Genomic DNA, 57,671 nt, shown 5'->3' on the forward strand with positions numbered 1-57,671 from the left:
ACACCTGTCCACGACACGAAATACCAGGTCAACGGCAAGATTCGGAAATCGAAGTCGAGATAACCGCAGCGACGACGTCGTCGCCGAAGACTTCACCCCAGCGGCCGAAGGGCTTGTTGCTGGTGACGATCAGCGAGGCTCGTTCGTAGCGGCTGGACACCAGCTGGAAGAACAGGTTCGCGGCTTCGGCTTCGAAGGGGATGTAGCCGACCTCGTCGACGATGAGCAGCGGGATGCGGCCGAGCTTGACGAGCTCCTCTTGCAGCTTGCCAGCGTGGTGGGCGTCGGCCAGCCGGGCGACCCATTCGGCGGCGGTGGCGAAGGCGACACGGTGCCCGGCCTGGCAGGCCCGGATGCCTAATCCGATGGACAGGTGGGTCTTGCCGGTGCCGGGTGGGCCGAGGAAGACCACGTTGTCCTTGCCGGTGATGAAGTCCAGGGTGCCGAGGTGGGTGATGGTGTCCCGCTTGAGCGAGCGCTGGTGATCGAAGTCGAACTCCTCCAGCGATGTGCGCGACGGGAATCGGGCCGAGCGGATGCGGCCTTCGCCGCCGTGGGCTTCGCGGGCGGCGACCTCGCGTTGCAGGCAGGCGGCCAGGAATTCCTCATAGGTCCAGGTCTCGGCGCGGGCCCGGTCGGCCAGCCGCTCCACCGACCCGGCCAGCGAGGGTGCCTTCAACGCCCGGGTCAGGTAGGCGATCTCGGATGCCACATTGCGGCCGTTGCCGTTGCTTGTCTTGCTGGCCATCACGCGACCCCCTCGGCACTGACCGGGGTGTCGGTGAGGCCGAACAGTCGGTCGTAGTCGGCCAGGCTGCGCTGCTCGACAGCGGTCTGCACCGGAGCGACAGCGACCAGTCGACGGGCCTGCCGTAGTTCGGCGGCCGCGGCGGCGTGCACCGGGTCGGTGATGCTTTGGTGATCGGCCCAGCAACGGGCATGCCGGGCGACCTCGACACCGGCGAGGGTGACCACGACCGCGTCGAGGTCGGCGCTGATCTCCACCCGGCGACCGACGGCGCTGGGGTGCACGGAGTAGTCGTTGGAGTCCAGCCGCACGTAGTGGTCGCGCGGGAGCCGGGTGGTGCTGCGCCACCCCACCACCGGGGCGACCGGCGGTAGCTCGAGCATCGCCGCCTTGTCGGCCTCCCAGCGGTCGATCGGGCGGCAGCCCAACCGACGGTGCTGCCGGGTGTTGGCCCGCACCAGCCAGTCCTCGAGCTGGGTGTTGAAATCGGCGGGGCTGGTGAAGGCGCGGCCGGGCAGGAACGAGGTCTCCAGATAGCCGTTGGCCCGCTCGACCAGTCCCTTGGCTTCCGGGTCTGCCGGGCGGCACTGGATCACCTTGATGCCGAGCGTTCCGCGGAAGGCGTTCATCGCTTCGGTCAGCTGCGGCTTGCCGCCGCGCCACTGCCCGACAGCGGCCTCGTTGTCCCACACCAGCGCCTTGGGCACCCGGCCCCAGTCGCTGATCAGCGCCCAATGCCCGGCCAGCAGGTCCGGACTCTGCCGCGAGGGCAGCATCCGGGCGGCCATGATCCGCGAGTAGCCGGAGACCATGACCAACACCGGTGGGCGGCCCACCTGCCCGAATCTGAGCGGGATGTCCACAGGCGGGAACCACAGATCGCACTGCGCCAGTTCGCCCGGCTGGTATTCCGTGCGCGAGGCCGGATCGGTCGGTTTGAACAGCGGCCGCAGCTGCTGCACCCGCTCGAAGAACACCGTCTTCCCGCGCTGCCAGCCCACCCGCTCAAGGATCACCGTTGAGGGCATGTCCGGGAACTCCGCCAGCAGCGCCCGGATCTGCGGCTCCACCGCATCCACAATCGAGCCCTTCGCCGGCCGCTCGTACTTCGGAGGTGCGTGCGACGCGAGCGCCTTCCGCACCGTGTTCCTCGAGATCCCGAGCCGGCGGGCGATAGCCCGAACCGCCATCCCCTCCGCCCGATGCAACCGGCGAATCTCCGCCCAGTCCTCCACGTTCAGCACCTCATGATCGTCATGGGGTGGGTCAAAGTTCGCGCGGAACCAGAGGGTCAGTATTCAGCCGGAAGCGACAGACCGCTGGGTTCCAGGGAGGACGGGCGCCCCTGCTCGTGCGACGCCCCCATCGCGCGGCCTACACGGTCGAACACGCCTGTCGTCTGGCGCGACTAAGCAATCGGTTCGGGACACGCCCCCGACTCGCGCGTCCCGAGCCCACCCAGGGGAGCCCGGGGCCGCGCGGCCGCGTGTCGTTCCATTGCCCAGCCGCGCAGCTCGGCCTTCGGTACACCCCACGCGACCCGAAGGATGGCACCCGCCCGCGATGGTCAAGACCCCGTCCTCCGCGAGCTGCCGCACCACGCTGAAGTCTGGGGCCCTGTGAAGGTCACCGCTAGAGCCGTTCGGCCCCACAACAGCATGCGTCCAGTCGTTCACTTTCAGGTGATGTCACCGGTCCCACCAAACCTCCGGTCCCCCATCCCCATGGCGCTCGACCGCACGAGTGCGCCCTGGATCCGGGAGAGCGCGGCCCGCCTGGCAGACCAGGCGGGCCGCGACTCCGGGCTGGACGCGCCAAGAATGCCGCTCCGACGTGCTCTCACGGGAGGTGCTACCGGCTGCGCAACACCGACATTGACACGCTCCCCTCCCGCAGGACCACAGCCAAGGTACAACAACCACGACTACGGTGGCCTACTTTTCAAAGAGCGCAACCGGCCGACTTCCGAAGATCGTCGACATTCGCGGCGCGAACAATTGCCACGAGGTTCCGTGAGGTAGTCGCGCTGATCCGAAGCTGCTTCCGCAACGTCTCGGCGGAGATAGGGCGGCGGTAGCGTCGCCAGTGTTCAGCGTCCGCCCGACGCGATCGCTCCACGAGTTTCTCGTCGAGATTAGTCGTCTTGCGGGTCGCTGCCCCCAACAGCTTGGCGCGCCGCTGGGCTGAAGGGTACGACGTCTCTTGTTCGACGCGGCCACCCGTCGAGTCCGCCGACGGGGACATCGACGAATGCGCTGGCCCTGGACCGATGTTAGCGGCGCTCAGAGCTCGCAGAAGGCCAGGTCCTGTCTCGGCCCACCCGATTAGCAGTAGTGGCCCGACTGCGTCGAAAGCCGCCTTTCCCCACTGACCAGCGCACACCGGGTCTGCGACGTTCAGCAACAGAGTCACCACGCTCGCGGCCAGCAGCAAACGTCGTGCTGGCCGCAGCACATCCTCGCTCGCGCCGGACACCGCCAGGTGCCGCGTACCGACGAGCAAGCCCAGCACCGTCAGGTCCACGGCCGGTGCCACCAGCGGTGCAACGAGCACAGGTACCTGCAGCTTCAAGGCCAGATTCAGGACGTTCGTGAGGTAGGCCTGCGGGCGCGGTGTCGGTGTTGCCACCGGTCGTTTCCCGCAGGCCCCTCCCGCACCCGGCGTGCGGCTTTCACCGCACCGGGCGCTCCATGCGTCTTACCCGCTGGTCAGCCGCTGTGGGCGGCTGCCGGTCGGGGTGTCCACGGGGTCGGGATGGTGCTGCCGCGGTAGCGGTAACGGGTCACCGCGACGCTGGATGCGCCGGTGAACACGACCCCGTTGTGGGCGAATCGCCACCCTTTGTCGCAGAAACGACGCCGGAGTTCGGGCATTCCGATCCGATGCTGGCCGCCGTACTTGGCGCGCACCCAGCGCATCAGCCGACCCCACGCATGGTTGTCGATCGCGCTGAATACCACCTTGGCGACCGCGTGGCGGAAATAGTTCGCCCACCCCACCAAGACCCGGTTGACGCTTCTCAGCACCACATCCAGGTCCTGGTATCGGGTTGATCTGTACGTCCTCATCTTGACCTTGTCCTTGACTGACTGAATCGCCTTCTTGGACGGCCTGGTATAGACGCAATACTTTCGAGTTCCTCGGTTCCACTGACGGCGAAGAGTGAACCCGAGGAAATCGAAGCCCTCGTCGATGTGGACCACCCGTGTCTTGTCCGGCGACAGCCGTAACCCCAACGGGGCCAGCACGGCCGCCACCTCCTCCCGCAACGCCTCGGCATGATGCCGCTCGCCCCAGACCATCAGGACGAAATCATCCGCATAGCGGATGAGTCTGCACACACCGTGCCCGGCTGCCTTGCGTTTGGCCCGCTGGTATCTACTGCCCATCGCCCGCCACTGCCGATCGAAATAATCGTCCAGCGCGGACAGGGCGATGTTGGCCAGCAGCGGGGACAAGATTCCACCCTGCGGTGTTCCTGTCAGTGTCTCTTCCCGGTTTCCGAGTTCGGTCAGAACACCGGCTTTCAGGAACGCCTTCACCAGCGCACACACCCGTTTGTCCGTGATTCTCACCCGCAGACGGTCCATCAACGCCCGATGCGATATCTCATCGAAACAGGCCTCGATGTCCGCCTCCAGCACCCAGTGATAGTTCCGGGGCTTCGAGGCATAGTAATGAATCTCGGCCACCGCGTCCTGCGCGCGCCGGTTCGGACGGAACCCATACGAGCAGGGTTTGAAGTCTGCCTCGAAAATGGGTTCGAGCACCAACTTCAGGCTCGCCTGGACCACCCGGTCGGTGATGGTGGGAATCCCGAGCTTCCGGAACTTCCCCGTGCTCCCCTTGGGGATCATCACCCGCCGCACCGCGACCGGACGGAACACGCCCGACTTCAGCGCATCCCGGATCTGGGCCAAGAAAGCCTCGGTCCCCACCCAGGTCTCGACCAAGCCAACACTGACCTTGTCGATACCCGGAGTCCGCGCGCCCTGGTTGGTTGTGACGCGCTCCCACGCGCACACCAGGAACGCCGGATCAGCAACGAGGTTGAACAGATCACCAAACCGGCGCCCCGGTTGCTCGGTCGCCCAGCGATGTAGTTTGGTCTGCATCCTCCGTACCGTGATCGCCGCCGACTCCACATCCGGCCACACCACGGCGCCGGTATTCACCGGCGCGTCTTCGGACATTGCTTTCCCTCTCTGTCTGACGCACTGTCGCCCTTCCCCATGTGCACGGGCTTTCCCCGGCTCGGAGTACTACGGCGACTCCGCCCCAACCCCGGCGCTTCGACAGGCGTCGCGTCTATCCTCACCCACTTCGCTGGCTGCGCAGCGCGGCGGGGAATGCGGCCGGGATGGTTCCCACGTTCACTGTTGTCCGGTTGACGGGTGAGGCGTCCAGCTATACCCCTGCGGCATCGCCACGGCTACGCCGTAGACCTTCACCGTGGCCTCCAGACCCAGACTTCGGAGACCCGACCTGAAGTTCCCCACCCCGTTCCCGAGGCAGGTGCGCACCGCCCACCAGCCCGAATCCACCGGGTTAGAGCTGGCTATTCGTGAAGAGGCGTAACGAAACCGGTTCCTCGCGTACACCTTCCCGTCTCGCTCACCACGCCCGACCCGTCCGGCAGTGCCAGGCCGACGCGACTTTGTCGAGGCTGCTCCCGCCCAACCCAGCGACCCCTGGGTCAGGCTGCCTCCAGCTTCACCCCGCCGCTACGACGACGGAGCGATGGACGGTCTTCCACCTCCATCCGCAACAACAGCGCCTCGTGGCGCACCCAAAGCCGAAGAGGAAGGTCAGCCCGATGACCAGACTCATCGTGACCGTGACGAATCGAGCAACTGTCTGTGCGTTGGAACTCATGACGGCCTCGCTCCCGAGCCCGGAAGTTCGAACCTCGCCTCGAGAGTCAACGTGCCGATGGAACGGCCTTGGTCAGCCCCGTTCCCATCCTTTGGTAGTCCTGCCGAGGGCGCCCAGATCGTTTTGCGGGTGCAGGGCCTCGACCAGCGGAAACGCCGGTCGAGGCCCTTTAACGTCTCACCCGGTCAGACCCGGCCTTCTGCGGTGCTGCGTGGACACGTCAGCTCGCGTGGCCGAGCGCTGTTTGCACCCGCTGTCTGGACACGACGTCCTGCCCATAGGGGCAGGCCGCGTAGATCTCCATGAGCACCGTCAGCGAGTGTCCAGCCAGCCACCTGCTCACCGCCGCGTGCCTCAGGCCGTACAGCCGCCGCGCGAGCGGGGTCGACCTGTGCTTCCTCGTCCTGTCACTCTTCACTCTCTCTATGTCACACCAGCCATAGAGAGAGGCTGGGACATCTGGAGGTCGCACAGGGGATCCTTGGACAATGCGTGGACACAACCCCGGTGTTCCAGCCGTTCGTTGCTATTTACGCTAGTGAGAGCGCCACGCTAGACCGTCCCAGCCCGGCCCCTCCGGAGGCAGGTGGCGCAGGTTCCAATCCTGCCGAGGGGTGCCCAGGTCAGAGCGTTATTGGACGCTATGACCATGCTTTGCGTAGTGCCGCACCTGGTGCGACCCGGCTACTCTCGCACCATGACCGACGCCCAAAAGCGGCCTCAGCGCCGCCAGTGGGGCGAGATCGAGACCCTGCCGAGCGGAGCACTCCGGGTCAAGGTCTACGTCGGCGTCGCCCCTCAGCGGCAAGCGGCGTTACCTCCGCGAGACCATTCCGGCGGGTGCAGACCTCGACAACACCGTCAGAACCGCGGGCCGCCGTTCCCATACACCTTGAGCGGTTGTCCGATCCCATGCGGTCACTCCTGACGAACGACGGCGTCGGGCTGGAGTGCACCGGCTTCGCCTCTAAACTGGTGAGCGGCAACTACGAGTCCGCCTGCCTGCTGAAGATCGGCCGCGAAGACTTCTGGCCGAAGTACGGCGCTCACATCGAGACGAACTGGGAAGCACAAGGCTTACAGCGCTACCCGAGCCCACACGCCGAATCTTGGCACTGATCAAGGTAACCCTGTACGTCGAACAATGAAGGATCATTTGCACTTTTGGCGTGGATTAAGCGCCTGAGCCGGAACCCGCAGAACCTGACATAGAGTTCACGCCGCGACTGAATTCTTGGTAACTACTACAGCATGTCGCTAAGATTCGCAATGTCCCGTGCACCGAGCTCATGAATCAACTGACGCGCGCGCCTCACAGCAACTTCGTCTCCCGCCGCAAGTACAGCCGCAACCGTAGAGCGAACACTATTCAGGTGCCCAATGAACGTCCAAGGCGTATCAACCACATCAACAAGGAAGCGAAGGACGCGAATAGTTGTCAGCGGATCGACAGCAGCAGCCTCCACAAGCGCGTCGACAACTCGGAACGCGGGGATCGGCGATCCACCACTCAGGAGAAGCCAATGTAGCTCCGGCAGCCACCAACCAATGTCAAGTGAGGAACACCCGCACCACCACGAAAAACCAGTTAGCTCATCCACCGAAACTGCCTCGGATTCCACCAAGCTCCGGACGCTACTCCACAACTCCTTAAGACGGGCAACCTGGTCAGCACTAAGTTGACTATCCGGATCGTCTTTTGCTTCACTCTGACGAAGAATCCGGCCCGAGAAAGTGACAATCTCAGAATGCACACCTGCGACTTTGGCACGCAACAGCTTCGCCAACAGGTCATCATTGCCCAAACCGACATGCCCCCACAAGTAGAGTAGAATGACATGCCGCACCAGGGCTTCGATACTTCTCTTTCGCCGCTGTCCGCCACCGTGTTCGAGATTTCCTATCGCTTGCGCATATTCCTTCCTTGTCATTTCCAACACTGCAGAACTGGGCCCGTTGTACTGAAGATAGGAATCCCAGGCAGCGTTCCGATACGAGAGCAAATCGGGGCGCTGCGGAAAGATTACTGGAATCAAAGTTTGCAGCCATTGAGGATCAAGACGGGCGAGAATCGGTAAGCAGAAGCCGAAAACTGAATGTACCGCCAGCGAATTATCATGATCGGGATCGGCGTGAGTCGCCAGCACCCCTCGAATCTCGCCAGGGATCGGCCCTGAACCATCCGTCTCCCACCAGGAATACATGGTTATCGCACGAATAGCCTCTCCGCGCACTGTGTTCATCGCCAAGGTGGTGGGGTCCATATTGTCACCACCGAACCTAGCTTCAGTTTCGAGACCAGGATCCGGATGTTGGGCCAATCTTCTTAAGATTAGCGAGATTTGCGGAGAGAATGACTTCGTTGGATTCGATTCCGTCGAAGACATTGCCGCAGCCAGGAGCCGCGCCACCTCCATCCACACCCATCGCCAGCTCTCAGTTGTCTCGCGTTCCCCATTCTCCAGTTCTGGCGAAATCTCGCCTTGCTCTGTAATCCAACTGCATAATTCTAGCGTTTGGCCCCAGTCAAACTGTGCCCCTTTTGAGACTGCTTCCTTCAAGCCGGAGATCAAAGAACCCATGTAAACTGCTTGCTGTCCAATGAAACTGTTGGCACTATCTGCGAAACGGCTTGCGTTGTTCGCTACGACAGCCGCAAGTATCCTGCCCATACCTTCGCGCGAAGGCGCTCCCCATTCATTCGTAGGCTCCCACGACGATAGAAACCTATTGAGATCCTCTATCGACAACGTTGAAAGCTCGTCTGCCGTAAGAGGAGAGGTGGGACCAACGAACGAGAAGCTAGCATTAACCGAGGGTCGCGCGAGAGCTGCAAGATCTCGATCCCGCGACACTGTATCAGCCCACTCGCCGAACTCCTCGGGAATATCATTGAAGATGGAAGCTATTCTCTTTAGCTGCCATACAGAAACGTATTCGCCCCAATCTTCCCCGATACGATCGCGAAAATCCTGAGCGACTGCCGGCCCGTTCTGAACCAGAGTTAGATAGTCATATTTGCGATCGAGGGAGATACGCGGCCACAACGCACTCACTGCCGCTTTCAGCTCGTCTTCATACGCTTCATCGTTAATCATGTCTGATCGTGTGACGAGGCTCGCCGCCAGTTCAAGGTTGAAACTTTGAGGCGCCTGAGCTATTGCGAATAGCGCTATTCGGCGTTCAATCTTCCATGCGCCTGCAGATAGCGTCTTCAACACACTGTTGGCCGTATCGCTATCCTTCCGGACGAGAGTTAGCGTTGCATGAACGACACCATTGACTAGCGATTCGGCGCAGTCGGTTGCTCTCTCCACCACCCCAAGGCTTGCTCGCCATATCTGAGAATAGTCATCGAATGGCGGTTTCCCAACTGGCGGAGATCGAAAGCGAAGTGTGTCATCTAGCACTTCTCGCAAAATTTCGAGCGCTGGAATTCCCAGCGCCTCAACGAAAGGACCGGACAACTCCTCAACAACATCATAGAAATGGTGCTCACCGATTCTCGGAATCGGGCGCGGCACCAAGCCTTCGAGCGTCTCGGGCGGGTCAATAGTCAGCAAAGCACTCGCCAGGCGAAGGGATTCTGTCACCACCCCTTCACTCGCAAGCCTCGTTGCGAGTTTTGCGCTATGAATTGGCAGAAGCAGGCTTCTTTGGCCAAGGAGCCACTGCACAAATTGAGGAACCAGCCGCGCGGAGACAACTGCCGGCATCTGCAGCGCCGCTTCCGCAAAGGCGTCATGAATGCGTGGATTCTCTGTGTCTGGAATCTCGAGTATGACCGAAGCAACTCGCTCAGGACTCAGAGTCGCCATCCTCGCGAGATACCGCGCTGGGGCCCATTCTGGGTACCGAGCCATGTCGTCGCTAATCTCCGGCGGCGGGGGCGAGTCGAAAAGCCCTTCTTCCCGCAGAGGATCGATCCAATCCGGAGAACTCAGTTCGTCAAAAAAGAATGAAAGGTCGGAACCGCGCTGTACGTAGCGCATCGCCAGTTGTACATCCTTACGAGTCGGCATCTCGTTCTGCCTCCTCGATGATTTTCCGAATCTTTTCACGATTAGCAAACGTGGACGGTTCGAGCTGATTCAACAAAAACTCTTCAAATTCTGACAGATGCTGCTCGAATACTTCTATCGTAGTGATAATTCGATGATGCGAAACGGCAACAAAATATTCGCGCAATCGTTGCCACTGTGCCAAGCGGGCGGCCTCGATGAAGCTTGGCATCGAGTGAGGACCAGGGTCCGTCTTACGTAAGAACATGCGCATTTCGTCAGTGCGCGACGCCAGACCGATTTTAGAAGGCTCCAGCAGTTTATCCAACTTCGAAAGGACCTTCCGGAGCGGGCCGTCGATTTTCCCATCCCATCGACCGCTCTCATGGCAGGCGCTGTTCTCTTTCGCTCGAATCCAAAATGGTCGAACGTTGTTGATCTCTTGCGTCAACGTGCCAGTTCCCCGTGCTGTGGGGACGTCGAAGTGGTACGGCAGCTTCTCGATGAGCTCCCGAACAGAGTGAGCGGCTTGCGCAAGGTGATCAGGATTGGCTACGTCCCGCAAAACATGTCGAGCGCCGAGGTAGAAGTCAACGAGGAGACGTCGATGCCCAAGCGCTTCGATGAGATCCCGCTGACGCGGGGTGAGATCAAACGAGGGCGGGCCTGAGCCTTCTCCCAGCCGGAAAGTCACGACCATTGCCGTTCGTCGTGGGCGACGCCAGCCAGGCAGCGCGGGCAGCTTGCATACATGTTCACAACTCGGCTCCCCGCTGCCCAACCTGTAGTCAGTGCTCAACCCCTGATTTTAGCGCCCGTGGTCGGATCCGCGGGGCCCCGATGCTTCCGGCGTGTCAGCTCGCAACCGGGGTTCAAGCCCGAGATGCCGAGGCGATCAACGACGCCTTCGCATGTCGTCAGACGGCTCATGGCGCGAACTGCGGACGCGTGTGGCACCAAAGGCACGTGGGTGCGAGGGATGAGCAAACAAAATCGCAGCTAGACGGCATATTACTAGGAGATCGACGCCCTCCGGAGGAAACGCCGGTCGAGGCCCTTTAACGTCTCACCCGGCGGTCTCGACCTGCCTGCGCACCATCTCGGTGATCCAGATCGGCGCGAACGGGGACGTGCAGTTCGGTGGGGTCGGGTAGTCCTTGAGCACTTCCAGGCGTTCGCCGACGTCGATGGCCCTGGCCCGGTGCTCGGCGTGGTCGATCCCGATCTGGGCCAGGCAGTGGTTCATCGCCCACTGCAGGCGGTCCGGGGCGGCCTTCATCTCCGCCTCGATGACGTCGAGCAGTCCCGCGAGGTCGAGACCCTCGGGCTTCTTCGCCACGCGTTCGGTGGTCAGCGCCCAGCCGGCGCTCGCGACCACCGGATCAGGGTCGGCCGACCAGTCCAGGCGCAGCCCTTCGGCGTGCGGGCTCTTCTTCACCACGTAGTTCACGAGCCAGTCGTGCACCTTGGGGCTGCGCGCCTCGCGCACCATGGCATCCAACTCGGCACGCTCGAACGCCTTCGGACGGCAGATCAGGATCGCCAGCAGCCTTGCCGCGGTGTCCTTGGTCTCCCACAGCTCGCGCGCGAGGTCCTGCTGGGTTCTCAGCCGCTTCGCGAGCGCGCGCAGCTTGCTGAGGTTCACGCCGTGATCGTCACCGTGCCTCTCGTTCACCGCGCGTGCCTTCGGATCCTCGAGCGCGGCCAGCTCGGCCATCACGTCGGCCACCGTCGTCTCAGCCACCTGAACCTCCACCCCTCACGGTCCGGGAGTACCGCCGTCAGTCGCGGGTGCACTTCGCCGTCGAGCCAGTGTCGCATCGTTTCGTTGAACAGCGCGACGTCCTCCACGTTCCAGATGTGGTGCATCCCAGGGGCAACGTGGATCTTCGCGTGCGGGGCGGCGGCCCGGATCGCGTGGAGTGAGCGGCGCGTCGACTCCGGTTCCCGTTCGCCGACAACGGCCAGCAGCGGAGCCGTAGAGTCGGCCAGGCCGGTGGGAACCCCGCCCGCGGTCACGTCGGCGAGCACCCGCCGGGCCGTCTCCCTCGACACGCTCAGGCCGTGTTCCACATACGTCTTCCTGCCATCCTCGGGCAGCCGGAACGCCGCCGCTTGCGCCTGCCAGAACCAGGGGGCCTTCCAGAGCAGGAGTTGCAGCTTCGCGGTCGCTCGCACCGTCGCCCCCAGCGGCGACACCATCGCGCCGGTGACGAACAGGCGACGCACCACGCGCGGATGCCGGGCCGCGAGGTGCAGCGCGACGATTCCGCCGAGCGAGAGCCCGACGACGTCGACAGGAGGCGTGATCCGCAGCGCGGCAAGGCGGTCCGCGAGACCGTCGGCGACTTCGGCCATGCCGGGCCACACCTCGCCGGCGTGCGCGCCGAATCCCGGGAGGTCCGGTGTGACGACGAGCCGGTCGCCGAGTGCCTCGACCTGAGGTGACCACATCCAGCTCGCCGCGGCGTTGCCGTGCAGCATGAGCACGGGAGGGGCAGCCGTGCTCATGGCCGGTCGGTGCAGCTCCGCGAAGTCCGTCACGTCAGCTCCTTCTACACATCGGCAAGCCAGTCCAGTTCGGTCCGCACCTGGGCGATCCCGTAGTCCAATGTGGCCAGACGCAGCCGGGCCCGCCGGTCGGGCGGGTCCGGCAACGAGCGCCGCATCTCCTCCAACTCCGCCAGCAAGGACTCGGCGTCCGCACGTCGCGCCGCCAGCAGTTCCTCCACTTGCGACTCCGGGAGGCCGCCGGAGAAGAAGAGCCGCGCCAGGAAGGCATCGCGCTCGGGTTGCCGTTCGAGCTTCGACGTGAGCCAGTCGTTCAGGACCTCGCGGCCCCGCTCGGTGATGTGGTGGACCTGGCGGGCAGGGCCGCCGACACCGGGTGCGGTCTCGACGGCGGCCAGGCCGTCCGCGGTCAACTGGGACAGCGTCCGGTAGATCTGCGCCTTGTCGGCCTGCCAGAAGTACTTGATCGTGGTGTCACAGTGCCGTTTGACCTCGTACCCGGTCATCGGTGACAGATCGAGCAGGCCGAGTATCACGCGCGCCAGAACCATGGCTCCAGCATTCCAGCTAACTAGTAGACTTGTCCACTACTCCAGCCGCGGCCAGGAGAGACCGAGCAACAGACTCCCGGCGGAGGGCACTAGCTATGGTGGGCGGATGGCGTCTGTCAAGCAGTTCCAAGTCACCTTCGACTGCGCAGAACCTGAGCGCGTCGCTCGTTTCTGGTGCGACGTGCTGGGTTACGTCGTGCCGCCGCCACCGGACGGGTTCGCCTCCTGGGAAGACTTCGATCGCTCGCTGCCGCCTGAGCAACAGGGTTCGGCGTTCGCCTGCGTCGACCCCGCAGGTGTCGGCCCGCGGCTGTTCTTCCAGCGCGTTCCCGAAGGCAAGGTCGTGAAGAACCGGCTGCATCTTGACGTGCGGGCCGGCACGGGGCTCGTGGGTGAAGAGCGCCTCGCCACACTCGAGGCCGAATGCGCACGGCTGGTCGCGCTCGGCGCGAAGCGCGTGCGACTACTGCGTGCCGATGGCATCAACGAGTCGTGCATCGTGATGCAGGACATCGAGGGCAACGAGTTCTGCCTCGACTGACGCACCCGCATCTGGGCGGCACGGCCGACGTTCGTCCGTAAATCGGTTCGACGGCTCCGCGGAGTCCTGCCAGAGTGGCACGCCATGAGGCACGCTATGAGCAACGCCGAGCTGCTGACCGCCGAGGACGTGCGGCTCATGCAGCGTCTGGCGCAGCGGGTCACCGCCGCACGCCCGGATCTGGTGAACAGTGACGCGTCGTTCGGCGAGCTGGCCTGGAACTGGGGCAGGGGGCATGCCGACCACGGCGCGACCTGGCCGCGTCAGCTGTGGTTCTCCGGCGGGGAGCTGGTGGCGTGGGCCTGGGCCTTCCTTCCGCACCAGGTGAGGCGCAGCGACGGGTCGGTCAAGGACATCACCGGCGCCTACCTGGCGTATCAGGTCCACCCCGACCACGCCGAACTGGTCGACGAGGTGATCGACTGGTACGACGCCACGGCGGACGACGTCGATCGCACGGTGCTGCCGAGCATCGCCGACGAGTTCGCACTGGCCCGATGGGCGGCACACGGCTACGAGACCGACCCGGCTTCGCTCGGCGACACCGGGAACTGGACCCAGCTCAACGTTCGGGACCTCACCGACGTGGAAGAGCCGAAGCTGCCGGCCGGTTTCCGGTTCCGCACCGCCGACGAGGCCGGACCGGAGGCCGCGGTCCAGGCCCATCAGGACGCCTGGGCTACCACCACGTACACGGCCGAGAGTTACGAGGGCGTCCGGCGGACGGCGGCGTATCGTGGCGACCTGCACGTGCTGGTGGAGGCTCCGGACGGAACGATGGCGTCCTCGACGATCATGTGGCTCGACGAAGCGAACAAGACCGCCGAGTTCGAACCCGTCGGAACGCATCCGGGCTACCGGCGGCTGGGACTGGGCAGGGCGATGCTCCTGCACGGCATGCAGCTGGCGCGAGCCGCCGGGGCCACTCAGGTGACGGTCGCCTGCCTGGGTGCGCCGGGGCATCCCCAGGCGCGCGGGCTGTACTACAGCGTCGGGTTCCGGCAGTTCACGCGGGATGCCCCGCTCATCAAGACCGCGGGCTGAGGACTGAGCAGCCACGGATTGGAATGTGCGCCCCGCATGCCGGGCGCACATCGTCCACTTCGGACCCGGCAGGCGCCGTCGCCGATGGCACACGTACGCGCGAGAAGGACACGCATGGCCGCGACCGCGGAGAAACATCTGGTGTACTGCTGGATCGAACGCGCGGGAACGGTGCTGTTCCTGCGGCGCGCGCCGGGGACCTTCCTCGGCGGCAACTGGGAACTGCCCGGCGGCACCGTCGAGCCCGGCGAGGACCCCGAGTCGGCCGCCGTCCGCGAGATCGCCGAGGACACCGGGCTCGCCGTGACGGTGACCCGCGAGCGCGGCAGCCACACCTGGATGGACGTCACCGGCCGGGATCCGCGCGTGCACGCCGTCGTCTACGAGGCGCGGGAGCCGGGCGATGCGGAGGTGGTGCTCAACCAGGCCGAGCACGACGACCATGCCTGGCTCTTCCCCGCGCAGGCGTGCGGTCTGCCCATGGCGGCGCACTTCGTGGAGGCGCTGCGCCTCGGCACGGCCCGGTAAGGTCGGCGGTGATGAGCTCCCTGATCCGCGAGGCGAACCCCGCCGACATCGATCCCGCCACCGAGACCCTGTGCGCCGCGTTCGCCGACTACCCGTTCACCCGCCACACCATCGCGGCTGACGACCATCTCGACCGGCTCGCGCGGATGCAACGCCTGTTCCTCAGCCGGATCGGCCTGCCCCACGGCCGCGTGTGGGTGAGCGACGACGCCGGGGCCGTCGCGGTCTGGACCACGCCTGCGTCGACGGGCATCGGGCGCGTCTTCACCGAGCTGGCTCCCGAGCTGGCCGCCATCGCGGGCGACCGGGCCGCGATCGCGGCGGCCACCGAGGCCGCGCTGGCACCGCACCGGCCCACCACACCCAGCTGGTTCCTCGGCACCGTGGGCGTGCGGCCCGATCGGCAAGGCCGAGGACTCGGCAGAGCGGTGATCGAGCCGGGGCTGCGCGCCGCCGAGGCCGAGGGGGTGCCCGCGTTCCTGGAGACATCGCTGGAGGGCAACGTCACCCTCTACCGCAAGCTCGGCTTCGAGGTGGTCGCTGAGATCGAGCTGCCACACCACGGGCCGAGGACGTGGGCCATGAGCAAGGAGCCCTAGAGTTCCCGGAGCGCGGCTCCCACGGCCGCGACGCCCGCCTCGATGTCGCCCACCGCGTTCGCCGCGTAGCCGAGCACCAGTCCCGGCGGCCCTCCGCGCTGGCTGTGCCACGACAGCGGCTGCACCTTGACGCCCCGCGCGAACGCGGCCGCGGCGAGGTCGGTGTCGGAGAAGGATCCGGCGAAGGTGATCATCAGGTGCAGCCCGGCCGCCGCGCCGTGCACGACGGCGCCCGGCAGGTGCCGCTCGATCGCCGCGATCATGGCGTCTCTGCGACGGACGTGGCGACGGCGCAGCAGGCGCAGATGCCGCTCCAGCTCGCCCGACTCCATCAGCTCGGCCAGCACCAGCTGCGGCAGCGCGGCGTTGCCGAGGTCGGCATCGCGTTTGGCCGCGGTCACCGCCTCCCGGTAGCGCGTGGGCGCCAGCAGCCAGCCGACGCGCAACGCGGGCGCGAGCAGCTTCGACACGCTCCCGGCGTAGCAGACATGCTCAGCCAGCGTCGCCCGCAGCGCGGGCACGGGCGGGCGGCCGTAGCGGTGCTCGGCGTCGTAGTCGTCCTCGATGATCAGCCCGCCCGCCTCGGCCCACTGCCGCAGGCCGCGCCGCCGGTCGCCGTCGAGCACGACCCCGGTCGGAAACTGGTGCGCCGGGGTCAGCATCACCGCGGGATGGCCCGCAGCGGTCAGCTCGTCGACGCAAAGGCCCGCGGCGTCGACCCGCACCGGCGGGGTCTCCAGCCGCCAGCTCCGCAGGTGCTGCCGGGCCCCGAGCGAGCCGGGGTCCTCCACCGCGACGGTGGTGATCCCGTTGTCCCGCAACACCTGCGCGAGCAGGCCGAGTGCCTGCGCCACGCCGGCGACGACCACGACCTCCGCGGGGTCGACCCGGATACCCCGATAGCGCGCGAGCCAGGTGGCGACGGCCGTGCGCAGCGCGGGCGTTCCCCTCGGGTCGCCGTAGCCGAAGTCGGCGGGCGCCAGGCGGCCGAGCACGGCCCGTTCCGCGCGCAGCCACGCCGAACGCGGGAACGCCGCGAGGTCCGGCACTCCCGAGGACAGGTCGATCCGGGCTCGCGCGGTGCGCAGCGTGTCGAAGACGTCGACGCCGGGCGTCACCGGGAACGGCGTCGGCGGCTCCGGCGGCGACGCCGACGGCACCGGCGCCAACGGAGCGGACACGACGACGGTGCCGGCCCGGCCGCGCCCCACGACATGCCCGTCCTCGGTCAGCCGCTGATAGGCCTCGGTGACCACGCCCCTCGACACGCGCAGGTCCGCCGCCAGCACGCGCGTGGCCGGAAGCCTGCCGCCGACGGGCAGGCGGCCGTCGGCGATCGCGAGCCGCAGACGCTCGGCGAGCCACGCCGCCCGGCCGCCCGCGGGAGCCTGTGCGATGTCCAGCTGCAGGAAATCGGAGCCCGGCGACGTTATGGACCCCTTCGATGGGCTGCCTTTGGCCCTACTCATCGGGCCATTGTGGCAGGACAGTGAAGGCATGAACGCGGCATTCCTGCTGAACTCGCTCGTCGTGGCCGCTATCCCCGGCACCGGCGCGATCTACACGCTCTCCGCGGGCGTCTCGCGGGGCAGGCGCGCCAGCCTTGTCGCGGCGTTCGGCTGCACCCTCGGCGTCATCCCGCACATCGTCGCCACCCTCACCGGCCTGGCCGCGCTGCTGCACACGAGTGCACTCGCCTTCGAGGTGCTGCGCTATCTGGGGGTGGCGTACCTGCTCTACCTGGCCGTGACGACGCTGCGCGACAAACGGACGCTCGTCGTGCGCGAACACGCGCCGCCGGAGCCCGCGGCGAAGGTGATCACCTCCGCGGTGCTCATCAACGTCCTCAACCCCAAGCTGACGATCTTCTTCGTCGCGTTCCTTCCCCAGTTCGTACGCCACGACGACCCGCGTTCGCTGGCGAAGCTGCTGGAGCTGAGCGGGGTCTTCATGCTGGTGACGTTCCTCGTGTTCGCCGCGTACGGGCTGTTCGCGGCGGCCGTGCGCGACCACGTGATCTCCCGGCCTCGCGTGCTGACGTGGAGCCGCCGGGTCTTCGCGGGCTCCTTCGCCGGCCTCGCCACCAGCCTCGCCCTCACCGACCGATAGCGAGAAGCGCGTGTACTTCCAGCACTCACCGGGGATCCGGGCCCGGCACCCCGAGCTCGCCGCCGGAGCGATCGTCGCTGACGGCATCACGAAGCACGCCGCCGTGGCCGAAAGCGTCGCCGCCCACACCGCCGTCGCGGCGGACAGGCTCTCCTCCGGCACGGAGGCCGACCTGCCCGAGATCCAGGCGTGGCGGCGGACGTTCTCGCGCATGGGCCTCAAACCGACGCGGTACCGCTGCGCCGCGGAGTCGCTGCTGCGCCGCTTCCGCAGGGAGGGCGAGCTGCCCGCGATCCATCCCCTGGTGGACCTCTGCAACGCGGTGTCGATAGCCTTCGCGATCCCCGTCGCCGTGCTCGACCGGGCCGCGATCCGAGGTGGGCTGGAGGTCCGGCACGCCACGGGCGGCGAGCGGTACCTGACGCTGTCCGGCCAGCCGGAGCACCCCGCCGAGGGCGAGGTGACGTTCGCCGACGCCGCGGGCAACGCACACGCGCGGCGCTGGACCAACCGGCAGAGCGGGCTGTCGGTGGTGCGCGACTCGACCACGTCGGTGCTGATCGTCGCCGAAGCCGTGCACGCCGGCGCGGCCGAGGACGTCGCGCGGCTCGTCCCCACGCTCGCCGGTGAGCTGACCGCGATCTGGGGCGTAGCAACGAAAACGGCACTGCTGACCGCCGATGAGCCCCGCTTCGAGTTCTAGAGCCGGTTCTGAAGCCCGCACGGCCACGCAAGCAACCGGAACCCTCTCTAGGGGATCACCTTGCCGGGGTTGAGGATGCCGTGCGGGTCGAGCGCGGCCTTGACGGCGCGGTGCATGTCCAGCACGGGCGGGTCGAGCTCGCCGGCGAGGCCGTCGCGCTTGAGCAGCCCCACCCCGTGCTCGCCGGTCACCGTGCCGCCGAGGTCGATCGCGTCGGCGATGATCTCGTGGAACGCCCGCTGTGCGCGCACCCGCGCGTCGTCGTCGCCCGGCGGCGTGATGAGCAGCGGGTGCAGGTTGCCGTCTCCGGCGTGCGCGATGTTGGCGATCAGCGTGTCGTGGCGCGCGGCCGCGGCCTCGATGCGCGCGAGCATCTCGGGCACGGCCGCCTTCGGCACGCACACGTCCTCGGTGAGCACCGGGCCGAGCCGCTCCAGCGCCGGGTAGGCCAGCCGCCTCGCGGCGAACAGCGCGTCGGCCTCCTCCTGGTCGGTCGAACGCGCAGCCCAGCTCGCCCCCGCCTGTTCGAAGCATTCCAGCATCGCGGCGGCCTCGCGCTCGCCCGCGGCGCCGGGCGCGTCGGTGCGGCCCAGCAGCACCACGTCGGCGTCCACGGCGAGGCCCATGTTCTTCCACTGGTCCACGGCGGCGAGGCAGTGCTTGTCGACCAGCTCCAGCGCCGACGGCGTGAGCCCGGCGGCCGCGACCGCCGACACCGCGCGGCCCGCGTCGACGACCGAGGAGAAGTACCCGGCGACCGTGTGCTCGGGATCGCGCAGCGGGCGCAGCCGCACGGTCACCTCCGTGATCACGCCGAGCGTGCCCTCCGAGCCGACCATGAGCCCGGCGAGGTCGTAGCCCGCGACACCCTTCGCGGTGCGCCTGCCCAGCCGAACCAGCTCACCCGTGCCCGTCACGACCTGGAGGCCGAGCACGTAGTCGCGGGTCACGCCGTACTTCACGCAACACAGCCCGCCCGCGTTGGTGGCGACGTTGCCGCCGATGGTCGACCACGGCGCGCTCGCCGGGTCCGGCGGGTACCACAGGCCGTGCTCGGCGCAGGCGGCTCGCAGGTCGTCGTTGACGACGCCAGGCTCCACCACGGCGAGGCGTTCCAGCGGGTTGATCTCGCGGATGGCCGACAGCCGCTCGGTCGAGAGCACCACGCCGCCTTCGACGGCGTTGGCCCCGCCCGACAGGCCCGTGCCCGCCCCGCGCGGCACCAGCGGGACGCCGTGCCGCAGGCAGGCCCTGACCACCGTCTGGACCTCCTCGGCCGTGCGCGGCCGGACCACCACCACCGGCTTGCCGTGCGGCGCCCATTCGGCCTCGTCGTGGCTGTAGCCGGAGGCGACGTCCTGGTCCTCCACGAGACGGTCGGGGGCCAGCTCGCGCCTGAGGTCGTCGATCAGCATGTGGGCAGGCTACGTGCGGGCCCCGGCCGCCGACCTCCCGCGCAGGCCGAACGGCAGCACCGCCACCACCACGAGCGCGAGCCCGAGCGCGGCGGGCAGCCCCGCCACCGCCCACGCCGCGTAGAGCAGCAGCCCGGCCAGGTCCGTCCCGAGTCCGGCCACGGAGGTGACCGTGGCACGAGCGGTGCCGTCGATGCGCTCCTGCAACCTGGCGTTCGCGACCACCAGCACGGCCCGGTACGCCGCGTAGAACAGGCCCACCAGCACCAGGCCCAGCGGCACCCCGAGCAGGCCCGCGAGCGCGAACACGAGCACGCCCGCGAGGAGCACGAGCGCGAGCGAGAGCGGGCGAAGGCGGTCGAGCCTGCCCGCGAGCGCCGAGCCGGCGGCACCGGCGAGCGGGATCGCCACCACCGCGAGCGGGATCGCGTCGACAGGCACGTGCCAGTCGCGGGCCAGCAGGGGAAAGTACTCCTCGATGCCGTCGAGCGAGGTCAGCAGGGCCACGGCCACGACGGCTCCGCGGACGGCGGGACTGCGCACCGCCTCGACGACACCCGTTCGCAGGGCCGCGAGGTAGCTCGCCTCGCCGTCTTCCTCGCCGGATTCGGTGCGCGGCGGCTCGGGGACGCGGGACGCGACGAACGCCGCGGTGAGGCACGTGGCGACGCTGGCCCAACCCACGAGCTCGTAGCCGCCGAGCGGGAACAGCACCGTCGCGGCGACGGCGGCCGGGATCTGCGCGATCAGCTCGAACGCGCCGACCTGGCCGTAGATCCTCGTGAAGTGCTCCTGCGCGCCGGTCGCGACCAGGCCGTCGTAGAGCAGGGCCTCCACCGAACCGGACACGAGCGAGCCCCCGAGTCCCCACAGCACGAAACCGGCGGCGAACGCGGTGAAGCCGGGAGTCGCCGTCCACAGCGCGTAACCCGCCGCCTGCAGCACCCCGCCCGCCACGAGGGCGCTCTTGCGGGAGAACCGGTCGGCGAGCGCGCCCGTGGGCACTTCGACGACGATGCCGACCACCGACCAGATCGCGAACAGCGCGGAGATCTCGGCGTCGGACAGCCCGGTGTCGGCGAACAGCAGCGCGTACAGCGGGTACAGGGGCACGACATCCGCCAGCAGCGCCCAGAGCCGGATCAGCCGGACGAACGGACGGGCGTCGGCGGGAAGCGGTGTCCTACGTCAAAGGAACGGCATGCGGCGAGGTTAGCCCGATTCGCCCGTCCTGTCGCGGGTTTTCCGCGCGAAGCGAACGGTCGCGACCACAGCCGTCAGCGCGAGCGCGATCACCACCAGCCCGTAGCCGGTGGCGGTGGGATGCAGGCCGAGGTTCGTCGCGGCGAGGCCGGCGGCGAGCGAGGGCAGGCTGAACGACAGGTACGACGCCGTGTAGAGGGTCGCGACGAGCGCGGCCCGGCTTCCCGGCTCGGCCAGGCCCGTCGCCGTGCGGAACGCGCCGAGGAACGACGTGCCGAAACCGAAGCCGCTCACCACCGTGCCCGCGAAGAACAGCGCGGGCGATGGCAGGGCGAGCGCCAGGAGCAACAGCCCGACCCCGCCCGCGAGGAACAGCCCGCCCGCGACGATCGCCGTGCGGGAGTCCCGTCCGCGCAGCAGCATCGACGCGGCCGACCCGGTGCCCATCAGCAGGAAGATCACGAGCCCGCCCGCGATCGGCGCGGTGACACCCAGTACCTCCACCACCAGCGAGCGACCGAGGGAGAGGTAGAGCCCGCCGAGCGACCACGTGGCCATGAGCGACGGCAGCACCACCACGAACGCGAGGCGCGCGCGTTTCGGCACGCCCAGCTCCGGCAGCAGCGAGCGCAGCACACCCGGCCTGCGGCGCACCGGCTCCGGCATGACAGCGAGCGCGAGCCCGGTGAGCACGAAGGCGACGAGCAGCAGCGCGTACACCAGCCGCGTCGGCGCCGGGGCGTACTGCACGAGCAGGCCCGTGCCGAGCGCGCCGGCCGCGAGCCCCGCGGTGGGCACGGCGCTGTTGACGAGCGCGCCGAAACCCGGCCTGCGTTCGAGGTCGATCAGCGACGCGCTGATCGTGCCCGTCGCGAGCCCCGTGCCGACGCCCTGCAGGATCCGGGCCGCGTAGAGCCAGCCGACGCCGTCGGCGAGCAGGAACAACAGCATGCTCGCCGCCTCGACGGCGATGGCCGCCGCCAGCACGGGCTTGCGGCCGACGAAGTCGGACAGCCCGCCAGCCGACACGAGCATGGCCAGCAGCGCGAGGACGTAGACCGCGAACACCGCGGTGAGCGTGGCCGGGCTGAACCCCCACAGCCCCTGGTACACGACGTAGAGCGGCGAGGGCGCGCTGGCGGCGAACATGAGCAGGAACAGCACGGTCGCCACCAGCCAGAACCCGAGGCTCCGGCGCCGGGCCGCGCGCCGCTCCAGCAGATGCACCCCCGCATCCTCACACGCGGTGGGCCCGCATACGGCAGACTGCGGGCCATGCCACTGCCGAGGGGACTCGCCCGCTTCAACCGCGTCGTCACCAACCGTGTCGCGAGCGCGGGCGCGGGACGGCTGCCGGGGTTCGGCATCCTCGTCCACCGGGGCCGCAAATCCGGCAGGACGTACCGCACGCCGCTGAACGTGTTCCGGATCAAGGGCGGCTACGTCATCGCGCTCACCTACGGCCCGGACACCGACTGGGTGCGCAACGTCCTCGCCGAGGGCGGCTGCGAGCTGGAGACCCGTGGCCGCACGGTGCGGCTCGTGCGGCCACGGCTCGTGCACGACGAGAGCCGCGGCGCGCTCCCGCAGCCGGTCAGGGCGTTCCTCGGCGTGCTGAGCGTGAACGACCTGCTCTATCTGGCCGAGGAGTGACGCTACTTGCGGATGCCGTTGATGGCGCGGACCACGGCCATGCACTGGTCCTCGACGTAGGTCAGCCCGGCCTCCTCGGCGATCGCGCGGGCCTCCGGCGAGACGATGTCCTGCTGTAGCCACAACGCCTTCGCGCCGATGCGCACGGCCTCGCGAGCGACCCCGGCGGCCTCGGCCGAGGGCCGGAACACGTTCACCACGTCGACCTCGTCCGGGATGTCCGAAAGCGAGCGGTAGACGCGCTCGCCGAGCAGTTCGTCGGCGGTCGGGTTCACCGGGATCACGCGGAACCCGGCCGCCTGCATGGCGGCGGGCACGGAGTGAGCCGCCTTGGCGGGGTGGCGGCTCAGTCCCACCACGGCGATGGTCTTCGACTCCCGGAGAATGCGCGCGGCTGTGTCGTCCATACCGCCATTGTGCGTCGTGCCCGGCCTACTTGCGGTACCAGCGGGGAGAGGTGTTGAGCGGCGGGCTCAGCTCGGCGCTCACCACCAGCACGTTCGGCTCGTCGGCGCGTGTGAACTCCCGCAGCAGCCTGCGGAACGCCCTGCCGAACCCGTCCACCCGGTCGGCGTAGACGCCGAACGACTTGGCCAGCCCGACGAAGTCCGGTGTGACGAGGTCAACACCCCGATGCGGCAGCCCGGCCCTCGTCTGGTCGTAGCGGAGCATCCCGTAGCCGCCGTCGTCGACGACGACCACCGTGATCGGCAGGTTCTCCTGCACCGCCGTGGCCAGTTCGCCGACGCCGTAGAGGAACCCGCCGTCACCCGTGACGCACACCGCCCTGCCCTGCGCGGCGGCGGCGACCCCGAGCGAGGCGGGGAAGCCGAACCCGAGCGTGCCCCAGCCCATCGGGTAGGCGAGTTTGCGCGGCGCGGCGATCCGGTAGAAGCCGCCGACCCAGTAGCCCGCCACGCACATGTCCGACACGAGCACCGAGTCGTCGGGCAGCGTTTCCCCAAGCGCGGCCAGGAACTCCGCCGCCTGCGGCTCCTCCTTGCGGACCCGCCGCCGCACGCGCAGCTCGATCTCGTCGAGCCTGCGGGAGAGCGCGTCGAGGCCCGGCCGCGCGGACAGGCCGACGAGCAGCCGTTCCACCACCTGCCGCGCGTCACCGAGCAGCAGCAGGTCCGGTGGGTAGTTCTTCGCGGCGTCGGCGGGGTCGACGTTCACGGCGATGAGCCTCGGAGGCTGCGGCATCCGCCAGTTCTGCGTCATGAGCCCGTCGAAGTCGGTGCCCACGGCGAGCACGACGTCGGCCTCGTCCCACAGGGCGCCGACCTCCGGCGTGTGCACGGGGTTCGACGCGCGGCACGGGTGGTCGGGCGGCACGATGCCGCGGGCGGCGAACGTCGTGATGATCGGCGCCGCGAGGGTCTCGGCGAGCCGGCCGACGGCCTCGCCCGCGCCCGAGCGCAGCGCGCCCCCGCCCGCCCAGATCAGTGGCCGTTCGGCGGCGGAGAGCACCTCGCGGGCCCGTTCGAGGTCCTCGACGTCGAGGGCGTGGAGCAGCTCGGTGGGCTCGGAATCGTTGCGGTCAAGGCACTCCGCGGTGAGGAAGTCCGTCGGGATTCCGACGTACACGGGCCCGCTCTGCGGTCGCAGCGCGAGCCTCGCCGCGCGCCGCACCGTGCCCGCGAGGTCGTCGGGGTGCTCGACGGTGAAGCCCGCCTTGGTGACCGGCGAGAACATCGCCTGCTGGTCGCTGGTCTCGTGCAGGACGCCGCGCACGATGCCCGGTCTGCGCAGCGTCGACGGGATGTCGGTGGCGAGCACCAGCACCGGCGACGCCGACGCCATCGCCTCGCCAACGGCTCCGAGGGTGTTGGCCGCTCCCGGACCGGTGGTGACCACGGCGACGCCGAGCCTGCCGGTGGCGCGGGCGTAGCCGTCGGCGGCGAACCCGGCCGCCTGCTCGTGGCGGACCCCGACGATCCGGATGCCCGCGGAGGAGAGGGCATCCCAGATCGGGAGGTTGTGCACGCCGGGCAGGCCGAACGCGATGTCGACCCCGAGCTCGCCCAGTGCGGAGACGAGATGTTGTGCTCCGGTCCGACCCACGACGCGAGGATACGAGCAGCGCTCACCATTGCGGCGGCAGGGACTCCTCGCCCGGCGGCGGACCGGGGGGCGTACCGTCGCCGAACGGCCTGCCGCCGAGCGCCTCACGCCCGTGCGGCGTCGCCCACAGGGAGAGGTCCGGACCTTTCGGCACGATGCGCGTGGGATTGATCTGCTCGTGCACCTGGTAGTAGTGGCGCTTGATGTGGTCGAAGTCGACGGTGTCGCCGAACCCCGGGGTCTGGAACAGATCGCGCGCGTACGCCCACAGCACGGGCAGCTCGGTGAGCTTGTCGCGGTTGCACTTGAAGTGCCCGTGGTACACCGCGTCGAAGCGGACGAGCGTGGTGAACAACCGGATGTCGGCCTCGGTGATGGTGTCGCCGACGAGGTAGCGCTGGTTCTCCAGCCGCTTCGACAGCTCGTCGAGACGGGCGAAGAGCCGGTCGTAGGCGTTCTCGTAGGCGGCCTGCTTCGACGCGAACCCCGCCTCGTACACGGCCGCGTTGACGTCCGCGTACACGCCGCGGTTGACCTCGTCGATCTCCTCGCGCAGTTCCTCCGGGTACAGCTGGGGCGCACCCTCGCGGTGGTGGGCCGTCCACTCCGTCGAGAGGTCCAGCGTGATCTGCGGGTAGTCGTTGGTGACGAGCTTGCCGCTGGGCACGTCGACGATCGCGGGCACGCTGATGCCGCCGTCGTAGTCGGGGTCCGCCTTCGCGTACGCCTCGTGCAGATACCGGATGCCCAGCACGGGATCGACGCCGCCGGGGTCGAGCGTGAACCGCCAGCTCCGCTCGTCCTGGATCGGATCGGCCACGGCGACGGACAGCACGGACTCCAGCCCGAGCAGCCGCCGCACGACGAGCGCCCGGCTCGCCCACGGGCACGCCCTGCTGACCACGAGCCGGTAGCGGCCGGGTTCGACGGGCCAGCCGTCGCGACCGTCCGCCGTGATCCGCTCGGCGAACCTGTTGGGGGCCCGATGAAACTCGCCGGTTTCGGGATCGGTCGGAATGGTCATGCCAGTGACCCTAGTGCCCGTCAAGGACGGTTGGGTGCTGAACCGTTCTTGACGGGGCACTGGTACGTAGACTCGCCACACGGCGCACATCGAACGCCGGCCGAGCGACGCGAGGGTGGACGTCATGCCGATGATGCCAGTGACGGACTCGATGTTCCTGTTCATCGAAACCAGGGAACACCCCATGCACGTGGGTGGCCTGCAGCTGTTCACCAAGCCCGACGGCGCGGGACCGGATTACCTGAAATCGCTGCGCGAGGGCCTGCTGGAGAACTCCAGCGTGCGAAGCCTGTTCCGGCGCCGCCCGGCCCGCCCCGTCAACACCGGGGGCTACCTCGCGTGGGCCGAGGAGTCCGAGCTTGACCTCGACTACCACTTCCGGCATTCCGCCCTGCCCCAGCCGGGCCGGGTCAGGGAGCTGCTCGAGCTGACATCCCGCTGGCACAGCACGCTGCTCGACCGGCACCGGCCGCTCTGGGAGGTCCACCTCGTCGAGGGCCTCAACGACGGCCGGTTCGCGATGTACAGCAAGATCCACCACGCGCTGATGGACGGCGTCTCGGCCCTGCGTCAGCTGCAGAGCACCCTGAGCGACGACCCGCTGGCGATGGACGGACCCGCGCCGTGGGGGTCGCGCGGACCGGCCCAGCCGAGGCGCGGCAGGCCCGACGCGCTCGCCCTGCTGCGCGGGGCGGGCAGCACGGCGAAACAGCTCGCCGGCGTGCCGAGGATGACGGCGAAGGTGGCGACCGAGGCGTTCCGCGAGCACACGCTGACGCTGCCGTTGCAGGCGCCGAGGACGATGTTCAACGTCGCGATCGGCGGTGCGCGCCGGTTCGCCGCGCAGTCGTGGCCGCTGGAACGGGTGCGGAAGGTGGCGACGGCGGCCGGGGTGTCGCGCAACGACGTGGTGCTCGCGATGTGCGCGGGCGCGTTGCGCGACTACCTCATCGAGCAGCGCGCGCTTCCGGACGCGCCGCTCACCGCGATGGTGCCGGTGTCGCTGCGCAGCCGCGCCGACTCGGGCGAGGCGTCCGGCAACCAGATCGGCGCGCTGCTGTGCAACCTCGGCACCGACCGGTCCGATCCGGCGGAGCGGCTCGCGGTGATCTCCCGTTCGATGGCCGACGGCAAGCGCCTGTTCAAGGAGCTGACTCCGTTGCAGATCCTGCTGCTGTCGGCGCTCAACATCGCACCGCTGGGCGCCTCACCGCTGCCCGGTTACGCCAACCACACGCGCCCGCCGTTCAACATCGTGATCTCGAACGTGCCGGGCCCGCGCAAGCAGATGTACTGGAACGGGGCGACGCTAGACGGCATCTACCCGGCGTCGGTGCTACTCGACGGGCAGGCGCTCAACATCACGCTGACCAACAACGGCGACAACCTCGACTTCGGCATCACCGGCTGCCGCCGCAGCGTCCCCCATCTCCAGCGGCTCCTGCTGCACCTGGACACCGCACTGGCTGAGCTGGAGTACGCGGCCCGGTAGCCCGCCCGACTGCAGTGAAGGCCACCTTCACTGCGGTCGGACCGCGCTAACCTCCAAAGAAGTGTTTGACAGTTGGCTCGCCTGGCGCGATGCTGAGCGGGATGGCGGAGAAATCACCACTCGACGGGCTGCGCGTGCTCGCGCACCCCCTGCGTTTGCGCATCCTGTCGCTGCTCACCGCCGCGCCGATGAGCGCGGCGGAGGCGGCGAGGGAACTGGGCGAGAGCCAGGCCAACGTCAGCTACCACCTGCGCAGGCTCGCCGACGCCGGCCTGCTGTACGTCGCGGAGGAAGTGAGCATCCGGGGCGGACGCGCCAAGCGTTACCGGCACGACCCGGAAAGCGGCACCGGACTCCTGGGCCGCGAACCCGCCGAGGAGCCGGTGCTGCTCACCGCGCTCGCCGACGAGCTGCACCGCAGGGCCTCCTACCGCGCGCCGGGCAGGCCCGCGTCGCTCATCGACGCCGAGGTGTGGGTGGACGAGCAGACGTGGGAACGGGCGCGGGAGCTGTCGCTGCGGCTGTCCGAGGTGCTGCACGACGCGGCGAAGCCGCCCCGCACACCCGGCACGAACCGCGTCAGCGCGACCGTGGCCCTGTTCATGCTCGAGGACGGCGGCCGGTAGTGAGAGCCGGACTGGGGGCACCGCTGCGGCACCCCGACTTCCGCGCGCTGCTCGCCGGGCGCACGGCGGCCGAGTTCGGCAACGCCATCGCGCCCGTGGCGCTCGCGTTCACAGTGCTCGACCTCACCGGCTCGCTGGTGGACCTCGGGCTCGTGGTGGCGGCGAGATCGCTGGCCAACGTCGCGCTGCTACTGCTCGGTGGCGTGCTCGCCGACCGGCTGCCCCGCGGCGTGATACTGCAGGGCACGGAGCTCGCGGCGTTTCTCACGCAGGGGCTCATCGCACTGAGTGTCCTCAGTGGATTCGCGTCGATCCCGCTGCTCGTGGTCGTTGGCGCCGCCAACGGTGCGGTCGCGGCGATCTCCCTGCCCGCGGCGGCGTCGCTGACCCCGCAGACCGTACCGCCGGAGCTCCTGACACCCGCCAACGCGCTGGTGCGCATGGCGGTCAACACCGGGCGCGTCGCGGGAGCCGCGCTCGGCGGCGTGCTCGTCGCGGCGGCGGGCTCCGGCTGGGCGATTGCGGTGAACGCCTGCGTGTTCCTCGCCGCCGCGCTCGCCTATCACGCCGTGCGGGTGCGCGGGCCCGTCCGCACGGAGCGGCAGAGCCCGCTCGCCGAACTGGCCGCGGGCTGGCGCGAGTTCACCGCGCGCCGCTGGGTGTGGCTCGTGGTCGTGCAGTTCATGGTGGTCAACGCGGTGATCTCCGGCTGCGTCGTGGTGCTGGGCCCCGCGATCGCCGACGACACCATCGGCAGGGCGGCGTGGGGGTTCGTGCTCGCCGCGCACACGGCTGGTGCGTTCGTCGGCGGTGTGCTCGTGGCGCGCTGGCAACCGCGAAGGGCGCTGCGTGTCGGCGTGGCCGTGACGATGCTCGACGCGGTGCCGCTCGTGCTGCTCGCCGAGTTGCCGCAGGTGGTCCCCCTGCTGCTGGCGATGTTCGTCGCCGGGGTGGCGACCGAGCAGTTCGTGGTGGCGTGGGACGTCTCGCTGCAGGAGAACATTCCCGAGGACCGGCTCGCGCGCGTCTACTCCTACGACATGCTCGGCTCGTTCGTGGCACTGCCCGTCGGCGAAGTCGCGGCGGGCCCGCTCGCGGCGCGCTTCGGCGTGGAGGCGACGGTGCTGGGCGGCGCGGCCGTGCTCACGGTCGTCACCCTGCTGACGCTGCTGAGCGGAGAGATCCGTGGGCTGGAGCGGAAACTGGTAGGAACGAGGGAATGACGGGCTTCTACCATCTGTGCTTCGTGGTCGCCGACATCGAGCGCGCGCAGGACGAGCTGAGCCGCACCGTGGGGGTGACGTGGTCCCCCGCGCGCGAGGGCCGGCTCGGCGACTGGGACTACCGCATCGCGTTCTCCGCCGAGGGGCCGCCGTTCTTCGAGCTGATCACCGGGACCGAGGGCAGCCCGTGGGACACCTCGACGGGCAACCGGTTCGACCACCTCGGCTACTGGTCGGCGGACGTCGCCGCCGACAGCGAACGGCTGGCGGGCGAAGGGGCGCCCGTGGCGTTCGACGCGTGCCCGTACGGCAGGCCGTTCAGCTACCACCGGCTCGACAGCATCGGCGCCCGGCTCGAACTGGTCGACGTCTCGGCGCAGCCCGGCTTCCTCGCCAACTGGAACCCCGGAGGCGCCGCGATGCCCCCACTCGCGCCCGGTTGACGCTCCCCAAGGCCACCTTTGTTGCGTTCAACGCACCCAAGGTGGCCTTGGGGGACGATCAGCGGCCGGAGCCGGCGGCGCGGTCGGTGACCCAGGGACGGATCTCCTCCACCAGCTTCGCCACCGCGAGCACGAGGTCGTCGGAATGCCTCGGGCCGACGATCTGCAGGCCCACCGGCAGGCCCTGCGACGTGAACCCGGCCGGCACCGTGATCGCGGGCTGCTGGGTCATGTTGAACGGGTACGTGAACCGCGTCCACTGTGGCCAGCTCTCGAGCCCGCTGCCGGGCGGCACGTCGTGGCCGGCCTCGAACGGCTGGATCGGCATCGTCGGCGTGATCAGCACGTCGTAGCGAAGATGGAACTCGCCCATGTGGATGCCGAGCGCGGCGCGCTTGGCCTGTGCGTCGAGGTAGTCGCTCGCCGAGTAGGTGCGCCCCTGCTCCCAGACCTTGCGCAGGCCCTGGTCGATCCGTTCCTCCGAACCCGCCGGGAACGAGTCGAGCCACTTCGCGGCGCCGGTGGACCACAACACGTCGAACGCCTCGACGGGGTCGGCGAAACCGGGGTCGGCCTCCTCGACGGACAGTCCGGCCTCGCTCAGCGCGGCGACCGTCGACACCACCGCCTGCGCCACCTCGGGGTCCACGTCGATGTAGCCGAGCGCGGGCGAGAACGCCGCCCGCAGGCCACGGACATCTCGGCGCACGGCCTCGCGGTAGGTGCCGATCGGCGGCGTCAGCGCGCTCGGGTCGCGGTGGTCCGGCGTGGCCAGCACGTCCAGCAGCAACGCGATGTCGTCCACGGAGCGCGCCATCGGCCCGGCATGGGCGAGCGCGCCGAACGGGCTCGCGGGGAACAGCGGGACGCGCCCCGCTGTCGGCTTGAACCCGACGACGCCGCAGAACGACGCGGGAATGCGCACCGAGCCGCCACCGTCGGTGCCCACCGACAGCTCGCTCATGCCCGTGGCCACCGCGACCGCGCTGCCACCGCTGGAGCCGCCCGGCGTGAGCGCCGGGTTCCAGGGGTTGCGGGTGATGCCGTCGAGCGGGTTGTCGGTGACGCCCTTCCAGCCCAGCTCGGGAGTGGTGGTCTTGCCGAGCAGCACGAGCCCGTTCTCCCGCATGCGCGCGGTAACCGGACTGTCCACGTCCCACGGCTGGTCGCGGTCGATGCACACCGAGCCGCGCAGGGTAGGCCAGCCCTGGGTCAGGAACATGTCCTTGATCGATGCGGGCACGCCGTCGAGCCAGCCGATCGGGTTGCCCTCGCGCCAGCGCTCCTCCGAGGCCCGTGCCTGGTCGAGCGCCACCTCGGGGTCCACAAGCGTGAAGGCGTTCAACTCCTTGTCGCGTTGCTCGATCACCTCGAGGGAGGCCTCCGTCGCCTCCACCGGAGACAGTTCCCCCGACGAGTAGGCCGCGACCAGTTCGCTCGCGGTCAGCAGGGTTCCGGTGCTTGGCATGTCTCTCCTCGGTACTGGTAACGGCTCGGCGTGCGGCATCACCGGCGAGGCCGGCCGCCTCGCCCGTCAACCACCTGACGGAACGTAGCCCAAACCCTTGTCGACCACGTTGACGAGGGGCTGCCCGGCGCGCCATCGCCGGAAGTTGTCGGCGAAGACCTCGACCAGCGCGTTTCGCCAGCCGACGAAGTCACCCGACATGTGCGGCGAGATGTGCACGTTCTCCATCGTCCACAGCGGACTCTCGGCGGGCAGCGGCTCGGTGTCGAAGACGTCGAGGGCCGCGCCGGCGATCCGCTCCGCACGCAGGGCCTCCACGAGGTCGCCGGTGACCACGAGCTCGCCCCTGCCGACGTTGACGAACCGGGCACCCGGCTTCATCGCGGCGAAGGCGGACGCGTCGAACATCCCTTTCGTCTGTTCGGTCAGCGGCGCGACGGCCACCACGTAATCGAACTCCGGCAGGTGCTCGTTCAGTCGCGCGGAGGCGTGGACGGTCCCGAAGTCGGGGTCGCCCTCGCGGGCCGTGCGGCCCGCGCCCGCGACGCGCATGCCCACGGCCCGCAGCAGCCGCGCGATCGACCGTCCGATGGGGCCGGTGCCGACGACGAGCACCGACCGGCCCTCGATCCGCTCGCTCTCGCGGTGCAGCCACGTCCGCTCGCGCTGGAGCTTGATCGATCTGGCGAAATCCTTTGCGAACGCAAGGACCTGCCCGAGGACGTACTCCGCGATGGAGTTGTCGAACACACCTCGCGAATTGGTCAGCACCACGTCGCTCTCGCGCATCGCGGGAAACATCACGGGGTCGACGCCCGCGCTCGCGATGTGCAACCAGCGCAAACGGTTTGCCGCATGCCATGCGCCGGGTACTGCCGTGGAGAGGAAGTCGTAGACGAACAACGCGTCGGCGTCGCGCAGGGCATCGGCAAGGCCGTCGGCATCGGTGTAACGAACTGCCGCCTCTTGCTCGATGGGCTCCATGTCCGGGGGGTGCTTGTCCCCGCAGAGCACCGCGAGCACCGGTGATTCCGTGCCACTCACGTTGACACGGTAAGAGCCGGTCGTATGATTGTCAACAATCCGAGGAGTCACCCCGGAGGCACACTCCTGCAAAGAAAGCCGTCGGAGGTCGGAGCCTTGGATTTCGCAGCCCTGGACTTCCCCGCCTTCGAAGGGCCGTTGGCCCAGCGGGGAATCGGCGTGATCGCGCCGTTCGATCTCGCGCTGGAGCGTGAGCTCTGGCGCTGGGTGCCGATGGAGGTCTCACTACACCTCGCCAGGACTCCGTACGAACCCGTGCCGGTGAGCATGGAGATGGCCCACCTCGTGAGCAACGCCCACCACCTCGCGGCGGCGACGCGCGACGTGCTGCACGTGGAGCCGGAGGTCGTGGCATACCTCTGCACGTCGGGCAGCTTCGTCAGTGGTGTGGACGCGGAAAGGACGCTGCGCAAGGTGATCTGCGACGCAGGCGCCCCCGCCGCCGTGACGACCTCGGGTGCGCTCGCGGAGGTGCTGCAGCAGCTCGACCTCGCCCGGATCTCGGTGCTGACGCCCTACGACGCGGACCTCACCGGCAAGCTGCACGAGTTCCTCGACGAGCTCGGCGTGAAGACGATGTCCAGCGACCACCTCGGACTGGGCGGCGGCATCTGGAAGGTCAGCTACCGCACCATCGCCGAGCGCATCCTCGCCGCCGACCACAGCGCCGCCGAGGCCATCTTCGTCAGCTGCACCAACCTGCCCACCTACGACGTGATCGAGCCGCTCGAGGAGCGGCTCGGCAAGCCGGTGCTCACGGCCAACCAGCTGACGATGTGGGCCTGCCTCAAGCGCATGGGGCTGCCGATCGTCGGACCCGGAAAGTGGCTGCGTGAGGTATCTTGACCAGCTCTAGTAGGATTGTCGACAATCTGCGAGGAGGTGCACCAGTGCCCACGGTCGGCTTCATCTACCCGGACCACGCGGCGGAGGACGACTACCCGCTCGCCGAGCGCATGCTCGGTGACGGTGCGAGGCTGCCCGTCGAGCACATCTACGGCACCGACCTGCACGCGGTCGCCGAGCTGCTCGACCTGGGATCCCCCGACCGGCTCGCCGAGGGCGCCGCGCTGCTCGCCAGGCATGAGCCGTCGGCCGTGGTCTGGGCCTGCACGAGCGGCAGCTTCGTCTACGGCTGGGACGGCGCGGAGGAGCAGGTCGCCAAGCTCTCCGCCGCCGCGGGAGGCCTGCCGGCGTCGAGCACGTCGTTCGCCTTCGTGCGGGCGGCCACCGCGCTGGGCCTGCGAAAGGTCGCCGTCGCGGCGAGCTACCCCGACGACGTCGCCGAGCTGTTCGTGGAGTTCCTCGGCCGGGGCGGCATCGAGGTCGTCTCCATGTCGGCCGCGGACATCGACACGGCGGCCGAGGTCGGCGAGCTGGCCCCGGAGCAGGTCGTCGAGCTGGTCGTCAGCCGCGACCACCCCGACGCCGACGCGCTGCTCGTGCCCGACACCGCGATGCGCACGCTCGCGCTGATCGACACGATCGAAGAGCGGCTCGGCAAGCCCGTGCTGACGGCCAACCAGGTCACCGTGTGGGAAGGCCTGCGCCTGACCGGCACCACCCGCGAGGTCCCCGGCCTCGGCACGCTGTTCCGGGCGAAGGGCGCGTGAACATGCTTGCGGACATCGAACCGGTCAACCGGGAATCCACCGCGGCCATCATCGCGCGCCAGCTGAGGGACGCGATCATGACCGGTTCGCTGCCCCCTGGCACTCAGCTCGGCGAGACCGAGCTGGCCGCGCGGTTCCAGGTCTCGCGCGGGCCGCTGCGGGAGGCCATGCAGCGGCTCGTGTCGGAGGGCCTCCTGCGCAGCGAGCGGCACCGGGGCCTGTTCGTGATCGACCTCGAACCTGGCGACGTCTACGACATCTACTCGGCACGCTCCGCGGTCGAGCGGGCGGCCGCGACCCGGGTCGTGCGCTCGGGCGACCGCGAACGGGTGGCCGGGATCCTCGACGAGGCCGTGGAGGCCATGGCCCACGCCGACGAGCAGGACGACCCGACCGCGCTGACCGAGGCGGACCTGCGCTTCCACGAGGCGCTGATCGAGGCGTCAGGCAGCAGGCGCCTGGCCAGGATGGCGCGGACGCTGCTCATCGAGACCCGCATGTGCCTGTCCGCGCTGCAGAACACCTACAGCAAGAACTACCAGGGCGTCGACGAGCGAGTCACCGAGCACAACAAGATCATCGAGGCCCTGCGTGCCGGCGACGAGGAGTCGATGCTGGCGCTGCTCGAAGCGCACATGGACGACGCTGTGCAGCGCCTGGCACCCGGCACGAGCCTGCACTCCGGCGCCGCGCCGGGCCTGACGCGCGACGGCGTCGACCTGGCCTGAGCGGCACTGACGATCACTCCGGGCTGGCCACGGGCACACCGTGCTCGGCGGCAGCGGCCACGAGCCGCTTGTCGTAGGACACGAGGTAGGCGAGCGCGGAGCCCAGGCTGAGCGCGGCGGCGAGGTGCAGCGCTTCCAGCGAGCGCAGGCGGGCACCCGGCGCGAGATCGCCCGCCTGGTCATACACGGCGGCGGGCAGTGCCACGTGCGCGCAGCGCTGTAGCCATTGCTCCGCTCGCTGTAGCATCTCGGAACCGGCGCCGATGGCGTGCAGCCCCCGGCGCAGCTCGGTACGAGTGAGGTAGCTCGTGAGCTGGCGGGCGGGCGTCTGCCCGGCCAGCCACAGGGAGAGCCGGTCCGACTCCACCTCCTCTTTGAAGAGCTTGATCGCCGCACAGCTGTCGAGATAGACGAACCTCATCCGGCGCCGTCCTCGCGCGTGGCCAGGATCGCCTCGCTGCCGGCCCGGTTCCCCGGTTCCGAGGGTTCCCGTTCAGGCAGCTCGTCCACTGCGGGCAGCGAATCCAGCACCGACGGGTCGAGCACCCGGCGGCCACCGCCCGCTCGATGGCCTTGTCCGCGGGGTCGGGCGGGAGGATGCGCGCGACGGTCTCGCCGCGCCTGGTCACCAGGAAGCTCTGACCATTGCGCGCACGGTCCAGCACCTCCGCGGCGTTGCGCTGCAGCTCGCGGGCGGTGATGCGCTCGTCTGACAACTCGGCATCCATGCCTGACATCGCAGCAGCGCGTCCGTCACTGCACGACCGCTCCGAGGACGCTCGCCGCGCTCGCGCTGCCCAGCGCGATGCCCCAGCCGACCGGGCCCAGCGGCGTGCAGCCGAAGAACCGGCTCACCCCCGGCGTCTGGATCACCGCGGCGAGCACCGCCGCCGAGCCGAGGCCGCTCGCGAGCACCGCCGGGCTGCGCCCACCGGTCAGCAGCGTCTGCCCGAGCTGCGTTCCCACCAGCGCCGCCAGCGCCACCGTCGAGGCCCTTCGCCGCCTGCCGGTGACCCGCGCGAGCGACCACGCGGCCGTCGCGCCCGCCGTCGTCGATCCCGCCCGGAAGCCGATCTCCCGGTAGAGCCTGCCGCCGAGTGAACTCTCCGGGCCCTCCTGCAGCAGCTCCTCCACGGTCTCGTTGTCGGGCCGCCGCAAGGCGATCGCCAGCGACGGCGCCAGGTCGGTCAGCAGGTTCACCAGCAGCAACTGCCGTGCGGTGAGCGGCGAGCGGCCGGTCAGCGCGGCGCCCAGCACGTTGAAGCCGATCTCGCCGAGGTTCCCGCCGAGCAACACCCCGAGCGCCGAGCGCACCGACGCCCACATCGCGCGCCCCTCCACGAGCGCCGCGATGATCGTCTCCAGCCGGTCGTCGGTCACCACGAGGTCGGCCGCAGCCTTCGCGGCCGGGGTGCCGTGCCCGCCGAGCGCGATGCCGACGTCGGCGAGCCGGATCGCGGGCGCGTCGTTGGCGCCGTCGCCGGTCATCGCCACGGTCTTGCCGAGGCCCTGGTACGCCTGGATGATCCGCACCTTCTGCGCCGGGCTGCACCTCGCCACCACGTCGACGCCGGGCAGTACCTCCTTGAGCCGCTCGTCGTCGAGCTCGTCGATGTCGGCGCCGGTCACCACGTGCAGGTCGCGCTCGCCGTTGATCTCCGACGCGATCGCCTCGCCGGTCACCGGGTGATCACCGGTGATCATCACGATGTGCACGCCGGCGTCCCGCAGCTGCGCGGCCGCCGGTGCCGCGCTTCCTCGCACGGGGTCGGAGATGGCGACGAAGCCCCGGAACGTCAGGTCCCGCACGAGGTCGGCGGAGACCTCGCCGGTGTCCACGGCGCGCTCGGCGACCGCGAGCACCCGGTGCCCCGCCTTCGCGAGCGCCCGCATCCGGCCGCTCATGCGCTTGCGGGCACGGCCGTCGAGCGAGCAGCGCGGCAGCACCTCCTCCGGAGCGCCCTTGACACTCAGCAGCAGGCCCTTCTTCGTCCGGCCCACCGCCGCGTGGTAGCCGCGCGACGGCTCGAACGGCGCCGCCGCCTCCAGCGTCCACCCGGACGCGCCGGCCGCGGCCGACATCTTCAGCCGTTGTCCCGCCTCGACGATCGCCCGGTCCGTCGCGTGGGGCAGGTCATCGGGGCTGTCCGCGTGCGGCGTCGCGCGCAGCGCGGCCGCGAGCACCGGCCGCACAGGCTCCTGCAGCGCGTCGACGCGACACCGCCGCTCGCCGTCGTCGAGCTCGCTGACACTCAGCTTGCCCTCGGTGAGGGTCCCGGTCTTGTCGAAGCACAGCACGTCGACCCGGCCGAGCGCCTCGATACTGCGCGGGTTGCGCACGAGCGCGCCGTGCTCGGCCAGCCGCCTCGCCGCTGCCAGCTGGGCGGCGTTGACCAGGAACGGCAGGCCCTCCGGAACGGAAGCGACGGCGAGGTTCACCGCCGCGCCGAGGCTTTCCCGCAGTGGCACGCCCCGCAGCAGCCCGGCGCCTGCCACGGCCGCGGCCGAGCCGACGGCGAGCGGCATGCTCTTCTCCGTCAGCTCGGTGAGCCGCCGCTCGACCCCGGTGCTCGGCGCGCCCTGCCGCGCGATCGCCATGCTGCGCCCGGCCTCGGTGTCGTCGCCGACGGCCACCACCACGGCCGTCGCCTGCCCTGCCGCCACCGTCGTGCCCTCGTACAGCATCGACGTCCGGTCGGCGAGCTCGCCGGCCACCACCGGGGCCGGGTCCTTGGCCACCGGCAGCGACTCCCCGGTGAGCGACGACTCGTCGGCCTCCAGCCCATCGGCCTCCAGCAGGCGGCAGTCGGCGGGCACCACGTCGCCGGCCGTCACGGCCACCACGTCGCCTGGCACGAGGTCGTCGGCGCTGATCACGCGCTCCTCGCCGTCCCGTAGCACGGTCGCGCTGACCGACGAGCGGCGCAGCAGATCGGCCAGCTCCCGCTCGGTCCGCACCTGCTGGATGCTGCCGATCAGCGCGGACAGCCCGGTCACCCCGGCCACCAGTGCGGCGTCCACCGGAGAGCCGACCGCGGCAGACAGCGCGGCACCGCCGGCGAGCACCGGCGTCAGCGGGTTGGCCAGCTCCTCCACGAACGCCTCGCCGAGACTCTTGCCGATCCGGCCGCCGTCCCCGCCGCGCGCCCGGCGGCGGGCCCGCTGCTCGGTGAGCCCCTCGGCCGTCACGTCGAGGCGCTCCAACACGGCCTCGACGGGCATGAGGTGCCACGGCACGGTGGCCGGGACCGCGCCCTCCGGCACCTCCAGCCTGCTCGCCCTGCGCCGCGCGTTGACGAGCGCGATGCCGGCACCGGCGTTGACCGCCCGCATGCCGCGCGAGGTCGGGCTCGTGCGGCCCGGCTGCAGCGCCGTCACCACGCCGACGCCCGTGGACGCCTGCGCGATGCGGATGCTGTCGGAGTTCACGGTCTTCGCCGCGGTGACCGCCTCCACGAGCAGTGCGACGGTGCCGACGTCGTCACCGGCCAGCACGTGCGCGCCCCACGGCGCGGGCTCGCCGTCACGGTGGGTGCCGACGCCGCAGTCGGCGGCGCCGAGCGCACGCCGGTCGGTGGAGACCAGCAGCACGCCCGCGCCCTGCTCCTGCAGCTCCCGCACGCTCGCGAACGGCTTGTCGGCGTCCACCACGCGCAGGCCCGACCGCTGCGCGGCCGCCGTCAGCGTGTGCACGCCGGGAAGGGACTCCCCGCCGAGCGCCAGCACGGCCTGCAACCGCTGACCCTTGACAAGCCCCAGCACCCCGGTCGCGCCCTGCTGTTCGAGCCGCTTCCGTTCGTCGTCGCCGCCGTCGACGTCGAGCGCGTCGAGCGGCCCGAGCCGCCACTCCCCCTCGGTGCGCACCTCCTCGGCGGCGGCCGGATCGAACAGCCGCCACGCCAGCTCGGCCACGGCGTGCTGGTCGGCGTCCGGCAGCGGCGCGAGGTCCTTCAGCACCGACCGGCCCGTCTCCAGCGCGGACCGGTCGAGCACGAGCGTGTCGACGCGGTCGAGCCTGCGCAGCGCCAGGCGGTCCATGACGAGCGCTCCCCTGCGGGCCAGCACCGCGCCGAGCGCGCTCGCGAAAGCGGCCCTGCCCACCTCGGCCGACTTGGGCACGGCCGAGTAGCCGAGCGCGATCGCCCTGCGCGGCCCCGCGAACGGCGTCGTCACCGCGCTCGCCGCCGCACCGAGCGCGAGGATCTTGCGTTGGTACTGCTCGACGTCGCCCTCGGGCAGCGGCACCGGCCGCTCGATCGCACACGGCTCGGCTCCGGCGAAGTCCGGTCCCGTGATGAGCCCGTTCTCGGCGTCGCACCACGCCCGTTCGTGCGCCCGCGCCTCGCGCCATTGGCCCATCCGCTGCACGGCGTCGAGCACAGCGCCTTCGCCGCCGCCTGCCAGTCCCTGCGCCAGCGCGGCGAACATCGACGTCATCGAGTCGGCCCGCTCGTGGCTGTGCGCGCGCTGCGCCATCCGTTCCTTCAGCGCGGGGTGGTGGTCGATCAGCGCGGGCAGTGAGGCCAGCTCGGAGGGCATGGGCGCCCACGGCGCGAGGCGCGTGACCAGCGACATACCGAGTCCGAAGACATCGGTCGCGAGCGTGGGCAGCAGCCGCGTGCCGCGCAGCCCGTCGGCCGGGTGGTGCAGCTCGTCCTCGGCCGCCTCCTCTTCGGGGCAGGACGGCTCCGACTCGGCGCGTTCGACGATCCGCACGAGCTCGTGGGTCCTCGGCGGCGGGTCGGTCACCGCGACGATCACACGCGAGGACGGCGCGTTGACCCGAGCCCACTCCACACCCGCGTGTTCCTCCAGCGCCCGCTCGATCCGCCTGGCGATGCGGTCACTGCCCGCGCCGTGCACGCCGTGCGCCTCGATGTGCAACCGCCCCGGGCAGGACCACACGTGCCGTCGCGGCCGCGTGGCCAGCGCGGCGAGCCCGCGAGCGGTTCCCACGGTCGCGCCGACGACGGACAACGGACCCGGTACGGACACCCCGAACAGCTTCATGCGGGAAGTAGTGCCCAGATCCGCCGAAAGGTATGCATGAGCAGGGCAAGTCCTTGATCATCGCGAGCGGCCGTGACCCGTCCGGGGCAAACCCCTCGAGACACACTGCGGGGGCGCTGGTCCTGCCGCTTCAATGACAGGGTGCTCACGAGATCCAGGGTGCTCACGCTGCTGCGCCTTGCCGGGTTCGGACTGGTCGTCTCCGCGGAGATCTATCTGATCGTCCACCTGGGCCCGCGCTTCAACCCGGTAACGCACTTCGGGTACTTCACGGTGCTCTCCAACGTCTTCGCCGCGCTCGTGCTGCTGGCGGGCGCGTTCACCGAGGTGCCTGGACCGGTCAGGGGCGCGGCCGTGCTCTACATGCTGACCACGGGGATCGTCTACGCGATCCTGCTGCGCGGCGTCGACGTCGGTACCCCGTTGTACGCCAACCGGATCCTGCACGTGGTGCTCCCGATCCTGGTGGCGGTGGACTGGCTCGCCGACCCGCCGCGCAGCCGGATCGCACTGCGGAAAGCGTTGTGGTGGCTGGTGTTCCCGGTCACCTACCTCGCGTTCACCCTCCTGAGAGGGCCGATCCTGCACTGGTATCCCTACCCGTTCCTCGACCCGGACCAGAACGGCTACGGCGCCGTCGCGGTGATGAGCCTGGTGATCGCCGTGGTGTTCGTGGCGCTGACGTGGCTGATCACGACGGTGGGCAACGCCAAGCGCGGACAGCCGGGCCCGGTCGTGGAAGCCTGAGCCGTGGCCGACGAGCCTCGCGCTCGGCCGGACGCTGGTCACGGCCGAACAGCAGTGAAGGCCACCATGCCTGCGTTGAACGCAGGCATGGTGGCCTTCACTGCGGTTGGATGAAGCTAGATCGCCTCCGCGATCGCTGTGCCGAGCTGTGCGGTGGTGGCCTTGCCGCCGAGGTCCGGGGTCAGCGCCACGCCCTCGCTCAGCACCTTCTCCACCGCCGCGTTGATGGCCGTCGCGGCGTCGGTCTCGCCGAGGTGCTCCAGCATCATCGTGGCCGCCAGCACCTGAGCCACTGGGTTCGCGATGCCCTGGCCCGCGATGTCCGGCGCGCTGCCGTGTACGGCCTCGAACATCGACGGGTGCTCGCGCTCCGGGTTGAGGTTGCCCGACGGCGCCATGCCGAGCCCGCCCGTGACGGCCGCCGCGAGGTCGCTCAGGATGTCGCCGAACAGGTTGGACCCCACGACGACGTCGAGCCGGTCCGGCTGCTGCACCATCCGCGCCGCGAGCGCGTCGATGTGGGTCAGCTCGGCCTTCACATCCGGGTACTCCGCGGCGACCTCGGCGAAGATCTCGTCCCAGAACGGCATCGTGTGGATGATGCCGTTGGACTTGGTCGCCGAGGTCACGCGGCCGCTGCGCGTGCGCGCCAGCTCGAAGGCGTACCGGACGATCCGCTCGACGCCGATCCGGGTGAAGACGGCTTCCTGCAACGCGAACTCGCTCGCCTGCCCGGAGTTGTGCCTGCCGCCGAGCGTGGAGTACTCGCCCTCGGAGTTCTCGCGGACGATCACCATCTCCAGCTCGTCGGCCGACCGCCCGGCGAGCACCGACGTGGTGCCGGGCAGCAGCCGCACGGGCCGCAGGTTGACGTACTGCTGGAACGCCCTGCGCACCGGGATGAGCAGGCCCCACAGTGAGACGTGGTCGGGCACGCCGGGGAAACCAACGGCGCCCAGCAGGATCGAGTCGAATCCGCTCAGCTGCTCGATGCCGTCCTCGGGCATCATCGTGCCGGTCTTGGCGTAGCGCTCGCAGCTCCAGTCGAACTCCGTCCACTCCAGACCGAAGCCGAACCGTTTCGCGGCAGCGTCAAGGACCTTGCGTGCCTCGATCTGGACGTCGACGCCGATGCCGTCGCCTGGGATCGAGGCGATCCGGTAGTCGTTCACAGGCTCACCGCGATGTACTTGGTCTCGAGGAACTCGTCGATGCCGACCGTGCCGCCCTCGCGCCCGAGGCCGGACTGCTTCACGCCCCCGAACGGCGCCGCCGGGTTGGACACGATGCCCTGGTTGAGGCCCACCATGCCGGTCTCCAGCCGCTCGCACACGCGCAGCGAGCGCTTGAGGTCGCTGGTGAATACGTAGCTCACGAGCCCGTACTCGGTGTCGTTGGCCTTGGCGATGGCCTCGTCCTCGGTGTCGAACACCGAGATCGGCGCCACCGGGCCGAAGATCTCCTCGCTGGTCATCCGCGCGGACTGGGGAACGTCGGTGAGCACGGTCGGCTGGTAGAAGTGCCCCGGACCGTCCACAGTGGCCCCACCGGTGAGCACCTTCGCGCCGCGCCCCGCGGCGTCGCTCACGAGCTCGCTGACCTTCTCGATCGCGGCCTCGTCGATGAGCGGGCCCACCACGACGCCGTCCTCGGTGCCCCGGCCGATCGGCAGTGCGGCCATGCGCTCGGTGAGCCTGCGCGCGAACTCGTCGGCGATGCCGCGCTGCACGTAGAAGCGGTTGGCGGCGGTGCACGCCTCGCCGATGTTGCGCATCTTCGCTTGCATGGCGCCCTCGACGGCGGCGTCGAGGTCGGCGTCGTCGAAGACGAGGAACGGCGCGTTGCCGCCCAGCTCCATGGACGTGCGCAGCACCTTGTCGGCGCACTGTTCCAGCAGCTTGCGGCCGACGGCGGTCGAGCCGGTGAAGGAGAGCTTGCGCGCGCGGCCGTCGCGGATCAGCGGCTCCATGACGGAGCCCGCGCTGGAGGTGGTGACGACGTTGAGCACGCCCTCCGGCAGGCCGGCGTCGGCGAGGATCTGGGCGAGCGCCAGCATCGACAGCGGCGTCTGGGCGGCCGGCTTGATCACCATGGTGCACCCGGCGGCGACGGCGGGCCCGATCTTGCGGGTGCCCATGGCCATCGGGAAGTTCCACGGCGTGATCAGCAGCGACGGCCCCACGGGCTGCTTGGCGATGAGGAAGCGGCCGCTGCCGTTCGGCGCGGTGGCGTAGCCGCCATCGATACGGACGGCCTCCTCGGCGAACCACCGGAAGAACTCGGCGGCGTAGGCGATCTCGCCCCGCGCCTCGGCCAGCGGCTTGCCCATCTCCAGGGTCATGAGCAGCGCGAGCTCGTCCTGACGCGCCATGAGCGCGTCGTAGGCCCTGCGCAGGATCTCGCCCCGCTCGCGCGGCGGGTGCGCCGCCCAGTCCGCCTGCGCGGCGACCGCGGCGTCGAGGGCGGCGATGCCGTCCTCGGGCGAGGCGTCGGCGACCTCGCACAACACCTCACCGGTCGCCGGATCCTGGACGGGGAACGTCCTGCCACCGCTCGCGGCGGTCCACTTCCCGCCGATGAACAGCTCCTTGTTCACCGCGCTGACCACGCCGGACTCGCTGACCGTGCTCATTCCACAGCTCCTGGGCTCCCTTGGTTTTGACCGCGCTACGACGGCCATGCTACGAATATTGTTGACAATCTACAACCCTCCAGGTCCTACCCCTTCCATGTCCGAAGGAGGCCGCTGCCATGGCCAAGCTGTCCCCCATCCTCAAGCAGGCCACGCCGGTCGTCGTCGACCACGGCGAGGGCGTCTACCTCTACGACGTCGACGGCCGCCGCCACCTCGACTTCACCGCCGGCATCGGCGTGACGAGCACCGGCCACTGCCACCCGAAGGTCGTGCGGGCCGCCCAGGAGCAGATCGGCAAGCTCATCCACGGCCAGTACACCACCGTGATGCACAAGCCGCTGCTCGAGCTGACCGAGCGCCTCACGGAGGTGCTGCCAAGCGGCCTCGACTCCCTCTTCTTCTCCAATTCCGGCAGCGAGGCGGTGGAGGCCGCGCTGCGGCTGACCCGCCAGGCCACCGGCAGGCCCAACGTCATCGTGTTCCAGGGCGGCTTCCACGGCCGCACCGTCGCAGCCGCGACGATGACCACCTCGGGCACCCGGTTCAGCGCTGGCTTCTCGCCCCTCATGGGCGGCGTGCACGTGGCGCCGTTCCCGTTCGCCTACCGCTACGGCTGGGACGAGAAGACCGCCACCGACTTCGCGCTGCGCGAGCTGGACTACCTCTTCGCCACGCAGACCTCTCCGGGCGAGACGGCCGCGTTCTTCATCGAGCCGATGCTGGGCGAGGGCGGCTACGTGCCCGCCAACCCCGAGTTCATGGCCGGGCTGCGTGCCCGCGCCGACGAGCACGGCATCCTGCTGGTCGTCGACGAGATCCAGACCGGCTTCGGCCGCACCGGCAGGTTCTGGGGCCACGAGCACTTCGACGTCCGGCCCGACGTCATCACGATCGCCAAGGGCCTCGCGAGCGGCTTCCCGATCTCGGGCATCGCCGCCTCGCAGGAGCTCATGGCCAAGGCGTGGCCGGGCTCGCAGGGCGGCACCTACGGCGGCAACGCCGTCGCGTGCGCCGCCGCGCTGGCCACCCTCGAGGTGATCAAGGAGGAGGGCCTCGTCGAGAACGCCGCCGCCCGTGGCCGCCAGCTGCTCGACGGCGTGCGCGCCATCGGCGACAAGACCCCGGCGATCGGCGACGTCCGCGGCCTCGGCCTGCTGGTCGGCTCTGAGTTCACCACCGCCGACGGCAAGCCCGACAACGCCACGGCGCAGGCCGCGCAGAAGCTCGCCGCCGAGCGCGGGCTGCTGATGCTCACGTGCGGCGCCTACATGAACGTCGTGCGGATGATCCCGCCGCTGATCGTCACGTCCGAGCAGATCGACGAGGCACTCGAGATCTGGACCGACGTGGTCGCGACCGTCACCAAATAACCGAAGAGAGTTTCGAGGAGAAGCCCAGTGGCCCGCTACATCACGATCACCCTCGACAAGCGCGGCGTCTCGTGCCGTGCGCGGCTGCTCGACGACGAGGCGCCGCGGACCTGTCAGGCGGTGTGGGACGCGCTGCCGCAGAGCGGCTCGGCCTACCACGCCAAGTACGCGCGCAACGAGGTCTACACGCTCGTGCCGCCGTTCGCAGACCCGAAGCCGGGCCGCGAGAACCCGACGATCACGCCGATCCCCGGTGACGTCGTGTACTTCGGCTTCGAGCCGTGGGAGATCGGCAACCCGGCCTACGGCTACGACGAGGGCAGCGAGGCACACAGCGCGCAGGGCGCCACCGATCTCGCCATCTTCTACGGCCGTAACAACCTCCTCATCAACGGCGACGCGGGCTGGGTGCCCGGCAACGTGTTCGCCACGATCGAGGAAGGGCTGCCGGAGATGGCGGCGGCCGCGCAGGACCTCTGGCTACGCGGCGTAGAGGGCGAGACCATGACCTACGCCCGCGCGTGAGTCACTCGGACGGGTGGAAGACGCGGATTCACCTTTAGTACCACCGCTTTGACACGTTCGTGGGCCGACAGCCCCCGAATACCGCATCAAGATCACCATCACCCGGGGTGAACGCTCCGTTGGCCACTACAGACCGTCACCAACGGAGCGGAACCCCAGGGCCGGGGCAAAACCCGAAAGCCTTACGTGTTTAAACTGAGGGGATTTCGGGTTTCGCCCCGCCGGTTCTCCGGCTCTTTGACAGGGGCTCAGCCGCGCTGAAAGCCTTGCCTGGCTTTCGAAAGCAGCTGTGTGCACACGGCAATCCGTGTAACCGATTTCCTGTTAAGGAGCCCCTCGAAATGCAGATCTTCGTCACCCACGGCGGCGACATCCTCACCGGCATCCTCGCGCACCTGGCCAACATCCTGGGCTGGCTGGTCTGAGGCCGAGTTAGCTGAAGCCGAGGGCGGGGTCGGCACGTTGGCGCGGACCGGCCCCGCCCCGGCGGCGAACATGAATGGCTTTCAGTCGCGCCGTCGTACTAGGCTTCCGCCATGGGCGACGTTGCGCAGCGACTGGCCGACATCGTCGGCGAACAGCACCTCCTGACCGGCGAGGCCGTCACCGAGGACTACGCGGGCGACGAAGCACTCGTCGGCGAACCCGTCAAGCCCCGGTACGTGGCCAAGCCGGCCACCACCGACGAGGTCGCCGCCATCCTGACCACGGCGACCGAACACCGGATCCCCGTCACCGCCCGAGGTTCCGGCAGCGGGCTCTCCGCCGCCGCCCGGCCCCATCCCGACGGGATCCTTGTCTCCTTCGAGCGCATGAACGCGATCCTCGAGATCGACACCACCAACCACGTCGCGGTGGTACAGCCCGGTGTCACACTGTCCGAACTGGACGAACGGACGGCCGAGAGCGGCCTCGGCTACACCGTCTACCCCGGCGAGATGAGCGCGAGCGTCGGCGGCAACGTCGGCACCAACGCGGGCGGCATGCGGGCCGTCAAGTACGGCGTCACGCGCAACAACGTCCTTGGCCTGCAAGCGGTTCTTGCCACCGGCGAGGTCATCCGCACCGGCGGCAAGATCGTCAAGACCTCCACCGGCTACGACCTCACACAGCTCGTGATCGGCTCAGAGGGCACGCTCGCGCTGGCCACCGAGATCACCGTCCGGCTGCACCCAAGGCTCACCCACGGGGCGACCGTGCTCGCCCCGTTCAGCGACCTCGACCAGGTGATGGCCGCGGTACCCGCGATCGTGTCGAGCGGGCTCGCCCCGCACATCCTGGAGTACATCGACGCGCTCACGATGGCCGCGATCACCTACACCGCGCGACTGTCCCTCGGCATCCCCGACGAGGTACGCGACGCCTCGCAGGCGTACCTCGTGGTGGGGCTGGAGAACCGGGAGGCCGACCGGCTCGACGGCGACGTCCAGGCGCTCGGCGAGCTGCTGTCCGGGCTCGGCGCCACCGACGTCTACGTGCTGGAGGGCGGCTCGGCCCGCAAGCTCATCGAGGCCCGCGAGAAGGCGTTCTGGACGGCCAAGTCGGCGGGTGCCGACGACGTGATCGACGTGGTGGTGCCCAGGGGCGCCATGCCCGAGTTCCTCGGCAGGGCAAGGGAGATCGCCGCCAAGACCGAGTCGGGCGTGGTCGGCTGCGGGCACGCCGGCGACGGCAACGTGCACCTCGCCATCTTCCAGAAGGACCCGGCCAAGCGTGCGAGCCTGCTGCATGACATCTTCGCCGCCGGCATGGGGCTCGGCGGCGTGATCTCCGGCGAGCACGGCATCGGCCGCGCGAAGAAGGAACACTGGCTGGAGCTCGAGGATCCGGCCAAGGTGGAGCTGATGAAGCGCATCAAGACCGCCTTCGACCCGGCCGGGATCCTCAACCCCGGCGTGCTTTTCGACTGACCACTTCCCGAGGAGGACCATGAACGGCGCGCAGTCGCTGATCCGCACGCTCGTCGACGCGGGGGTCGACGTGTGCTTCTCGAATCCGGGCACGTCCGAGATGCACTTCGTCGCCGCGCTCGACACTGCTCCGGAGATGAGGGGCGTGCTGGGGCTCGCGGAGGGCGTGGTCACCGGTGCCGCCGACGGCTACGCGCGGATCGCGGGCAAGCCCGCGGCGACCCTGCTGCACCTCGGCCCCGGCCTCGGCAACGGCCTGGCGAACCTGCACAACGCGCGCCGCGCCAACACCCCGGTCGTCAACGTCATCGGCGACCACGCGACCTACCACAAGCGCTACGACGCGCCACTGGAGTCGGACATCGAGGCCGTCGCCGGTTCGTTGAACGGCTGGGTGCGACGCAGCGAGAGCACCGCCGACGTCGGCGCGGACGCGGCCGCCGCGGTGGCCGCCGCGCAGGACGCGCCGGGACGCGTCGCGACGCTGATCCTGCCCGCGGACATCTCGTGGGGGGACGGCGGCAGGCCGTGCCCGCCCATCCCGCCGCGCACGGCGAAGCCCGTGAACGAGGCCACGGTGAAGTCGGTCGCCGAGGTGCTCCGCACAGGCGAGCCCGTGGCGCTGCTGCTCGGCGGCGACGCGTGCCGCGAGACCGGGCTGCGCGCCGCGAGCCGAATCGCCGAGGCGACCGGGGCGAAGCCGTTCATCGAAACCTTTCCCGGCAGGCTCGAGCGCGGCGCGGGTGTGCCCGCGATCGAGCGGCTCGGCTACCTCGCCGAGCAGGTGGCCTACCAGCTCGACGGCACGCGGCACGTGATCGTCGCGGGCACCAGGCCGCCGGTGTCGTTCTTCGCCTACCCCGGCAAGGCGAGCGACCTCGTGCCAGAGGGCGCGCAGGTGCACACGCTCGCGGCCGTCGAGGACGACGTCGTGGGCGCGCTGGAGGACCTGGCCGAGCTGGTCGCCGCGGGTACGGAGCCGGTGCTCGCGCAGCCGCAGCGGCCCGAGCTGCCGAGCGGGGAGCTGACCGCGCAGAACTGGGTGCAGGTGATCGGCGCGCTGCTGCCCGAGCAGGCGATCATCTCCGACGAGGCCAACACGTCCGGGCTGCTGCTGCCCGGCGCGACCGCCGGTGCGCCCCGCCACGACGTGCTCACCCTCACCGGCGGCGCGATCGGCCAGGGCATGCCGGTGGCGACGGGCGCCGCGATCGCGGCACCGGACCGCCCGGTGATCAACCTGGAGTCCGACGGCAGTGCGCTCTACACGATTTCCGCGCTGTGGACGCAGGCGCGCGAGAACCTGAACGTCACCACGGTGATCCTCAACAACCGCGCGTACGCGATCCTGCGGATGGAACTGCAGCGGGTTGGGGCGGAGGGCTCGGGACCGAAGGCCAAGAGCCTGCTCGACCTCTCCCCGCCCGAGCTCGACTTCGTGAAGATCTCCGAGGGCCTCGGCGTACCGGCGACCCGCGCGACGACCGCCGAGGAGCTGGCCGAGCAGTTCTCGCGGGCGCTCGCCGAGCCAGGTCCGCACCTGATCGACGCGGCGATCCCGCCACTGCTGTGACCGGGTGACGGGAATTCACAGGAAACTCTTGGAGTAGGCGCGGCCGTTCCGGCGTTGAACAGGTAACGGCCGATCGTCGGGGGTCGGCCACCGCCCGGAGGAGGCACGGCCGTGCTGACCACTCCCCACCTGCCGCTGACGGTCCACACGCGCTCCGACGCGGCGAGCGACCGGGGCCCGCGCGACATCAACGCCGACGCCGTGGCCACCCACACGGACGAAGCCAGCGGGCGCATGGCGTTCGTGGTCGCCGACGGCGTCGGGGACCACCTGCTGGCCGCCCGCGCGGCCCGGCTTGCGGCGAGCACGACGGCCGCGGAGGCCGTGCACCACGGAGCCGTCGGCGGACTGCTACGGGCGCAGCGGGAGCTGCTGGCGCAGTTCGAGCAGCCGAACGCCGACGCCGTGCTGGTCGTCGCCGTGTTCCCGCCCGTCGGCACCGATGAGGAGACGGTCGACATCGCGTGGGTGGGCGACTGCCGGGCCTACCGCTGGAACGGCCGCGTGCTGCACCAGATCACGGTGGACCACACGCTCGCGGAGTTCTGGCGCCGGAGCGGCGTCGAGCCGTCGCCGAGGCTGGAGCACATGGTGACCGACTCGGTGCGCACGGCGAAGGCCGAGGACATCGGCCGGGCGCGGGTCGGCGCCGGCCCCGGCAGGCTGGTGCTGAGCAGCGACGGCGTGCACAAGCTCCTCGACCTGGTGCAGCTCAAGGGGATCCTTGCCGACGGGGTTCAGGCCGGCGACACGGCCAGCGCGCTCGTCACCGCGGCGAGGACGTTCGGCAGCCGAGACAACGCCACCGCGATCGTGGTAGACCGCCTCCTCCTCTGAAAGCTGCCCCTCAATGCACCCAAGGCCACCTTTGGTGCGTTGAACGCACCAAAGGTGGCCTTGGGGGACAGTCGGCGGACCTACTCGAAGATCTCGCCCTTCTCGGCCTTGTCCACCAGGGACTGCGGCGGGTTGAAGTGGTCACCGTAGCGCTCCGCCAGCTCGCGCGAGCGTGCGACGAAGCCCTTCAGGCCGCCCGGGTACTGGTTGATGTACTGGATGACGCCACCGGTCCACGCCGGGAACCCGATGCCGAAGATGGAGCCGATGTTGGCGTCCTGCACCGAGGTGAGCACGCCCTCGTCGAAGCACTTCACGGTCTCGAGCGCCTCGGCGAAGAGCATGCGCTCCTTGAGGTCCTCGAACGGGATCGTCGCGGAGCCCGAGTTGAACGCCTCACGCAGCCCCGGCCAGATGCGGGTGCGCTTGCCGCTCTCGTCGTACTCGTAGAAACCGGCCCCGCTGGAGCGGCCCTTGCGGTCGAACTCGTCGATCATCCTGTCGATGACGGCTTCGGCGGGGTGCTCGGTCCACGTGCCGCCCGCGGCCTCCACCGCGGCCCGCGTCTCCTGCCGGATCTTGCGCGGCAGAGTGAGCGTCAGCTCGTCCATCAGCTGCAGCGGCGGCGCCGGGTAACCGGCCTGCGAACCGGCCTGCTCGATGCTGGCCGGCTCCACGCCCTCACCCACGGCGGCGACGGCCTCGTTGATGAACGTGCCGATCACGCGGCTGGTGAAGAACCCACGGCTGTCGTTGACGACGATCGGGGTCTTCTTGATCTGCAGCGTGTAGTCGAAGACCTTGGCCAGCGTGGCGTCCGAGGTCTTCTCGCCGCGGATGATCTCCACGAGCGGCATCTTGTCCACCGGCGAGAAGAAGTGGATGCCGATGAAGTCCTCCTGCCGCTGCACGCCCTCGGCGAGCCCGGTGATCGGCAGCGTCGAGGTGTTGGAGCCCAGCACCGCGTCCGGATTCACCACGCCCTCGATCTCCTGGAAGACCTTGTGCTTGAGCTCCTGGCTCTCGAACACGGCCTCGATCACGAAGTCGACGCCCTTGAAGTCCGCCGGGTCGGCCGTGGGCTTGATCCGCGCGAGCAGCTCGTCGGACTTCGCCTGCGTGGTCTTCCCGCGCTTAAGGGCCTTCTCCTCCAGCTTGGCGGCGTAGCCCTTGCCCTTCTCGGCGTTCTCCTGCGAGACGTCCTTGAGCACCACCTCGATGCCGGCCTTGGCGGAGACGTAGGCGATCGCGGCGCCCATCATGCCCGCGCCGAGCACGCCGACCTTCTTCGCCTGGTACTTCTCGTAACCGTCCGGCCGCGAGCCGCCGGAGTTGATGTGCTGCAGGTCGAAGAAGAACGCCTTGGTCATGTTCTTCGCGACCTGGCCGATCACGAGGCTCGTGAAGTACCGGGTCTCGATGAGCGAGGCGGTCTCGAAGTCCACCTGCGCGCCCTCGATGGCGGCCGACAGGATCGCGCGCGGGGCCGGCATCGGCGCCCCCTTGAGCTGCTTGCGCAGGTTCGCGGGGAACGCGGGCAGGTTCGCCGCGAAGCTCGGGTTCGACGGGCTGCCGCCGGGGATCTTGTAGCCCTTGGCGTCCCACGGCTGCACTGCCTCGGGATTGGCCTTGATCCACTCCTTGGCCTTCGGCACCAGCTCGTCCACACTGGACACCAGCTCGTGCACGAGGCCGAGCTCAAGCGCCTTGGCCGGCTTGTGCCGCTGCCCCTGCACGAGCACGTTCAGGATCGCGTTCTGGATGCCGAGCAGGCGCACCGTGCGCACGATGCCGCCGCCACCGGGCAGCAGGCCCAGCGTCACCTCGGGCAGGCCGATGACGCTGCCCTTGACGTCGGCGGCGATGCGGTGGTGGCACGCGAGCGCGATCTCGAGCCCGCCGCCCAGCGCGGCGCCGTTGATCGCGGCGACCACCGGCTTGCCGAACGTCTCCAGCCTGCGCAGCTGCGCCTTTAGCTCGTTGCCCTGCTGGGTGATCTCCTCGGCGTGCTCGGGGGTGGCCTTGATCAGGTCGTTGAGGTCACCACCGGCGAAGAACGTCTTCTTCGCCGACGTCAGCACCACGCCGGTGATCGAGTCCTTCTCCGCCTCGAGCCGGTCGACGATGGCGCCCATCGACTCCCGGTAGTCGGCGTTCATCGTGTTGGCCGACTGCTTCGGGTCGTCCATCGTCAGCAGGACCATGCCGTCGGCGTCCTGTTCCCAGCGGATGGTCTTGGCCTCGGCCATGCTCAAACCCTCTCGATGATCGTGGCGAGGCCCATGCCGCCGCCGATGCACAACGTCACGAGCGCCCGCCGGGCCTGGCGGCGCTCCAGCTCGTCCACCATCGTGCCGAGGATCATCGCGCCGGTGGCGCCGAGCGGGTGACCCATGGCGATGGCACCACCGTTGACGTTGACCTTCTCCTCGGGCAGCTTCAGGTCCTTCATCCACTTGAGGACGACGGACGCGAAGGCCTCGTTCAGCTCGAACAGGTCGATGTCGTCGGCGGTCAGGCCCGCCTTCTTGAGCACCTTCTGCGTGGCGGGCGTCGGACCGGTGAGCATGATCGTCGGGTCGGTGCCGGTGACGGCCGTCGCGACGATCCTCGCGCGCGGCTCGATGCCGATGGTCTTGCCGACCTCCTCGTTGCCGACGAGCACGAGCGCAGCGCCGTCGACGATGCCCGAGGAGTTGCCACCGGTGTGCACGTGGTTGATCTTCTCGACGGAGTGGTACTTCTGCAGCGCCACGGCGTCGAAGCCGCCCATCTCGCCAATGCCCTCGAAGGCCGGCTTGAGCTTGCCGAGCGACTCCACGGTGGAGCCGGGACGCCGGTGCTCGTCGTGGTCGAGGATCGTCACGCCGTTCATGTCCTTGACCGGCACGACCGACTTGGCGAAGTAGCCGCCCGCCCACGCCTTCTCGGCCAGGTCCTGCGAACGCACGGCGAACGCGTCGACGTCCTCACGGGAGAAGCCCTCGATCGTGGCGATCAGGTCGGCGCCGATGCCCTGCGGCACGAAGTAGGTGTCGTAGTTCGTGGCCGGGTCGGTGAACATCGGACCGCCGTCGGAGCCCATCGGCACGCGCGACATCGACTCGACGCCGCCACCGATCAGCAGGTTGTCCCAGCCGGCCCGCACCTTCTGCGCGGCCTGGTTGACCGCCTCGAGCCCGGAGGCGCAGAAGCGGTTCAGCTGCACACCGGCCACCGTGTCGGGCAGGCCGGCGGCCATCGCGGCGGCGCGCGCGATGTCGGCGCCCTGGTCGCCGACGGGCGACACGACGCCCAGGATGATGTCGTCGATCAGCGCGGGGTCCAGGTTGGGGTGCCGCGCCTTCAGCTCGTCGATCAGGCCGACCACCAGGTCGATCGGCTTGGTCCCGTGCAGGGATCCGCCCTTGTTCTTGCCACGAGGCGTGCGGATCGCCTCGTAGATGAACGCCTCTGTACTCACACCAACGGTCCTTCCTGGCCCACTGTCTCCATCACTGCGCTAATCCAAGCTAATCGCTACTAACATAATCCGCCTCCTTCCCATGCTGTCAACGGGTTGTCATACGGTCAACCGACGCTAAGGTTGGATCACGTATGAACGAGCGAGCCCCGAAGAACAAGCGCCCGCGCGACCGCAAGAGCCAGCTGGCCGCCGTCGCGTCGGAGCTGTTTCGCGCCCGCGGCTACCACGGCGTCGGCATCAACGACATCGCCGCGGCGGCCGGGGTCACCGGCCCCGCGCTGTACCGGCATTTCGCCGACAAGCAGGCCATCCTCGGCCACGTGCTGCTCAGCGGCATCGAGGAGATGGAGGCCGCCACCGAGCGCGCGTTCGAGCTCGCCGAGACACCGACGCCGGAGCAGATCAGGGCGCTGCTCACCAGCCTCGCCACCAAGTCGGTGGAGCGCCGCGAGGTCGCGGCACTGTGGCGCTGGGAGGGCCGCCACCTCGGCGCCGACGACCAGCAGGCCGTCCGCGAACGTTCGACGGCGATGCTCGCGACGTGGGCGAAGCTGCTCATGCGCGTGCGGCCCGAGCTGGCCGCCGACGACGCCGAGCTGCTGTGCTGGGCGGTGCTGTCGGTGTTCGGCAGCGTGTCGGTGCACCACACGAGCGTCGCGAAGCGGCGGTTCGGCCAGCTGCTCGTGGACATCGCGCTGCGGGTGCTGCACACCGGCCTGCCGGAGCCCGACGGCCCACCCGCCCCTGAGCCGCCCACGCCGCTCACCCAGCCATCGCGTCGCGAGCAGTTGCTCACGGCCGCGGCCGAGCTGTTCCGCAAGCGCGGCTTCACCGCCGTGAGCATGGAGGACATCGGCAAGGCCGCCGGTATAGCGGGGCCCAGCGTGTACCGGCATTTCCCGAGCAAGGCCGGCCTGCTGAGCGCCATCGGCCGCCGGGCGGCCGACCGGCTGGCGCTGGCCGCCGATCACGCGCTGCTGACGCGCGCGCCGTCCGACGAGCGGCAGGCACTGCGCGGGCTCGCCGAGTCCTACGTGCAGACGCTCACCGGGCCGCCCGAGCTGTTGGTGTCGTTCTCCGTCGACCGGGTGCACATCGAGGACCGCGACCGTACGGACCTGGTGCGCATCCAGCGTGACTACGTCGCCAGGTGGGTTTCGCTGCTCGAGGCGGCGCACCCGGAGCTGAACCAGCGCGAGGCCAAGATCACCGTGCACGCAGCGCTGACGATCGCCAACGATCTCACCCGGACCCGGCGGGTCAGCGGAAGGCCGGGGCTCGCCGCCGAGCTCGTCGCGCTCATGTCGGCGGCGCTCGATATCGCTTGAGGGAACGAGCCTCCCGCATCAGCCGTGCCGCGTGCCGCCATGCCGCATGCGGCCATCACGTCGTCTGACCGCGGTCACCGAGGGTCATCGGGCTCGCCCTCCTCGCTACCTGGCGGTCGCCGCTTCTGGTCGCACCCGGACATGCACAGGCCCCTCTGGCGCGCGGCCCCCGCGAGGCGTTAACCTACTGGCGAGTAGGTAGTGGAGGGGATGACCGTGAGCCGACAGACTCCGCAGCGCAGGCGCGACGCGATGGGATGGGGCCTCGCCGCTCTCACGCGGCTCGCAGGCAGCAAGGCGATAGAGCGTGCGGGCCTGCGTAAACCCGTCCAGAACGTGGTGTCGGCGGCCACCAGGAGCGGTTTCCGCGCGGTGGGTGCGACAAGCAGGGTGTTCAGGGCGACGTCGCGGCTCGGCAAGCCGGCCAGGCTGGCGCCGGCCCCCGACGCCGGGCTGTTCGACCTGACGCCCACCGAGGACCAGCAACTGATCGTCGAGACGGTCAGCGAGTTCGCCGCCGAGCAGCTGCGGCCCGCCGCCGCGGAGGCCGACACCAAGCTGGCCCCGCCGGACGGCCTGCTCGGGCGCGCCAGCGAGCTGGGCGTGACGCTCGTCGGCATCCCCGAGGAGCTGGGCGGGGTCGGCACCGAACGCTCGGTGGTCACCAACGCGCTCGTCGCGGAGGCGCTCGCGCACGGCGACCTCGGGCTGGCCGTCGCGGTGCTCGCCCCGTCGGCCGTCAGCACCGCGCTCGTGCAGTGGGGCGACGAGGAGCAGCAGGCCACCTACCTGCCGTCGTTCGTCGGGGAGAACGTGCCCGCGGCGGCGCTCGCGCTGCAGGAGCGGACCCCGCTGTTCGACCCGTTCAAGCCCTCGGTGAAGGCCAGGCGGACCCCGAAGGGCTACCGGCTCGACGGCGCGAAGTCGCTCGTCCCGCGCGCGGCGCAGGCGGAGCTGTTCGTCGTGTCCGCGGACCTGGAGGGCCGCGGCCCCGCACTGTTCATCGTCGAGTCCTCCACCGACGGCGTGAGCATCGAGGCGGAACCCGCGATGGGCCTGAGGGGCGCCGCGACGGGGAAGTTGTTACTGGACAAGGTGAACCTGCCCGCGGGCGCGCTGCTGGGCGGCGGGAAGCAGGAAGTCTTCGCCGACGTCGTGCGGCTCTCGCGGCTCGGCTGGGCCGCGCTCGCGTGCGGCACCGGCAAGGCCGTGCTCGACTACGTGATCCCCTACGTCAACGAACGGCAGGCGTTCGGCGAGCCGGTGAGCCACCGTCAGGGCGTTGCGTTCCAGGTCGCCGACATCGCGATCGAGCTCGAGGGCCTGCGGCTGGTGACGCTGAAGGCGGCGGCGAGGGCCGAGCAGGGCAAGCCGTACGCGCGGGAGGTCGCGCTGGCGCGCAAGCTCGCGACCGACAAGGGCATGCAGATCGGCAGCGCGGGCGTGCAGCTGCTGGGCGGGCACGGCTTCGTGAAGGAGCACCCCGTCGAGCGGTGGTACCGGGACCTGCGCGCGATCGGCGTGCTCGAAGGCATTGTTCTTCTCTAAGGGGCTGCAGTGATCAATCTCGAGATTCCGAAGAAGGCCCAGACGCTGGTCAACCAGGCGTACCAGGCCGCGGCCGAGGTCTTCCGGCCCATCTCGCGCAAGTACGACCGCGCCGAGCACTCGTACCCGGCGGAGCTGGACATGCTGGCCGCGCTGCTCGACGGGCTCAATTCGTCGGGCGAGGGCGGCGCGGGTGCGGCCGGGGTGCGCTGCAGGGAGGACAACACGAAGGGCAATCGCAACGGCGGCAACCTGAGCACGGTGCTCGGCGCGATCGAGATGTGCTGGGGCGACGTGGCGCTGCTGCTGTCGATGCCCCGCCAGGGGCTGGGCAACGCGGCGATCGCGTCGGTCGCCAACGACGAGCAACTGCAGCGCTTCGCGGGCGTGTGGGCGGCGATGGCGATCACGGAGCCGGGTTGTGGTTCCGACTCGGCCGCGATCACGGCGACCGCGACGCTCGACGGCGACGAGTACGTGCTCAACGGCGAGAAGATCTTCGTGACGGCGGGCCAGCGCGCCGACGCCGTGGTGGTCTGGGCCACGCTCGACAAGTCGAAGGGCCGGGCGGCGATCAAGTCCTTCGTGGTGGAGAAGGGCACGCCGGGCTTCGAGGTCGTGCGGCTCGAGCACAAGCTCGGCATCAGAGCGTCGGACACGGCGGTGCTGCGGTTCGAGAACTGCCGGGTGCCGAAGGAGAACCTGCTGGGCACGCCGGAGATCGACACCAGCAAGGGCTTCGCCGGTGTCATGCAGACCTTCGACAACACCCGCCCGCTCGTGGCCGCGATGGCGATCGGTGTGGCTCGGGCAGCCCTCGAAGAGACCGGGCGTCTGCTGGCCGAGGCCGGGGTTACGGTGGACTACGACAGGCCGGCGAACACCCAGCACGCCGCGGCGGCGGCGTTTCTGCAGCTGGAAGCCGACTACGAGGCGGCGTACCTGCTGACGCTGGAGTCGGCGTGGATGGCGGACAACCGCAAGCCGAATTCGCTGCAGGCGTCGATGGCGAAGGCGAAGGCGGGCCGCTCGGTCGTCGACATCACGCTCCGCTGCGTCGAACTGGCGGGCACGCTGGGCTACACGGAGGAACTACTGCTGGAGAAGTGGAGCCGGGACGCGAAGATCCTGGACATCTTCGAAGGCACGCAACAAATCCAGCAACTGATCGTGGCCCGTCGCCTTCTCGGAAAGACCTCAGCCGAGCTGAAGTAGCTTACGTAGCAAGGGAAACCGCCCGTCCACTGTGTCTCGCAGTGGACGGGCGGTTTCCTTCTCTCGGAGCATCACGAACCCTGGTTTCATGATCAGGCCGCCTGTAGGCCGTCATCGGGCTCAGGCCGTCCGAACACTCCGTCGACGGCCACCCGAGCGCGCTCGTGGCTGGACGGCACCAGGTGCGTGTAGGTCCGCAAGGTGAAGCCGGGGTCCGCGTGCCCGAGGTAGTCGGCCAGCTCCTTGATGGAGACACCCTGCGAGAGCAGCACCGACGCGTAGAAGTGCCGCAGCGCATGCATCCCGTCCGCGCGCCCGCGATACTCCAGCTCGGCCGCCCGGAACGCGCCCCGCCACACCACCTTGGCGAACAGGTCACCCGAGTAGAGCCGTCCCTCTTCACCGGTGACGAGCAGCCGCACCGTCGCCAACTCCCCTTCCGGCTCCCGCCACGGTAACGTGACCGCCACCGCCGGATACCGCGCCTCGTGGTCGCGGATCTCCGCGAGGACACTTGTCGACACGGGCACGATCCGCGTCTTGCCTCCCTTCGGCGGCGCGAACACCAGCGTCCGGCCGATGATCCGGATCTGTCGCCGGATATGCACGGTCATCTCGTCATCATCGAGGTCATCCGGCGAGAAGCCCAGGATCTCCCCTTGCCGCAGCCCGAGACCCGCACCGAGCGGCACGATCACGGAGTAGCGCTCCTCCAGCCCGCCGCGCACGGTGCTCACGCGCTCCTCCGACCACACCACCACCTTTGGACTCCGGCCGACCGGGCGGCGCACCGTCTTGGCCCGGCACGGGTTCTCCCGGATGAGCTTGTCCTCCACGGCCGAGTCCAGGACCCCGGACAGCACCGTGAACAGCACGAGTTTGTAGTTCTCGCTGAACTTCCGACTGTCGAGGTAACCCAGCCACTCGCGCACCGTGGACGGCTTGATCGACCCGATCCGCAGGTCACCGAAGCGCGGGTAGATCTGGCTCTCCAACCGGCTGCGCAGCACGGCCCGCGTGGCAGCGTCCGGCGACTGCCCCATCAACCAGTTCTCGGCGATCTGCCGGAACTTCTTCCGCGCCGCCTGCGGATCGACGTACTTGCCCTCCCGCTTGTCCGACTCCATCTCAATGAGGAAGTCCTCGGCCCGCTTCTTCTGCTTGTCCGGGAAGGACTTCGACCGCTCCTCACCGTCCGGGTCGAGGTAGCGCACCTTGTAACGCTTGCCCTTGCCGAACAGCTCCGTTCGCTCCATGACCGGCCTGTTCCGCCCGTCGAGCCGGATCTTGCCCGTCTCCGG

51 protein-coding genes and 1 pseudogene (1 of these 52 running past the window's edge) are annotated in these 57,671 nt (G+C 69.4%); 24 read left to right on the forward strand and 28 right to left on the reverse strand.

The genetic code is table 11. The features are described 5' to 3' along the window. Positions 1–28: 28 nt before the first annotated feature. From istB to FCN18_RS29445, 5 genes are all read right to left on the reverse strand, one after another. Positions 29–748 carry an IS21-like element helper ATPase IstB gene (istB, locus tag FCN18_RS29425; protein WP_323808383.1) on the reverse strand — a complete coding sequence of 240 codons (720 nt, stop codon included), beginning with the start codon at positions 746–748 and terminating at the stop codon, positions 29–31. Next, entirely contained in the window at positions 748–1,992 is a 1,245-nt protein-coding gene (istA, locus tag FCN18_RS29430) for an IS21 family transposase (RefSeq protein WP_110344117.1), read from the reverse strand. Before istA ends, istB begins: the two co-directional genes overlap by 1 nt. Positions 1,993–2,689: 697 nt before the next feature. Beyond that, positions 2,690–3,376: a hypothetical protein gene (locus FCN18_RS29435; RefSeq protein WP_110344116.1), complete on the reverse strand. Its 687-nt coding sequence runs from the start codon at positions 3,374–3,376 to the stop codon at positions 2,690–2,692. Positions 3,377–3,456: 80 nt separating this feature from the next. After that, positions 3,457–4,941 (reverse strand): group II intron reverse transcriptase/maturase, encoded by a 1,485-nt coding sequence (ltrA, locus tag FCN18_RS29440; protein WP_110344115.1) that lies wholly within the window; start codon positions 4,939–4,941, stop codon positions 3,457–3,459. 902 nt (positions 4,942–5,843) lie between these two features. Next, positions 5,844–6,041, reverse strand: a complete 198-nt coding sequence (locus FCN18_RS29445) for a hypothetical protein (RefSeq protein ID WP_137096629.1) — start codon at positions 6,039–6,041, stop codon at positions 5,844–5,846. A gap of 482 nt (positions 6,042–6,523) precedes the next feature. On the opposite strand from FCN18_RS29445, the gene FCN18_RS29455 reads away from it, so the two are divergent. Further along, complete coding sequence (locus FCN18_RS29455; protein WP_137096630.1) at positions 6,524–6,742, forward strand: hypothetical protein; 219 nt, start codon at positions 6,524–6,526, stop codon at positions 6,740–6,742. A 125-nt stretch (positions 6,743–6,867) separates the two neighbouring features. On the opposite strand, the gene FCN18_RS29460 is transcribed toward FCN18_RS29455, so the two are convergent. The 5 genes from FCN18_RS29460 to FCN18_RS29480 form a co-directional block, all read right to left on the reverse strand. After that, the gene (locus tag FCN18_RS29460) at positions 6,868–9,645 is read right to left on the reverse strand and encodes a hypothetical protein (protein ID WP_137096631.1); all 2,778 of its coding nucleotides are present in this window, start codon (positions 9,643–9,645) and stop codon (positions 6,868–6,870) included. Further along, positions 9,632–10,423: a hypothetical protein gene (locus FCN18_RS29465; protein WP_137096632.1), complete on the reverse strand. Its 792-nt coding sequence runs from the start codon at positions 10,421–10,423 to the stop codon at positions 9,632–9,634. The genes FCN18_RS29460 and FCN18_RS29465 overlap by 14 nt, the downstream gene beginning before the upstream one ends. Before the next feature lie 267 nt (positions 10,424–10,690). Then, positions 10,691–11,341: a DNA alkylation repair protein gene (locus FCN18_RS29470; RefSeq protein WP_113643845.1), complete on the reverse strand. Its 651-nt coding sequence runs from the start codon at positions 11,339–11,341 to the stop codon at positions 10,691–10,693. Next, the gene (locus tag FCN18_RS29475) at positions 11,341–12,168 is read right to left on the reverse strand and encodes an alpha/beta fold hydrolase (RefSeq protein ID WP_113643782.1); all 828 of its coding nucleotides are present in this window, start codon (positions 12,166–12,168) and stop codon (positions 11,341–11,343) included. The genes FCN18_RS29470 and FCN18_RS29475 overlap by 1 nt, the downstream gene beginning before the upstream one ends. A gap of 11 nt (positions 12,169–12,179) precedes the next feature. Beyond that, the gene (locus FCN18_RS29480) at positions 12,180–12,686 is read right to left on the reverse strand and encodes a PadR family transcriptional regulator (protein ID WP_113643780.1); all 507 of its coding nucleotides are present in this window, start codon (positions 12,684–12,686) and stop codon (positions 12,180–12,182) included. A gap of 106 nt (positions 12,687–12,792) precedes the next feature. Here FCN18_RS29480 and FCN18_RS29485 point away from each other — a divergent pair, with 106 nt between their 5' ends. The 4 genes from FCN18_RS29485 to FCN18_RS29500 all read left to right on the forward strand — a co-directional run bounded on the left by FCN18_RS29485 (position 12,793) and on the right by FCN18_RS29500 (position 15,398). Next, positions 12,793–13,227: a VOC family protein gene (locus FCN18_RS29485; protein ID WP_112271087.1), complete on the forward strand. Its 435-nt coding sequence runs from the start codon at positions 12,793–12,795 to the stop codon at positions 13,225–13,227. A gap of 96 nt (positions 13,228–13,323) precedes the next feature. Then, positions 13,324–14,271 carry a GNAT family N-acetyltransferase gene (locus FCN18_RS29490; RefSeq protein ID WP_113643779.1) on the forward strand — a complete coding sequence of 316 codons (948 nt, stop codon included), beginning with the start codon at positions 13,324–13,326 and terminating at the stop codon, positions 14,269–14,271. 114 nt (positions 14,272–14,385) lie between these two features. Continuing rightward, positions 14,386–14,799, forward strand: coding sequence for an NUDIX hydrolase (locus FCN18_RS29495; RefSeq protein WP_137096633.1), 414 nt, complete (start codon positions 14,386–14,388; stop codon positions 14,797–14,799). A gap of 11 nt (positions 14,800–14,810) precedes the next feature. Then, on the forward strand, positions 14,811–15,398 hold the full coding sequence (locus FCN18_RS29500; protein WP_206078003.1) for a GNAT family N-acetyltransferase: 588 nt from the start codon (positions 14,811–14,813) through the stop codon (positions 15,396–15,398). Here FCN18_RS29500 and pdxR read toward each other — a convergent pair. Further along, complete coding sequence (gene pdxR / locus FCN18_RS29505) at positions 15,395–16,867, reverse strand: MocR-like pyridoxine biosynthesis transcription factor PdxR (RefSeq protein ID WP_206078004.1); 1,473 nt, start codon at positions 16,865–16,867, stop codon at positions 15,395–15,397. The two genes, FCN18_RS29500 and pdxR, sit on opposite strands and share 4 nt — an antisense overlap. A 28-nt stretch (positions 16,868–16,895) precedes the next feature. On the opposite strand from pdxR, the gene FCN18_RS29510 reads away from it, so the two are divergent. Both FCN18_RS29510 and FCN18_RS29515 read left to right on the forward strand, forming a co-directional pair. Next, the gene (locus FCN18_RS29510; RefSeq protein WP_137096634.1) at positions 16,896–17,507 is read left to right on the forward strand and encodes a LysE family translocator; all 612 of its coding nucleotides are present in this window, start codon (positions 16,896–16,898) and stop codon (positions 17,505–17,507) included. Positions 17,508–17,517: 10 nt separating this feature from the next. Beyond that, positions 17,518–18,210 (forward strand): B3/B4 domain-containing protein, encoded by a 693-nt coding sequence (locus FCN18_RS29515; RefSeq protein ID WP_137096635.1) that lies wholly within the window; start codon positions 17,518–17,520, stop codon positions 18,208–18,210. Between the two features lie 47 nt (positions 18,211–18,257). On the opposite strand, the gene FCN18_RS29520 is transcribed toward FCN18_RS29515, so the two are convergent. The 3 genes from FCN18_RS29520 to FCN18_RS29530 form a co-directional block, all read right to left on the reverse strand. Beyond that, complete coding sequence (locus FCN18_RS29520) at positions 18,258–19,625, reverse strand: FAD-binding oxidoreductase (protein WP_112271078.1); 1,368 nt, start codon at positions 19,623–19,625, stop codon at positions 18,258–18,260. A 9-nt stretch (positions 19,626–19,634) separates the two neighbouring features. Further along, the gene (locus FCN18_RS29525; protein WP_228714185.1) at positions 19,635–20,738 is read right to left on the reverse strand and encodes an MFS transporter; all 1,104 of its coding nucleotides are present in this window, start codon (positions 20,736–20,738) and stop codon (positions 19,635–19,637) included. 99 nt (positions 20,739–20,837) lie between these two features. Next, positions 20,838–22,055 carry an MFS transporter gene (locus FCN18_RS29530; protein WP_228714186.1) on the reverse strand — a complete coding sequence of 406 codons (1,218 nt, stop codon included), beginning with the start codon at positions 22,053–22,055 and terminating at the stop codon, positions 20,838–20,840. 48 nt (positions 22,056–22,103) lie between these two features. Here FCN18_RS29530 and FCN18_RS29535 point away from each other — a divergent pair, with 48 nt between their 5' ends. Beyond that, positions 22,104–22,481, forward strand: coding sequence for a nitroreductase family deazaflavin-dependent oxidoreductase (locus tag FCN18_RS29535; protein WP_137096636.1), 378 nt, complete (start codon positions 22,104–22,106; stop codon positions 22,479–22,481). 2 nt (positions 22,482–22,483) lie between these two features. Here FCN18_RS29535 and FCN18_RS29540 read toward each other — a convergent pair whose 3' ends face one another. Genes FCN18_RS29540 through FCN18_RS29550 form a run of 3 tightly spaced genes read right to left on the reverse strand, consistent with a single transcriptional unit; the run spans position 22,484 to position 25,569 of the window. Then, entirely contained in the window at positions 22,484–22,888 is a 405-nt protein-coding gene (locus FCN18_RS29540; RefSeq protein WP_112271072.1) for a CoA-binding protein, read from the reverse strand. Positions 22,889–22,913: 25 nt separating this feature from the next. Next, the gene (locus tag FCN18_RS29545) at positions 22,914–24,545 is read right to left on the reverse strand and encodes a thiamine pyrophosphate-binding protein (RefSeq protein ID WP_112271070.1); all 1,632 of its coding nucleotides are present in this window, start codon (positions 24,543–24,545) and stop codon (positions 22,914–22,916) included. A gap of 22 nt (positions 24,546–24,567) precedes the next feature. After that, complete coding sequence (locus tag FCN18_RS29550) at positions 24,568–25,569, reverse strand: glutathione S-transferase family protein (RefSeq protein ID WP_112271068.1); 1,002 nt, start codon at positions 25,567–25,569, stop codon at positions 24,568–24,570. A gap of 124 nt (positions 25,570–25,693) precedes the next feature. On the opposite strand from FCN18_RS29550, the gene FCN18_RS29555 reads away from it, so the two are divergent. The 4 genes from FCN18_RS29555 (at position 25,694) to FCN18_RS29570 (ending at position 29,353) form a co-directional block, all read left to right on the forward strand. Then, on the forward strand, positions 25,694–27,061 hold the full coding sequence (locus FCN18_RS29555; RefSeq protein ID WP_112271326.1) for a WS/DGAT/MGAT family O-acyltransferase: 1,368 nt from the start codon (positions 25,694–25,696) through the stop codon (positions 27,059–27,061). 101 nt (positions 27,062–27,162) lie between these two features. Then, positions 27,163–27,687 carry an ArsR/SmtB family transcription factor gene (locus FCN18_RS29560; RefSeq protein ID WP_113643765.1) on the forward strand — a complete coding sequence of 175 codons (525 nt, stop codon included), beginning with the start codon at positions 27,163–27,165 and terminating at the stop codon, positions 27,685–27,687. Beyond that, positions 27,687–28,910, forward strand: coding sequence for an MFS transporter (locus tag FCN18_RS29565; protein WP_113643763.1), 1,224 nt, complete (start codon positions 27,687–27,689; stop codon positions 28,908–28,910). Before FCN18_RS29560 ends, FCN18_RS29565 begins: the two co-directional genes overlap by 1 nt. Further along, a complete protein-coding gene (locus FCN18_RS29570; RefSeq protein ID WP_112271062.1) occupies positions 28,907–29,353 on the forward strand; it encodes a VOC family protein in 447 nt (148 codons plus the stop codon). Before FCN18_RS29565 ends, FCN18_RS29570 begins: the two co-directional genes overlap by 4 nt. A gap of 58 nt (positions 29,354–29,411) precedes the next feature. On the opposite strand, the gene FCN18_RS29575 is transcribed toward FCN18_RS29570, so the two are convergent. Both FCN18_RS29575 and FCN18_RS29580 read right to left on the reverse strand, forming a co-directional pair. Then, positions 29,412–30,821 carry an amidase gene (locus tag FCN18_RS29575; protein ID WP_113643759.1) on the reverse strand — a complete coding sequence of 470 codons (1,410 nt, stop codon included), beginning with the start codon at positions 30,819–30,821 and terminating at the stop codon, positions 29,412–29,414. A gap of 66 nt (positions 30,822–30,887) precedes the next feature. After that, positions 30,888–31,805, reverse strand: a complete 918-nt coding sequence (locus FCN18_RS29580; protein ID WP_112271324.1) for a D-2-hydroxyacid dehydrogenase — start codon at positions 31,803–31,805, stop codon at positions 30,888–30,890. A gap of 156 nt (positions 31,806–31,961) precedes the next feature. On the opposite strand from FCN18_RS29580, the gene FCN18_RS29585 reads away from it, so the two are divergent. From FCN18_RS29585 to FCN18_RS29595, 3 genes are read left to right on the forward strand one after another with little or no spacing between them, the layout of a single operon-like run. Beyond that, positions 31,962–32,711, forward strand: a complete 750-nt coding sequence (locus FCN18_RS29585; RefSeq protein ID WP_112271058.1) for a maleate cis-trans isomerase family protein — start codon at positions 31,962–31,964, stop codon at positions 32,709–32,711. Positions 32,712–32,755: 44 nt separating this feature from the next. Next, entirely contained in the window at positions 32,756–33,478 is a 723-nt protein-coding gene (locus FCN18_RS29590) for a maleate cis-trans isomerase family protein (RefSeq protein ID WP_113643758.1), read from the forward strand. A gap of 2 nt (positions 33,479–33,480) precedes the next feature. Further along, a complete protein-coding gene (locus FCN18_RS29595; RefSeq protein ID WP_112271322.1) occupies positions 33,481–34,206 on the forward strand; it encodes a GntR family transcriptional regulator in 726 nt (241 codons plus the stop codon). A gap of 13 nt (positions 34,207–34,219) precedes the next feature. On the opposite strand, the gene FCN18_RS29600 is transcribed toward FCN18_RS29595, so the two are convergent. From FCN18_RS29600 to FCN18_RS29610, 4 genes and pseudogenes are all read right to left on the reverse strand, one after another. After that, entirely contained in the window at positions 34,220–34,627 is a 408-nt protein-coding gene (locus FCN18_RS29600) for a PIN domain-containing protein (protein WP_113643756.1), read from the reverse strand. Further along, positions 34,624–34,752: a hypothetical protein gene (locus tag FCN18_RS40620; protein WP_267285378.1), complete on the reverse strand. Its 129-nt coding sequence runs from the start codon at positions 34,750–34,752 to the stop codon at positions 34,624–34,626. Before FCN18_RS40620 ends, FCN18_RS29600 begins: the two co-directional genes overlap by 4 nt. A 29-nt stretch (positions 34,753–34,781) precedes the next feature. After that, positions 34,782–34,943 (reverse strand): annotated as a pseudogene (locus FCN18_RS40895) (type II toxin-antitoxin system Phd/YefM family antitoxin); the annotation flags it as partial. Positions 34,944–34,959: 16 nt separating this feature from the next. Next, positions 34,960–39,216, reverse strand: coding sequence for an HAD-IC family P-type ATPase (locus FCN18_RS29610; RefSeq protein WP_137096638.1), 4,257 nt, complete (start codon positions 39,214–39,216; stop codon positions 34,960–34,962). A gap of 141 nt (positions 39,217–39,357) precedes the next feature. Here FCN18_RS29610 and FCN18_RS29615 point away from each other — a divergent pair, with 141 nt between their 5' ends. Continuing rightward, the gene (locus tag FCN18_RS29615; RefSeq protein ID WP_137096639.1) at positions 39,358–39,963 is read left to right on the forward strand and encodes a Pr6Pr family membrane protein; all 606 of its coding nucleotides are present in this window, start codon (positions 39,358–39,360) and stop codon (positions 39,961–39,963) included. 116 nt (positions 39,964–40,079) lie between these two features. On the opposite strand, the gene FCN18_RS29620 is transcribed toward FCN18_RS29615, so the two are convergent. Then, positions 40,080–41,135, reverse strand: coding sequence for a tartrate dehydrogenase (locus tag FCN18_RS29620; RefSeq protein ID WP_137096640.1), 1,056 nt, complete (start codon positions 41,133–41,135; stop codon positions 40,080–40,082). Then, a complete protein-coding gene (locus FCN18_RS29625) occupies positions 41,132–42,595 on the reverse strand; it encodes an NAD-dependent succinate-semialdehyde dehydrogenase (protein WP_112271045.1) in 1,464 nt (487 codons plus the stop codon). Before FCN18_RS29625 ends, FCN18_RS29620 begins: the two co-directional genes overlap by 4 nt. Before the next feature lie 119 nt (positions 42,596–42,714). Here FCN18_RS29625 and FCN18_RS29630 point away from each other — a divergent pair, with 119 nt between their 5' ends. The 5 genes from FCN18_RS29630 to FCN18_RS29650 all read left to right on the forward strand — a co-directional run bounded on the left by FCN18_RS29630 (position 42,715) and on the right by FCN18_RS29650 (position 48,813). Beyond that, the gene (locus FCN18_RS29630; RefSeq protein WP_112271044.1) at positions 42,715–43,968 is read left to right on the forward strand and encodes an aspartate aminotransferase family protein; all 1,254 of its coding nucleotides are present in this window, start codon (positions 42,715–42,717) and stop codon (positions 43,966–43,968) included. Positions 43,969–43,995: 27 nt separating this feature from the next. Further along, complete coding sequence (locus FCN18_RS29635; RefSeq protein ID WP_110337753.1) at positions 43,996–44,493, forward strand: DUF3830 family protein; 498 nt, start codon at positions 43,996–43,998, stop codon at positions 44,491–44,493. Between the two features lie 536 nt (positions 44,494–45,029). Next, on the forward strand, positions 45,030–46,403 hold the full coding sequence (locus tag FCN18_RS29640; RefSeq protein ID WP_137096641.1) for an FAD-binding oxidoreductase: 1,374 nt from the start codon (positions 45,030–45,032) through the stop codon (positions 46,401–46,403). A gap of 19 nt (positions 46,404–46,422) precedes the next feature. Further along, on the forward strand, positions 46,423–47,976 hold the full coding sequence (locus FCN18_RS29645) for an acetolactate synthase large subunit (protein ID WP_137096642.1): 1,554 nt from the start codon (positions 46,423–46,425) through the stop codon (positions 47,974–47,976). A gap of 111 nt (positions 47,977–48,087) precedes the next feature. Further along, a complete protein-coding gene (locus FCN18_RS29650; RefSeq protein WP_228714187.1) occupies positions 48,088–48,813 on the forward strand; it encodes a PP2C family protein-serine/threonine phosphatase in 726 nt (241 codons plus the stop codon). Between the two features lie 80 nt (positions 48,814–48,893). On the opposite strand, the gene FCN18_RS29655 is transcribed toward FCN18_RS29650, so the two are convergent. Both FCN18_RS29655 and FCN18_RS29660 read right to left on the reverse strand, forming a co-directional pair. Beyond that, positions 48,894–51,062 (reverse strand): 3-hydroxyacyl-CoA dehydrogenase NAD-binding domain-containing protein, encoded by a 2,169-nt coding sequence (locus FCN18_RS29655; RefSeq protein WP_137096643.1) that lies wholly within the window; start codon positions 51,060–51,062, stop codon positions 48,894–48,896. A gap of 2 nt (positions 51,063–51,064) precedes the next feature. After that, positions 51,065–52,276: an acetyl-CoA C-acetyltransferase gene (locus tag FCN18_RS29660; protein WP_112271040.1), complete on the reverse strand. Its 1,212-nt coding sequence runs from the start codon at positions 52,274–52,276 to the stop codon at positions 51,065–51,067. A gap of 134 nt (positions 52,277–52,410) precedes the next feature. Between FCN18_RS29660 and FCN18_RS29665 the strand changes: the two genes are divergently transcribed. From FCN18_RS29665 to FCN18_RS29675, 3 genes are all read left to right on the forward strand, one after another. Next, entirely contained in the window at positions 52,411–53,607 is a 1,197-nt protein-coding gene (locus FCN18_RS29665) for a TetR/AcrR family transcriptional regulator (RefSeq protein WP_112271039.1), read from the forward strand. Positions 53,608–53,859: 252 nt separating this feature from the next. Further along, complete coding sequence (locus tag FCN18_RS29670) at positions 53,860–55,155, forward strand: acyl-CoA dehydrogenase family protein (RefSeq protein WP_137096673.1); 1,296 nt, start codon at positions 53,860–53,862, stop codon at positions 55,153–55,155. Between the two features lie 9 nt (positions 55,156–55,164). Beyond that, on the forward strand, positions 55,165–56,370 hold the full coding sequence (locus FCN18_RS29675; protein ID WP_137096644.1) for an acyl-CoA dehydrogenase family protein: 1,206 nt from the start codon (positions 55,165–55,167) through the stop codon (positions 56,368–56,370). A 92-nt stretch (positions 56,371–56,462) separates the two neighbouring features. On the opposite strand, the gene FCN18_RS29680 is transcribed toward FCN18_RS29675, so the two are convergent. After that, positions 56,463–57,671: the 3' portion of a tyrosine-type recombinase/integrase gene (locus FCN18_RS29680; protein ID WP_137096645.1), read on the reverse strand. Its footprint extends 42 nt past the window's final position; only the last 1,209 of its 1,251 coding nucleotides appear in the window; its start codon lies beyond the right edge, outside the window; the stop codon is at positions 56,463–56,465.

The organism is Prauserella endophytica, assembly GCF_005146945.1.
GTDB classification, from domain to species: domain Bacteria; phylum Actinomycetota; class Actinomycetes; order Mycobacteriales; family Pseudonocardiaceae; genus Prauserella_A; species Prauserella_A endophytica.

Bases quoted from the DNA above. Each gene is read 5' to 3' on its own strand.
- FCN18_RS29625 (WP_112271045.1), bottom strand. From the start codon at position 42,595: ATGAGCACGGTCAGCGAGTCCGGCGTGGTCAGCGCGGTGAACAAGGAG.
- FCN18_RS29580 (WP_112271324.1), bottom strand. From the start codon at position 31,805: ATGGAGCCCATCGAGCAAGAGGCGGCAGTTCGTTACACCGATGCCGAC.
- FCN18_RS29670 (WP_137096673.1), top strand. From the start codon at position 53,860: ATGGGATGGGGCCTCGCCGCTCTCACGCGGCTCGCAGGCAGCAAGGCG.
- istB (WP_323808383.1), bottom strand. From the start codon at position 748: ATGGCCAGCAAGACAAGCAACGGCAACGGCCGCAATGTGGCATCCGAG.
- FCN18_RS29665 (WP_112271039.1), top strand. From the start codon at position 52,411: ATGAACGAGCGAGCCCCGAAGAACAAGCGCCCGCGCGACCGCAAGAGC.
- pdxR (WP_206078004.1), bottom strand. From the start codon at position 16,867: ATGAGTAGGGCCAAAGGCAGCCCATCGAAGGGGTCCATAACGTCGCCG.
- FCN18_RS29630 (WP_112271044.1), top strand. From the start codon at position 42,715: ATGGCCAAGCTGTCCCCCATCCTCAAGCAGGCCACGCCGGTCGTCGTC.
- FCN18_RS29480 (WP_113643780.1), bottom strand. From the start codon at position 12,686: ATGGTTCTGGCGCGCGTGATACTCGGCCTGCTCGATCTGTCACCGATG.
- FCN18_RS29535 (WP_137096636.1), top strand. From the start codon at position 22,104: ATGCCACTGCCGAGGGGACTCGCCCGCTTCAACCGCGTCGTCACCAAC.
- FCN18_RS29655 (WP_137096643.1), bottom strand. From the start codon at position 51,062: ATGGCCGAGGCCAAGACCATCCGCTGGGAACAGGACGCCGACGGCATG.
- FCN18_RS29500 (WP_206078003.1), top strand. From the start codon at position 14,811: ATGAGCTCCCTGATCCGCGAGGCGAACCCCGCCGACATCGATCCCGCC.
- FCN18_RS29540 (WP_112271072.1), bottom strand. From the start codon at position 22,888: ATGGACGACACAGCCGCGCGCATTCTCCGGGAGTCGAAGACCATCGCC.
- FCN18_RS29640 (WP_137096641.1), top strand. From the start codon at position 45,030: ATGGGCGACGTTGCGCAGCGACTGGCCGACATCGTCGGCGAACAGCAC.
- FCN18_RS29550 (WP_112271068.1), bottom strand. From the start codon at position 25,569: ATGACCATTCCGACCGATCCCGAAACCGGCGAGTTTCATCGGGCCCCC.
- FCN18_RS29460 (WP_137096631.1), bottom strand. From the start codon at position 9,645: ATGCCGACTCGTAAGGATGTACAACTGGCGATGCGCTACGTACAGCGC.
- FCN18_RS29610 (WP_137096638.1), bottom strand. From the start codon at position 39,216: ATGAAGCTGTTCGGGGTGTCCGTACCGGGTCCGTTGTCCGTCGTCGGC.
- FCN18_RS29570 (WP_112271062.1), top strand. From the start codon at position 28,907: ATGACGGGCTTCTACCATCTGTGCTTCGTGGTCGCCGACATCGAGCGC.
- FCN18_RS29555 (WP_112271326.1), top strand. From the start codon at position 25,694: ATGCCGATGATGCCAGTGACGGACTCGATGTTCCTGTTCATCGAAACC.
- FCN18_RS29510 (WP_137096634.1), top strand. From the start codon at position 16,896: ATGAACGCGGCATTCCTGCTGAACTCGCTCGTCGTGGCCGCTATCCCC.
- FCN18_RS29645 (WP_137096642.1), top strand. From the start codon at position 46,423: ATGAACGGCGCGCAGTCGCTGATCCGCACGCTCGTCGACGCGGGGGTC.
- FCN18_RS29485 (WP_112271087.1), top strand. From the start codon at position 12,793: ATGGCGTCTGTCAAGCAGTTCCAAGTCACCTTCGACTGCGCAGAACCT.
- FCN18_RS29470 (WP_113643845.1), bottom strand. From the start codon at position 11,341: ATGGCCGAGCTGGCCGCGCTCGAGGATCCGAAGGCACGCGCGGTGAAC.
- FCN18_RS29520 (WP_112271078.1), bottom strand. From the start codon at position 19,625: ATGCTGATCGACGACCTCAGGCGCGAGCTGGCCCCCGACCGTCTCGTG.
- FCN18_RS29595 (WP_112271322.1), top strand. From the start codon at position 33,481: ATGCTTGCGGACATCGAACCGGTCAACCGGGAATCCACCGCGGCCATC.
- FCN18_RS29560 (WP_113643765.1), top strand. From the start codon at position 27,163: ATGGCGGAGAAATCACCACTCGACGGGCTGCGCGTGCTCGCGCACCCC.
- FCN18_RS29575 (WP_113643759.1), bottom strand. From the start codon at position 30,821: ATGCCAAGCACCGGAACCCTGCTGACCGCGAGCGAACTGGTCGCGGCC.
- FCN18_RS29600 (WP_113643756.1), bottom strand. From the start codon at position 34,627: ATGAGGTTCGTCTATCTCGACAGCTGTGCGGCGATCAAGCTCTTCAAA.
- ltrA (WP_110344115.1), bottom strand. From the start codon at position 4,941: ATGTCCGAAGACGCGCCGGTGAATACCGGCGCCGTGGTGTGGCCGGAT.
- FCN18_RS29490 (WP_113643779.1), top strand. From the start codon at position 13,324: ATGAGCAACGCCGAGCTGCTGACCGCCGAGGACGTGCGGCTCATGCAG.
- FCN18_RS29495 (WP_137096633.1), top strand. From the start codon at position 14,386: ATGGCCGCGACCGCGGAGAAACATCTGGTGTACTGCTGGATCGAACGC.